This window comes from Streptomyces sp. NPDC046909 (assembly GCF_040644695.1).
Taxonomy (GTDB): Bacteria; Actinomycetota; Actinomycetes; order Streptomycetales; family Streptomycetaceae; genus Streptomyces.
Map to the genome: position 1 here is coordinate 57265 of NZ_JBEYXC010000020.1, position 57671 is coordinate 114935.

Below are 57671 nucleotides of genomic sequence, written 5' to 3' on the forward strand. Positions count from 1 at the left end.
TCTTCATCCGCTTCTTGCCCTCCTTCTGCTTCTCCAGGAGCTTCCGCTTACGGGAGATGTCACCGCCGTAGCACTTGGCGAGGACGTCCTTGCGGATGGCGCGGATGGTCTCGCGGGCGATGACCCGGGAGCCGATGGCCGCCTGGATGGGCACCTCGAAGGCCTGCCGCGGGATGAGCTCGCGCAGCTTGGCGACGAGCCGCACACCGTACGCGTACGCCGCGTCCTTGTGCGTGATCGCCGAGAAGGCGTCGACCTTGTCGCCGTGCAGCAGGATGTCGACCTTGACGAGGCTGGAGGTCTGCTCGCCGGTGGGCTCGTAGTCGAGGGACGCGTAGCCGCGGGTCTTGGACTTCAGCTGGTCGAAGAAGTCGAAGACGATCTCCGCGAGGGGCAGGGTGTAGCGGATCTCGACCCGGTCCTCGGAGAGGTAGTCCATGCCGAGGAGGGTGCCGCGCCGGGTCTGGCACAGCTCCATGATCGAGCCGATGAACTCGGTCGGGGCGAGGATCGTGGCCCGTACGACGGGCTCGTACACCTCGTTGATCTTGCCCTCGGGGAACTCGCTCGGGTTGGTGACGACATGCTCGCTGCCGTCCTCCATGACCACCCGGTAGACCACGTTCGGCGCGGTGGCGATGAGGTCGAGCCCGAACTCGCGCTCCAGACGCTCCCGGATGACGTCGAGGTGGAGCAGTCCGAGGAAGCCGACGCGGAAGCCGAAGCCCAGCGCGGCGGAGGTCTCCGGCTCGTAGACCAGCGCGGCGTCGTTGAGCTGGAGCTTGTCCAGGGCCTCGCGGAGCTCGGGGTAGTCGGAGCCGTCCAGCGGATACAGACCGGAGAAGACCATCGGCTTCGGGTCCTTGTACCCGCCCAGCGCCTCGGTCGCGCCCTTGGCCTGGCTGGTGACGGTGTCACCGACCTTGGACTGGCGGACGTCCTTCACACCGGTGATCAGATAGCCCACCTCACCGACGCCGAGGCCGTCGGCCGCGAGCATCTCGGGCGAGTTCGTGCCGATCTCCAGCAGCTCGTGGGTGGCGCCGGTCGACATCATCTTGATGCGCTCGCGCTTGTTGAGCTGGCCGTCGATGACACGGACGTACGTCACGACACCGCGGTACGAGTCGTAGACGGAGTCGAAGATCATGGCGCGGGCGGGCGCGTCCTTGACGCCGACCGGGGCCGGGATCTCGGCGACGACCTTGTCGAGCAGCGCGTCGACGCCGACACCGGTCTTCGCGGAGACCTTGAGAACGTCCTCGGGGTCGCAGCCGATGAGGTTGGCGAGCTCCTCGGAGAACTTCTCCGGCTGGGCGGCCGGAAGATCGATCTTGTTCAGTACGGGGATGATCTTGAGGTCGTTCTCCATCGCCAGGTACAGGTTGGCGAGAGTCTGGGCCTCGATGCCCTGGGCGGCGTCGACGAGGAGGACGGTGCCCTCGCAGGCGGCGAGCGACCGCGAGACCTCGTAGGTGAAGTCGACGTGCCCGGGGGTGTCGATCATGTTGAGGATGTGCGTGTTGCCGGGTTCCGTGGTGGGAGCCCATGGCAGACGCACGGCCTGGGACTTGATCGTGATGCCGCGCTCGCGCTCGATGTCCATACGGTCGAGGTACTGAGCACGCATCTGCCGCTGCTCGACCACACCGGTCAGCTGGAGCATCCGGTCGGCGAGGGTGGACTTGCCGTGGTCGATGTGCGCGATGATGCAGAAATTGCGGATCAGAGCCGGGTCGGTACGGCTCGGCTCGGGCACATTGTTAGGGGTCGCGGGCACGCAGGGTCCTGTCTCTTGAGGCGCCTTATGCCTCGGGTCGGATCTATACGTAGGCTCCATGGTCCCATGGCGGGCGACCGGGGACCGTTTTGGGCCGTCGCCCGACCCCCTGGTAGCCTGGGTGGCTGTGTCTCATGCCCTCTCAGCGCGAGGCACACCCCAAGAAATCACCTGGCCCGGGCCGCTCGCGGTTCCGTGCCTGAACCTGAAAAGGCTCAATCAGTGGCGAACATCAAGTCCCAGATCAAGCGGATCAAGACCAACGAGAAGGCTCGGCTGCGCAACAAGGCCGTCAAGTCCTCCCTGAAGACCGCCATCCGCAAGGCCCGCGAGGCCGCTGCCGCGGGTGACGCCGAGAAGGCCACCGAGTACCAGCGCGCTGCCGCGCGTCAGCTCGACAAGGCCGTCTCCAAGGGCGTCATCCACAAGAACCAGGCCGCCAACAAGAAGTCGGCGCTTGCTTCGAAGGTCTCGTCCCTCAAGGGCTGACACTTGATTTGACGCCGGACGGACCCGAGCGGGCCCTCTCTCTTCCGCTCCCGACCGGCCCCAAGAGTCTGTTCGCGGCCTGCGTTCGCCACGCGGGAACGGGCTCGACAGCTTGAACGGTTTGAAAAGTCCGACCCGAAGGCCCCGGAGCCCGCCCTTCCCCAGGGCGGAGAGCCGGGGCCTTCGGCATGGAACGGCTCACAAGGCGGGAATGGCTCAAGGCCGGAACGGCTCAGGCCCAGAACGCGTCGACGGCGTCGATGTTCTCCGCGCACTCGTCGAGATCGGTGACCTTGTCCCCGACGACACGGAAGACGATCCCGCCCGTCTCGTCGATGCTCCTGCCCTGCCGCTCGGCGGTGAACCGGTGCAGGGCCATCACATGCCCCCGCCCGTCGACCAGCAGATAACGCAACTGCACCCGCATGGTCCCGCCCGTCTCCTCACCGAGCCGGCGGTACATGTCGATGATCGCGTCCTGCCCCTTGTAGTCACCGGACAACTGGTGCGAGCCGGGCACATGATGCGTGGCATCCCCGGCCATCAGCCCCCTCAGGGTCTCCATGTCCCCCCGGGAGAACGCCTCGTATCCCCTGCGGACGAGCGCTGCGTGCGGATGTTCAGCCATGGCAACCGCCACCTTCCCGTTGTTCCGGCGATATACGGCTGATGAAACGGATTCTCCTCCCTGGAGAGGACTCCGTCACGCGTCAGAGGAGAGGGCGCATCACACCTTCCCGGAGGGGGCTCATCACACCCGCCCGGAGAGCGTTCATTGCACCTCGCCGGAAGGGGTTCATCACACCTCGCCGAAGAGGGCCGTCACACCTCCCCGAAGAGGGCCCGTCGCGCCTCTCCGAAGCGGGCTCATCGCGCATCCCCGGCGGGGGTTCATCGCTCATCCCCGAACAGGGCCCGTCACACCTCCCCGAAGAGGGTCCATCACGTCTCTCCGAGGGGGACTCGTCACGCATCCCCGAGGGGCCCTTACACCTCGCCGACGACCGCCTTCGCCTCGGGGCCTGGCGCATTCAACCCGCCCTGGCGCGCTTGCCCCGGCGCTCAGACGCTGGCCCTTTTGCCCCCGGCGTTCTCACCCCCGGCCCTCAGGCGCCCAGCGCCCTTGCCCTCGGCCCCCTGGCTCCCAGCGCTCTTGCCCTCAGCCCTCAGCCCCCAGACGCCCAGCACTCTTGTCCTTGGTGCTCAGGCACCCGCCACTCTCACCGTCGGCACTCTGACCTCCGGCGTTCTAAACTCCGGCGTTCTCGGCTCGCGCTCCCGGCTCCGGCGTTCTCGGCTCCGGCGTTCCTCAGTTCCGCCCCCGCGACCGCGCCGCCCGGGCGATGGTGACGACCGCCTTCTCCAGGGCGTACTCGGGATCGTCCCCGCCGCCCTTCACCCCCGCGTCCGCCTCGGCCACCGCCCGCAACGCGACGGCGACACCGTCCGGCGTCCACCCCCGCATCTGTTGCCGCACCCGATCGATCTTCCACGGCGGCATCCCCAGCTCACGGGCGAGATCAGCCGGCCGCCCGCCCCGGGCCGACGACAGCTTCCCGATCGCCCGCACGCCCTGCGCCAACGCACTGGTGATCATCACCGGCGCCACCCCGGTGGCCAGCGACCACCGAAGCGCCTCCAACGCCTCCGCGGCCCGCCCCTCCACGGCCCGGTCGGCGACGGTGAAGCTCGACGCCTCGGCCCGCCCGGTGTAGTACCGCCCGACGACCGCCTCGTCGATCGTGCCCTCGACATCGGCGACCAGCTGCGACACGGCCGCCGCCAGCTCCCGCAGATCACTCCCGATGGAGTCGACGAGCGCCTGGCACGCCTCGGGTGTCGCCGACCGCCCGGTCGCCCGGAACTCCTGCCGCACGAAACCCAGCCGGTCCGCCGGCTTGGTCATCTTCGGACAGGCCACCTCCCGCGCCCCCACCTTCCGCGCGGCGTCGAGCAACCCCTTGCCCTTCGCCCCACCGGCATGCAGCAGCACGAGCGTGATCTCCTCGGCGGGCGCCGACAGATACGCCTTCACGTCCTTCACGGTGTCGGCCGACAGATCCTGCGCATTGCGCACGACCACGACCTTCCGCTCCGCGAACAGCGACGGACTGGTCAACTCGGCGAGTGTGCCGGGCTGCAACTGGTCCGAGGTCAGATCCCGTACGTCCGTGTCGGCGTCGGCGGCCCTCGCGGCAGCCACCACCTCCTGCACGGCACGGTCGAGCAGCAGGTCCTCCTGCCCCACGGCGAGTGTCACGGGGGCGAGCGGGTCGTCGTTCGCAGTCTTCTTGGCCATCGCGACAAGGATGGCACGGGCCACTGACAACGAACGCCGACGCCCGGTCCCCGATCACCCCTGCACCGCCGCGACGAGCGTGCACAGCGCGATCAGCATCAGGTTGACGGCCATCGCACCCGTCCGGTCCGACGGCCGCAGCCGACTCGCGGCCTGGACAAGGATGAGCACCGTCGCGAGCAGGAATTGCGCGGTCCACACGACCGTGTTCATGGCCTCGGCTCCTCGGTGTGACGGAAGGCTGCACCAAGAAGACGCGGAAAGGACCGCGGATTGTGACACGCCCCGGGCCAGGGCCTGTCCAGCGGATCAGGCCGGCAGGGACAAACGGCTCTGCTAGGGCTCCTCCCGCCAGCCGTCCCACTCCCCCACGAACTCGTCCAGCTCCGCCGGATCCAGCCGCCCCTGCTCGTCCCGCAGCACCACGAGCCACTGCGCGTCCTCGGCATCGTCCTCACCGGCCAGCGCGTCCCGCACCAGCTGCGGCTCCTCGACCACCCCGAAGCGCTCCCCGAGGGCCTCCGCCACCTCCTCGGCGGCATCCCGGTCGGGCAGCACCAGCACATGTCTCACATCGCTCACGAAGCCATTGTCAGGCACCTGAACAGCGACAAGCTCCAGCTCACCCCTTGCGCCCGGCGTCCCCGACGTCCCGCACCGTCGGCACCCGGTCCAGTCCGATCCCGAACCGTTCCCGGTACACCCCGAGCACCTCCTCGTCCGTCTCCAACTCCCGCACCTCGCGCGTCCCGTCCGCCGCCGTCACCGTGAGACTCCGGCCGCCGAGCGTGATCCTCCCTCCGTCCTCCGTGACCCGTGAGCACACCAGCGACCGCGTGAAGTGCGAGGCCGGCGAGGTGCTGTGCCACCACGCGCCCGCCACGAAGTCGCCGAGCACCCGAGGCCGCACCTCCAGCCGGTACTGGAGCTTGCCGTTCCTGACGACGTCCAAGTCCAGGTCCACGTCCACGTCCACGGCGTCCGCCGACGCGGACCCGCCCCGCACCCCCGCCGCGTCCGGCCCCGCCTCGACGACCCGGAACGTCCCCCCGGGATCCATCTGCTCACCCCGGCCCCGCAGCGCCAGCGGATAGTGGCTGTGCGCCCCGAACCCGACATCGGCCAGCCACTCACCCCCGTCCACCGTCCTCACCCTGACCGCGAGATGGTCGTACGGGATCCCGAGCCGCCCCTCCTCCCCGTACACCCGCGCCGCGAGCAGCGTCACGTCGAAGCCCAGCGCGGCGAGCAACGCCCCGAACGCGCCGTTCAGTTCGTAGCAGAACCCGCCCCGCCGCGCCCCCACCACCTTGTCCAGCAGCCGTTTCTCCTCCAGCACGATCTCCTCGCCGAGATGGATCGACAGGTTCTCGAAGGGCACGGTCCGCAGATGGCGCAGATGTAGTTCCCGCAGGGCGTCCACGGTGGGCCGCGCCGGGTGCTCGGCCCCCAGGCGGCGGAGATAGGCATCAACCTGTGCGGAATTCATGCCCTCAGTCTCCCGCCACCCGCAACGCCGCGCCCGTCCCCGTGACCGCCAGCGCCCCGTCCTCGTCCGTCCGCAGCACCACCGCGCCCAGGGCCCGCAGCGCCGCGACCGTGCCGGGCGCCGGATGCCCGTACGAGTTGTCCCTGCCCACCGAGATGAGCGCCAGCCGCGGTGCCACCCTGCGTATGAGTTCCGGATCCTGGTAGGCCGAGCCGTGATGAGCGACCTTCAGCACGTCCACACCGCCCAGCGCCGCCCCTGCGGGCGACCTCAACAGCGCCCGCTGGGCCGGGGGTTCGAGGTCCCCCAGCAGCAGGAGCCGCAGCCCGCCCGACCGTACGAACAGGGTTACGCTGGCGTCGTTCGGCCCCTCCGCTTCCGGTGCCTGAAGCCCGTCTCCCCCGCTGGCCGGCGGCCACACGACCTCCCAGGACAGCGGCCCGGTGCGCCGCCGCTCCCCGGCCACGGCACGGGTGAGCGGGATGCGCTGCCGCGCCGCGTGTCTCCGTACGAACTCCACCTGGTCCGCGGGCTCCTCGAACCCGGTCGTCTCGATCGCCCCCACGGCCCGCCCGCGCAGCACGCCGGGGAGGCCCGCCACGTGGTCGGCGTGGAAGTGGGTGAGGACGACGAGCGGAATGCGTGTGATGCCGAGCGTGCGCAGACACCCGTCGACGAGTTCCGGGTCGGGCCCGGCGTCCACCACCACCCCGGTGCCGTCGCCCGCCGCGAGCACCGTCGCGTCCCCCTGCCCGACATCACACATCGCGAACCTCCACCCCGGCGGCGGCCACCCCGTGATCACCCTGGTCAACGGCGGCGGCTGCACCACCGCCAGCACGAGCAGCACTCCGCAGACCCCGCACCACCAGGGGTGCCGCAGCAGTCGCCGCCCGACCGTCACCACGGCCAGCGTCGCCAGGGCCAGCAGCACCGCCCCCGTCCAGCTGCCGGGCCAGTCCACCCCGGCGCCGGGCAGCGCCGCCCCGGTGCGGGCCACGTCCGCGATCCATCCGGCGGGCCAACTCGCGCACCACGCCAGCGCCTTGGCCACCGGCATCGCCACGGGCGCCGTCGCCAGCGCGGCGAAGCCCAGCACCGTCGCCGGTGCCACGGCGAACTCCACGAGCAGATTGCAGGGCACCGCCACCAGGCTCACCCGCGCCGACAGCACCGCGACGACCGGGGCGCACAGCGCCTGCGCGGCACCCGCGGCGGCCAGCGCCTCCGCCAGCCTCGGCGGCACCCGGCGCCGTCGCAGGGCCTCGCTCCAGCGCGGGGCCAGCGTGAGCAGGGCCCCGGTGGCCAGTACGGACAGCAGGAACCCGTAACTCCGGGCCAGCCAAGGGTCGTACAGCACCAGTAACAGCACGGCCGTCGCCAGCGCCGGGATCAGCGACCTCCGTCGCCCGGTCGCCAGGGCGAGCAGCACCACGGTTCCGCAGGCCGCCGCCCGCAGCACACTCGGATCCGGCCGGCACACCACGACAAACGCGAGCGTCAGCGCCCCGCCGAGCAGCGCCGTCGTCCGCAGCGGAATCCCGAGCCGCGGCGCGAGCCCCCGCCGCTCCACCCGCTGAGCCAGCCCAGGAGGCCCGATGAGCAGGGCGAGGATGATCGTGAGATTGCTCCCGGAGACGGCGAGCGTGTGCGCGAGATCGGTCTCCTTGAACGCCTCGTCCAACTCCGCGGTAACCCGCGACGTATCCCCGACGACCAACCCCGGCAACAACGCCCGAGCGTCCCCCGCCAGCCCGTCGGTGGCCTCCCGCAACCCGCCCCGCAACCGCCCGGCGACCCGCTGCACCCCCGACGCCCCCGCCACGACCCGCGGCACCTCCTGCCCCCGCACCCGCACCACAGCCGCGATCCGATCACCCCCCACCGCGGCCGGCGCCAACCTCCCACTCACCCGAACCCGCGTGGACGGCAGAAGCCGAAGCCAGGGCGAGGAGTTGGGCCCGCCAGCAACGGGAGCCCCATCTGCTGCCCCGGCGCTGGGAGGTTCACCTCTCGCCGACTCGCCCTTAGAAGGCCCCCCTCCTGCCGCCCCACCCACGAAAGCGGCACCCAGGTTTCCCCGCCCGCCCGAACCCGCCGTCGAATATCCGGAGCCCCCGCCGCCGGTCGCCCCACTCCCCATGTCGACCATCACCAGCACCGGCGCCCGCGTCGCCACCACCGTCCCGTCGGCCCTCTCGACCCGCCGCACCTCGCCGTTGATCAGGACCGAGGTCGGCGCGACATGGTCCCCTTTGACCCGCGGCCGGGTGAGCCGGGGGTCGGAGGTGACCTCGATCTCGGCGGTCACCGTCGCGTACTCCCGCGCCAGCCCCGGCACCGGCCCCCGACGCAGATCCGCCCCATGCAGCCCGGCCGACACGGCAGCCGCGGCAACACACAGCAGCACCGCCGCAACAGCGACCCGCACCCCAGACCGGGCCCATGCGCCAGACCGGGCTCTCGCCCCAGACCCGGCCCACGCCTCAGACTGACTCCGCGTCAACAGCAGTACGCCCCCTGCGACGAGGCACACCACGGCGACCCCGGTGATCCACTCAGGCGCGGCGTCCAGCATCAGCGCCGCCGTCGCCCAAGCGGCGAGCGCGGGTGGGACGAGGCGCAGGTCGGTCGGCCCTTCCTGCCGTGGGTTGGCGGCCCCGAGCCGACTGCCGGAACCGGCGTGCACGGCTCGGCGGCGCTGGGAAGTCGGCGGCGAAGCGGTCGGCTCCACCTCGGATCCGCGGCTCATGTCCGTACGAGATTCCGCAGATCGGCGAAACGACGTTCCCCGATGCCATTGACCTCACGCAACTCGTCGACAGAACGGAAACCACCGTGCTGGGTGCGGTAATCGACGATGTGCTGAGCCAGGACGGGGCCCACACCGGGCAGGGTGTCGAGCTGATCCACGGTGGCTGTGTTGAGGGAAACGGGCGCTGCGGGTCCGGCTCCGGGTACCGCACCGGCCGCCCCGGCGCCACCGCCAGCCGCCGCACCGCCCGCGCCACCGGCACCCGACCCCGGCGCGGCAGGACCTCCGACGACGACCTGCTCTCCGTCCACGAGAAAGCGCGCCCGATTGAGACCACCGGTGTCCGTACCCGGCCGCACCCCACCCGCAGCACGCAGCGCGTCCACGACCCGTGACCCGGCGGGAAGTCGGTGAATCCCGGGCTTGCGAACCTTGCCGCTGACGTCCACCACGATCTCGGGGAGGGCCGTACCCCCAGCAGTCGACGCCCCGGCCGCGCCACCGCCCGTGGCACCGCCCGCTGCACCAGCCGCTGCACCGCCCTCAGCCCCCGCGCTCTGCTCCGCGTAAGGTGCCGCCACCACCTCGGGCGCCCGCACCGAATGCGTCCGCCCCGCCCAGAAATGCTGCACCGCGAACCCCGCGGCGACGACAAGCAGCACCGCGAGCGCGACCGCGCTCCGCCGCTCCACCCCGCACCTTGCCTGAACCCACACCGGCATCCGCTCCCACAGAGCCGCCCGCACCCGCCCCGACCGCCCTCCCGGAACCGAGGGAACATCGCCCCAGCTTGGCTCGGCGGGCCCCACGTCACGACCGGCGTCCACACCGATCCGGCCGATGTCAGGTCCGGCGTCAGAACCGATGTCGGCACCGATCCGGCCGACGTCAGGACGGATGTCCGCCCCGATCCCCCCACCGCCAGCCCCGGAACCCTCACCACCCGGCGGCCCCGTCCCCGACTCCCGCCGCTCCCCGGCCCGTTCGGCGAAGATGACCTCCGCCCGCCGCCGGAGTTCCTCGGCCGACGCATACCGCTGCCGGGCTCGCCCCCTAGCGGGCGGCCTACGCCGATGACGCGTACGGACGTCAGAGGCAGGCCCACGGCCCGGCCCACTGGTCGGAGTCGCTGTGCGTGAACGTGATCGAAGTGCCATGCGCCGAGGATCGGACATCCCGCACGTTCGCGATGATCTTGCTCAATCCCCGGGGACACCAGCCCAGTTGTGGATAACTCCGCCACCCACACGAGTGAGCCCCGTCCCCGAACCCCCACCCTCAGCCCCGAGCCCCGAGGCCCGAGGCCCGAGCCCCGAGCCCCGAGGCCAACGCCCCCAGCCCCAGCCCCAGCCCCGACGATCACATCACCGCGGCGAAACCACAGCCCCCAACAACCCAGGCCCCGTATGCGCCCCAATCACCGCACCGACCTCGCTCACATGCAGATCCGCCAGCCCCGGCACCCGCGCCCGCAACCGGTCCGCCAGCGCCGACGCCCGGTCAGGCGCGGCGAGATGGTGAACGGCGATGTCCACCTGCGCACTGCCCGCCCGATCCGCGACGATCTCCTCAAGGCGGGCGATCGCCTTCGACGCCGTACGTACCTTCTCCAGCGGCTCGATCCGGCCGCCCTGGAGCTGGAGCAGCGGCTTGACCGCGAGTGCGGAGCCGAGCAGCGCCTGCGCGGCCCCGATACGCCCGCCCCGACGGAGATAGTCGAGGGTGTCGACGTAGAAGTAGGCGGAGGTGCCCGCGGCCCGCTTCTCCGCGGCGGTGACCGCCTCGTCCACCGTGCCCCCCGACTCCGCGGCCTCGGCCGCCGCGAGTGCGCAGAAGCCGAGCGCCATCGCGATCATCCCGGTGTCGACGACCCGCACCGGCACCGGCGCCTCGCGCGCCGCGAGGACGGCCGCGTCGTAGGTGCCGGAGAGCTCGGCGGACAGGTGCAGGGAGACGATGCCGGTGACGCCGGTCTCGGCGACCCTGCGGTAGGTCTCCGCGAAGAGCTGGGGGCTGGGCCGCGAGGTGGTGACGGGGCGCCGCTTCTGGAGCGCCTGGGCCAGGGACCGGGTCGAGATCTCGGTGCCCTCTTCGAGTGCCTGGTCGCCGAGGACCACGGTCAGGGGCACCGCGGTGATGCCGTGGCGCTCCATCGTCCGCGGCGGCAGGTAGGCCGTTGAATCGGTGACGATCGCGACATGGCGGGACATGAGCTGGAGGTTACCTGGCGTAGCGCCCGGGCGGCAGCCCGACCCCTCTCACCTGGGAGAGCCTTGACCGGATCAAGTCGTGCTCTCGGGGCGGGGCTTCTTCTGCCAGGGGTAGGTGGGGCGCTGTCCCTGCGGGTTGATGGCGGGCCGCGTCGGTTCCTCGGCGGAGCGCGAGCGCGGGGTCTCCGGCCAGGTCTGCTGGGCCGTCGTACCGTCGGCGACCGGTGCGTCGGGCCACGGCGGCGGGGACTGCTGTCCCGGCTCCGCCGGCTCCGGTGTCGTCCAGTGCCGCAGGGCGCCGGCCTCCATGTCGATCTGGGTGCTCAGGGAGTCCAGGTCGTCGTCCGCGAACCGGCGGGCGCGGTCCCGGGCCGCCCAGCGCAGGGAGTCCGCGGAGCGGGTGATCTGCTCGGTGCGCTCGCGCAGCGCGGGCAGCCGCTCGGCGAGGGTGGCCCGGTCCGGCTCGGACTCCAGGCGCCTGAGTTCGCTGTCCAGTTCGTGTCCGTGGGCGCTGAGCCGCTGGAAGAGGGCGAGGGACTCCTTGAGCGACTCGTCCTCGGCCACGCCCGCGTGCAGCGCGTCCTGGGTGGCGCGCATGGAGGTGCGCAGCTTCAGCCGCAGTTGGGCCAGTTCGCCCGCGGCGCCGGGCTGGGCGAAGGACTTGGCTCGCAGGGTGTGGTCCTCGACCGTGCGGCGGGCCTGGGTGATGGTGCGGTCCACGCCCCGCTTGGCGGCGCCGACCACCTTCACCGTGGCGTAGGCGCCGAGCACCAGGAAGAGCACGAAGAGCAGAGCGACTATCGCCAACAGTGCCTCCACAATGCTCCTCCTCCGACCGGGCGCGATGTTCCGCGCCGCTCTTCCACGGTAAACGCAGCGGGCAGGCCCGGAGTTCCGGAAGAACCCCGAACCTGCCCGCAGCCAACCCCTAGGGGGCGCCGACGCAACGCCTCACGCCGGAATCACACCGCGTCACGCCGGAACGATGTTCACCAGCTTCGGCGCCCGCACGATCACCTTCCGGATCCCCGCCCCGTCCAGCGCCGCCACGACCTTGTCGTCGGCCAGCGCCACCTTCTCCAGCTCCTCGTCGGAGATGGCCGGCGACACCTCCAGACGCGCCTTGACCTTGCCCTTGATCTGTACGACGCAGGTCACGGTCTCGTCCACGACGTACGCCGGGTCGGCGACCGGGAAGTCCTGGTGGACCACCGAGTCGGTGTGCCCCAGCTTGCGCCACAGCTCCTCGGCGATGTGCGGAGCCAGCGGTGCGATCAGCAGCACCAGCGACTCGGCGACCGGGCGCGGGACCGCGCCGCCCGCCTTGGTCAGGTGGTTGTTCAGCTCGGTGACCTTGGCGATGGCGGTGTTGAACCGCATGCCCTCCAGGTCGCCGCGCACCCCGTCGATCGCCTTGTGCAGGGCGCGCAGAGTGTCCTCGTCGGCCTCGGCGTCGACGACCGTCACCTCACCGGTGGCCTCGTCGACGACGTTGCGCCACAGCCGCTGGAGCAGCCGGAACTGGCCGACCACCGCGCGCGTGTCCCACGGCCGGGAGACGTCCAGCGGGCCCATGGCCATCTCGTACAGGCGCAGGGTGTCGGCGCCGTACTCCTCGCAGATGGATTCCGGAGTGACCGCGTTCTTCAGGGACTTGCCCATCTTGCCCAGCAGCTTGGAGACCTTCTCGCCCTGGTAGTAGAAGGCGCCGTCGCGCTCCTCCACCTCCTCGGCGGGCACCGGGAAGCCACGGCTGTCGCGGTAGACGAAGGCCTGGATCATGCCCTGGTTGAACAGCTTGTGGAAGGGCTCCGCGGAGGAGACGTGGCCCAGGTCGAACAGCACCTTGGACCAGAAGCGCGCGTACAGCAGGTGCAGCACGGCGTGCTCGGCGCCGCCGACGTACAGGTCGACACCGCCGTGCGGCTGGCCCTCGCGCGGGCCCATCCAGTACTGCTCGATCTCGGGGTCGACCAGGGCCTCGCTGTTGTGCGGGTCCAGGTAGCGCAGCTCGTACCAGCAGGAGCCGGCCCAGTTGGGCATGGTGTTGGTCTCACGCCGGTACGCGCGCGGACCGCGTCCGTCGCCCAGGTCCAGGGTGACGTTGACCCAGTCCTCGTTGCGGGACAGCGGGGTCTCCGGGGAGGTGTCCGCGTCGTCCGGGTCGAAGGTGCGGGGCGAGTAGTCCTCGACCTCGGGCAGCTCCAGCGGCAGCATCGACTCGGGCAGCGAGTGGGCGATGCCGTCCTCGTCGTAGACGATCGGGAAGGGCTCGCCCCAGTAGCGCTGGCGGCTGAACAGCCAGTCGCGCAGCCGGAAGTTGACGGTGCCCTCGCCGGTGCCGGTCCGCTCCAGCCACTCGGTGATGCGCGCCTTGGCCTCGACGACGCCCAGGCCGTCCAGGGAGATGCCCTCACCGGAGGAGTTGATGATCTTCGCGTCGTACGAGGCGAAGGCGTCCTCCCACGTGGAGGTGTCGGTGCCGCGGCCGTCGGTGGGCTCGACGATGCAGGTGATCGGCAGCTCGAAGGCGCGCGCGAACTCGAAGTCGCGCTGGTCGCCCGCGGGGACGGCCATGATCGCGCCGGTGCCGTAGCCCATCAGGACGTAGTCGGCGATGAAGACGGGGATCCGCTCGCCGTTGACCGGGTTGGTGGCGTACGAGCCGATGAAGACGCCGGTCTTGTCCTTGGCCTCGGCCTGGCGCTCCACGTCGGACTTGGAGGCGGCCTGCGCGCGGTAGGCGGCGACGGCCTCGGCCGGGGTGGCGTGACCGCCGGTCCACACGTCGTGAGTGCCCTCGGGCCAGGCGGCCGGGGTGAACTTCTCGACCAGCGGGTGCTCGGGGGCCAGCACCATGTAGGTCGCGCCGAACAGGGTGTCGGGGCGGGTGGTGAAGACGGTGATCTTCTCGCCGTCGATCGGGAAGTCGACGCGGGCGCCCTCGGAGCGGCCGATCCAGTTGCGCTGCTGCAGCTTGATGGCCTCGGGCCAGTCCAGCGCGTCCAGGTCGTCCAGCAGCCGGTCGGCGTAGGCGGTGATGCGCATGTTCCACTGGCGCAGCTTGGCCTTGAAGACGGGGAAGTTGCCGCGCTCGGAACGGCCGTCGGCGGTGACCTCCTCGTTGGCCAGCACGGTGCCCAGGCCGGGACACCAGTTGACGGGCGCGTCGGAGGCGTAGGCCAGGCGGAACTCGCCCAGGACGTCGGCGCGCTCGGCGGCGGTCAGCTCGTTCCACGCGCGCGTGTGCCCCGGTACGGCGCGCTCACCGGACTCGAACTGGGCGACCAGCTCGGCGATCGGGCGGGCCTTCTTCGCCTCGTCGTCGTACCAGGAGTTGAAGATCTGCAGGAAGATCCACTGGGTCCACTTGTAGTACTCCGGGTCGATCGTGGCGAACGACCGGCGCTTGTCGTGGCCCAGGCCCAGCCGGCGCAGCTGGACCTTCATGTTCTCGATGTTGGCCTCGGTGGAGACACGCGGGTGCGTGCCGGTCTGCACGGCGTACTGCTCGGCGGGCAGGCCGAAGGCGTCGAAGCCCAGGGTGTGCAGGACGTTGTGGCCGGTCATGCGCTGGAAGCGAGCGAAGACGTCGGTCGCGATGTAGCCCAGGGGGTGGCCGACGTGCAGGCCCGCACCGGAGGGGTACGGGAACATGTCCATGATGAACTTCTTGGGCTTGGCGACCAGCGCCGGGTCGCCCGCCAGGTCACCCTTGGGGTTGGGCGCGGCGTAGGTGCCCTCGACGTCCCAGAAGTCCTGCCAGCGTGCCTCGATCTCGGCCGCGACGGCGGCCGTGTAGCGGTTCGGCGCGGCATCCACCGACACACCAGTGGCGGCAGCGGGGTTCGTCTCGCTCATGATCCTTAAGCTCCATCGATCGTCTCTGCCAGCGGCTGTGCTGCCGACCGCGACAGCCGGCAAATGAAAAATCCCCTCGCACAGGAGGGGACGCCGCGCCGATGCCGACCCGTCCGGTTCGCCCGGCGGTCGGGAGTGATCAGCGCGGCTCGCTAAGCAGAAGGCGTACGGCACGCATGGCGTCAGAGTACCGCAGCCGTTGAGCAAGCCGCGACGCGCTTACGTATGCCCCCTATGGCCCCGGACATCGGGTACCGAATTGAACAAACGTCAAAAGTTACTTCGCGTAACGGCCGCTAAGGGACAACACAACGACCCCACAGCCTTTTGGTAACAGCGCAATAACTCAAACCCCGTACCGATCGGTATGGCTCCACTTAGAGTGCGGCAGCGGGACCGCTTTCCCGAACTGCTCGGAGTTGCCCCCATGAACCCTCGTCGTAGTAACAGCTCGCTCCCCAAGCCAGGCCGCTCGGCCTACGGCAAGGCGTCGGCTGTCGTCCTGCTCTTCATACCCGTGTCCGTGCTGGTCGGAGGTGACACGTTCCGTGACTTCCTGAACTTCGGCGCGGGCGTACTGTCCCTCGTCTGCCTCAGCTGCTCGGTGATCTGGGGCCTGGTCGCCCAGGACCGGATCTTCCTCAACCCGAAGCAGCGGATCATCGGCCAGGCGGTGCACCGGACGACGGCGGTCGGCTCGATCGCGTTCCTGCTGCTGCACATCACCACGAAGGTCGCGCTCGACCACACGACCCTGATCTCCGCGATCATCCCGTTCTCGCTCGGCGTCACCGGAAGCGCCGGCCTGATCGGCCTCGGCTCGCTGGCCGGCCTGCTGATGATCTTCGTGGGCATCACCGGCGCCCTGCGCAACCAGTTCGCCTCCCCGGCCCCGGTCGCGGCCCGCTGGCGCGCCATGCACATGCTGGCCTACCCGGCCTGGTGCTTCGCGCTGGTCCACGGCCTGTACTCGGGCCGCGAAGCCAAGCCGATCTTCGTGATCCTCTACAGCCTCTCGCTGGCCGGCGTCATCGCCGCCCTCGCCCTGCGCGCGGCACCCCGCCCGATCAAGCGCAAGGTCGCCGACCGCATCCAGGCCGTCCTCGGCACCGAGGAGCGTTCGGGCCGCGACGAACTGGACGCGAGCCGGGCCAGGAACGCCGAGACGGCGTCCGCGCTCCCCGGCTACGAAGGCACGCGCGCGCGGGAGCCCCGTACGGCGCCCTCGCCCTCGTACGAGGCCCCCGCACCGCCCGCCCCGGAACCCGCGAACGGCTTCGCGGCCGCCTACCGCGCCGTCACACCGACCCCGCGCATCCCCTCGCAGCCGACGTACGGCGCCGACCAGACCGCGCGCATGGACCTGCCGGCGGACATGCAGCCCACCCAGGCGATCCCGACCTACGACAGCGGCGGCAGCACCTCGGGCAGCTGGCCGATCCCCTCGCCCCCGCCGGTCGGCGAGGCTCCCCCGTCGGCCTACGACCCGCTCCAGGACACCGGATACAACATCCCGACCTACCGCAATTCAGGCACCGCCGGCTATCTCCGGGGTGATGTGTACGACACCGGTGAGACGAACACCGGCTATGACACGTACAACCCGAACGACACGTACAACAGCGGTCCCGCCACTGATCCAACGCCCGGTAACTCGTACGACTTCGACACACCGGGCTCGGGCGAACCTTGGAACATGCCTTCCGGAGGCTATAGGTGAACGAGGCCCTGCCCGACGTCCCAGAAGTCCGCGTGGTCGGACTTCCCCAGCTCACGTCGGGCTTCGACCTTGTCGAAAGACTCGATCTGCCCATGCACCTGAAGGTGCACGGGCCGCTCGAACCCCTGGGCGGCGAGCAGCTCGCGAAGCTCGCCGAGAACATCAACCTGAAGGGCCGCGGCGGCGCGGGCTTCCCCTTCCACAAGAAGCTGCGCTCGGTCGCCGAAGCGGCCATCAAGCGCGGTGTACGACCGGTCGTCGTCGTGAACGGAAGCGAGGACGAACCGGCCTGCCGCAAGGACACGGTGCTCATCAACCGTGCCCCGCACCTCATCCTGGACGGCGCCCTGCTGGCCGCCGAAGCCCTGGGTGCCCGCACGCTCGTGGTGGGGGTCACCCGGGAATCCACCCAGCGGTCCATGGAGGCCGCGCTCGCCGAACGCGGCCTCAGCAACGGCCGCCGCTCGGCTCTACGCGCGCGCGTGCAGCGCAATCCCGTCCGTATGGTCACCGGAGCGGCGGCATCGCTGATCCGCTCCATCGACGGCGGCCCGGCGATCCCGCCCGGCCGCAAGGTCAGCGCCTCCCAGAACGGCGTCGGCGGCGCACCGACCCTCCTGTCCAACGCCGAGACCTTCGCCCAGCTGGCGATCGCCGCCCGCATCGGCCCGGAGCGCTACGGCAACACCGGCCTGTACGACGAGCCGGGCACCGTCATGCTCACGGTCTCCGGCGCGGTCGCCCGCCCCATGGTGATCGAGGCCCCCACGGGCGTGCCGCTGCGCTACATCCTCCAGCTCGCCGGCGCCCCGCCGGTCCCCCAGGGGGTGCTGACCGGCGGCTACCACGGCAAGTGGATCGACGCCGCGACGGTCAACGAGGCGGTCGTCTCCCGCAACTCGCTGGACGCGGTGGGCGGCGCGCTCGGCGCGGGCGCGATCCTGCCGATCAGTCAGGAGACCTGCCCGCTGGGCGAGTCCCTGATGGTGGCCAAGTGGCTGGCCGAGGAGAGCGCGGGCCAGTGCGGCCCCTGCTACCTCGGGCTGCCGGCCGCCGCGCGCGGCATGGAGGACATCCTCAACGGCGGCGGCCCGGCCGCCCTGGAGGCCCTCAAGCAGGTCGCCAAGAACGTGAAGCGGCGCGGCGCGTGCTCGCACCCGGACGGCTCCGCGATGTTCCTGGAGTCGACCATCAAGGCCTTCACCGACGACCTCGCCGCGCACGTCCTCGGAAACGGCTGCGGACGGCCCGTGGCGGGCGTTCTGCCGCTCTTCGAGGGCGGCATCACCCCCGCGGGCCTCCCGAGCGGCGCCGAGTCCGAGGAGAACGGCCCCAGCCGCCAGAAGATCTACGTCGACTGGACGCTCTGCCGGGGCCACGGCCTGTGCGCCGACATCCTCCCGGAGGTCTTCGAACTGGGCGCCGACGGCTTCCCGACCGTCGCCCAGGCCCAGGTGCCGCGCTACGCCGAGGCGAAGGCCCTCCGCGCGGTCCGCCGCTGCCCCGCCCTGGCCCTGCGCCTGGAGGAGTCGGCCCCGCGCGACAACGGCCCGTCCCGCAACCTCCCGGTCCTCTCCCAGGGCCGCGGCCGCCGCGCCCTGGGCCGCTGAGCGGACATCACGAAGGGGCCGCCCGATCCGGGCGGCCCCCTTCGTCGTACGCGTTCGTCGTACACGGACCATGCGGGCCAACTGCCCCTGGAAACGCAAGAATCCCGCCGGATCTTGACGACCCGGCGGGATCTTTCTGTGGAGCTAAGGAGAATTGAACTCCTGACCTCCTGCATGCCATGCAGGCGCTCTACCAACTGAGCTATAGCCCCTTGCTCGGTGTCCTCCGGGTTTCCCGCGGCGACGACGCCAACATTAACGGTCCCCCGGGCGGAACACCAAATCGTTTCCGGCCCCCACCGGACGAACCGGTCAAGCCGTAACGAACGAGTAGAAACGCTTGAGTGTGCAGTGCTCCTCGAGGAGTCGACCGTAGATCGGCTCACCCTCGAGTTCGCGGTACGTCTCGATCGGGTCGCCTTTTATGATCAGCGCCCGCGCGCATTCCTCGCACCAGTACTGGTAGTCGGGATTGACCGGCTCCATGTCCCGGACGATCGGCGTCCCGCTGCCGCACCAATCGCACTTTCGCCTGTGTGCACCCATCGATCAGCTCCAGCTGTGGCCGCAGGCCGTGCACACGTAGGAAATCCCGCCGTTGTCACCGAGGACTTGGGCGACATGGAGGGAACCGCAGGAAGGGCAGGTGAGCCGGGTGACCGTGTCCCGTGTCGACGCTGCTTCAAGGAGGTGGCCGACCTCCTTGAGGATGCTCGCAGGCATCACTGCTCCCTCCCGTCGGGCCGCGCCCCCTTCCGGCCGTTTGATTCTGCCACGGCCGGACCAATACGGTCAGCGACGCCTCAGTACCAGTCCGGACACGGCCCCCAGCGCGGCCGTCCCGGCCAGCGCGAACATGCACGCCGACAGCGCCTCCGCAGAGGTATACGCCTCCAAGGCCCCGAGTGACTCAAGCCGGTTCAAGAACAGTGTGCCGAACGCGGCGACCCCGGTCAGCTGGCCGAGCTGGGTGACCGTGGCGAGCAGCCCGCTGGCGTCCGCCGCGTCCTCGGGCCGCACCGTGGCCAGCGCCCGGGTCAGGGTCGGGCTGAAGGCGAGCGCGAGCCCGACGCCGACCCCGGCGTACGACACGTACACCCACACCCCGCCGTGACCGCCGCCGTCGAGCACCAGGCCGACCCCGGCCACGGCCGCCGCGGTGAGCAGGAACCCGGTCGGTGCCAGGGCGCGCTGCCAGGCGGCGGGCCAGCGCCGCCAGGTCAGTCCGACCACGCCGAAGACGACCGCGGTCGGCGCGAAGGTGAGACCGGCGCGCAGGGCGCTGTAGCCGAGCCCGCCCTGGACGTGCAGCGTGAGCACGAACAGGAAACCCCCGTTGACCGCCATGGCGGTCAGGATCCGCAGCACGGCGAGGCCCATGCCGGGGTGGCGCAGCACCCGGGGCGCGATCAGCGGGTCACCACCGCGCCGGGCGAGCCCGGACTCGTACCGCCAGAACACCGAGAACAGCACGGCGGCCGCGCCCAGCGACAGCCACGACCACAGCGGCCAGTCCTCCTCCTGCCCGAGCACCAGCGGCACCGTGAACAGCGATACGGCCGCGCCGAGCAGAACCAGTCCCGGCAGATCCATGCCGCGCCCGCGCTCCGGCTCGCCCCCGCGCTCCCGCGGCAGCACGCGCCGGCCGATGATCAGGAGGACGGCGCCGACGGGCACGTTCACCAGGAACACCGGCCGCCAGCCCGTGCCCAGCAGGTCGGCGCTGACCAGGACTCCGCCGAGTATCTGTCCGGCGGCGGCGCCGACGGCGAGGACCGCCGAGTACGCGCCGAGCGCCTTTACCCTCGCCTCGCCGACGAAGTTCCGCTGGATGAGGCTGAGCACCTGCGGGATCATCACCGCCGAGCCGGCGCCCTGGATCAGCCGGAAGGCGATGAGTTCGGTGGCGCCCTGCGCGAGACCGCAGGCGAGCGAGGCGGCGGTGAACAGGGCCATCCCGGCGAGGTGGACCCGGCCGTGCCCGAACCGGTCGCCGAGCCGGGCCCCGGTGATCAGCAGCACGGAGTACGTGATGGTGTAGCCGGCGACGACCAGCTGCAACTCAGCGCCGGAGGCGTGGAGTTCGGTACCGATGGTGGGGGCCGCGACGTTCACGATGAAGACGTCGAGCAGCGCCATGAACAGGGCTGCGAGCACGACGGCGAGCAGCGGCCGGGGCCCGTTGTCAGTGCCGGGTGCTTCACTGATCGCAGTGCTGGGAACGGGCGCTGTACCCGGTCCGGAACGGGGTGTTGTCGTCATGCCGTCGAGCGTGACGCCGCTCCGGTACGGGTGCCGAGAGCCCGCCGATGCTGGTACTGACAGCACCTGGCAGCGGACGGGCCGGGCGTCGACGATGGGGGATGTGACGATGGGGACGACACAGCGCCGCCGACCTGAGCTGGCCGCCTTCCTGCGCAGCAGGCGGGCGCGGGTGACACCGGCGGACGTGGGGATGCCACCGGGCTTACGGCGGCGTACGCCGGGGTTGCGGCGTGAGGAGGTCGCCCAGCTCTCGGGGGTGGGCGTGACCTGGTACACATGGCTGGAGCAGGGCCGCCCGATCAACGCCTCCGCGCAGGTCCTGGACGCCGTGGCGCGGACCCTGCGGCTCGATCCGCCGGAGCGGGAGCATCTGTACCACCTGGCGGACGTGCCGTACTCCGCCGTCCCGGAGGATGCCGCGCAGACCGTGGGTCCGGAGGTCCAGGGCATCATCGACGCCCTCGAGCCCCGCCCGGCGGTGGTCTACAACGCGCGGTTCGACATCCTGGCCGCCAACGACGTCTACCGCACCCTGTTCGACGTGGCGCTGATGCAGCCCTCCGGTCGCCTTCCCAACGCCCTGTGGGGGCTGTTCACCGCGGAGGAGGACGACTGCCCGCTGATGTTCCGGGAGATGGAGCTGCCGGTGATGGTCGCGACCCTGCGGGCGGCCTACGGGCTGCATGCCGGTGAGCCCGCCTGGGAGGGCTTCATACGCAAGCTGTCCGCGGCGAGTCCGCTGTTCGCGCGGCTGTGGGAGAGCGGCGACGTGGCGGAGCCCGGACGGCGTGTGAAGGGTTTCCGGCATGCGGTGGTGGGTGAGCTGCGGATGACGTCGGTGTCGTTGTCGATCCACGGGATGCCGGAGTGCCGGATCGTCGTCTACACCCCGGACGACGAGGAGACGGCGCGGCGCACGGCCCGCCTGATGGAAATGAAAAATCCCGCCCTCTAAGGACGGGATCTTCATCAACTGATCTTTGACAACTCAAGAGTGTCGATCTGTGGAGCTAAGGAGAATTGAACTCCTGACCTCCTGCATGCCATGCAGGCGCTCTACCAACTGAGCTATAGCCCCTTGCTTTGTTCGCTCCGCCCGGCGGGGCGAACAAGAAGAACTTTAGCCTGCGACCTGCCAGAAAGTGAAATCCGCTCAGTCGTCGTCCCCGAGCACCGGTTCCGGCAGCGTGCCGGCGTTGTGCTCCAGGAGGCGCCAGCCGCGGGCGCCTTCGCCGAGGACGGACCAGCAGCAGTTGGAGAGGCCGCCGAGGCTCTCCCAGTGCCGGGCCTCCAGGCCGAGGAGACGGCCGATGGTGGTGCGGATCGTGCCGCCGTGGCTGACGACGACGAGGGTGCCCTCGTCGGGGAGTTTGTCGGCGTGCCGGGCCACCACGGGGGCGGCGCGGTCGGCGACCTCGGTCTCCAGTTCGCCGCCGCCGCGGCGGACCGGCTCACCGCGCTTCCACGCGGCGTACTCCTCGCCGTGCGCGGCGATGATCTCCTCGTGGGTCAGCCCCTGCCAGACGCCCGCGTAGGTCTCGCGCAGGCCCTCGTCGTGGCTGACGTCGAGGCCGGTGAGTACGGCGAGTTCGGCGGCGGTGTTCGCGGCCCGCTTCAGGTCCGAGGCGATGATCGCGTCGGGCTTGAGGGAGGCGAGCAGCCGGGCGGCGCGGCGGGCCTGGGCGACGCCGGCCTCGGTGAGCTCGACGTCCGTGGTGCCCTGGAAGCGGCGCTCCACGTTCCAGGAGGTCTGGCCGTGCCGCCACAGGATGACGCGCCGGCCCCGGCCGGGCTTGCCGGCCGTGACCTCACCGGTGGCGCTCATCACCAGTCACCCCCGAGGTCGGCCGCCTCCTCGGCGGCCTGGAGCTTGGCGTGCTCCTCGGCCTTGCCGCGGGTGGCCTTGGCGTCCTCGGGCAGGTCCAGCTCGGGGCAGTCCTTCCACAGCCGCTCCAGGGCGTAGAAGACCCGCTCCTCGCTGTGCTGGACGTGGACGACGATGTCGACGTAGTCGAGGAGGACCCAGCGGGCCTCGCGGTCGCCCTCGCGGCGCACCGGCTTGGCGCCGAGTTCCTTCTGGAGGCGCTCCTCGATCTCGTCGACGATCGACTTGACCTGGCGGTCGTTGGGCGCGGAGGCCAGCAGGAAGGCGTCCGTGATCGACAGCACGTCGCTGACGTCGTAGGCGATGATGTCGTGCGCGAGCTTGTCGGCGGCCGCCTGTGCGGCGGTGCGGATGAGCTCGATGGAGCGGTCAGTGGCGGTCACTACACGGCTTTCGGTCGGCGGTCACTTGACATCAAGGGTCTCACGGACCGCCGAGGGCACCCCACGTGATTGAGGGAGCGCCCGGTGGGGCCGGGTCACGGGCGTCCGTGACCCGGCCTTCCGACGGCTGCTACGAGGACGGGTCGTAGTTCTGGCCGAGGACCACGGAGACGTCCGCGTTCGAGGAGGTCTTGCCCTTGGTGACCGCGCTGGTGGGCAGGCCCAGGGTCTTGGCGACCTCGGTGGCGTTGTCCTTGTCGGCGGCGTCCGTGTAGACGACCTTGGAGGCGGCCTGGGTGCCGGCCGCGGTGCCGCCCTCCAGGAAGGTGAAGCCGCCGTTGAGGAGCACCACGCGCGCCTTCTCGGTGTTGTCCTTGACGCCGCTGGCGTTCTGGACCGAGACACGGACCGCGGCGTCCTTGTCGGGGCTCTTCGCGGTGCCGCCGAGAACGTCCTTGACCACGCTGTCGCTGGCCTGCGCGCTCAGGGTGCCGTCGTTCTGGACGGGCAGCAGGGCGGTCTTGTAGTCGCCGCCCTTGGCGAGGTCGGCGAGCTTGGCGAGGAAGGTACCGAGGTCCTTGTCGGTGAGCGACGGGTCGAGGATCTGCGCCAGTGTCTGGACGGTGACCGTGGCGCCCTGCGCGTCGGAGGACACCTTGCGCAGCACGCCCTGCATGACCTGGCCGAACCGCTCCAGCTGGGCGTTCTGGGCCTCGCCGAAGGCGCGGTAGGTGGCGTAGGCGACGGCCATCTTGCCGCTGAGGGTCTGGTCCTCGCCCTTGTTCACCAGGGGCGCGGTGCCCTTCTTCTTGGCGGCCGGGTCGGGCACGTCGGCGTTGGTGTCGACCTCGATGTTGCCGATGATGTCGACGAGGTTCTGAAGGTAGGGGGTGTCCAGGCGCCAGGTGCCCTGGATCTGGGTGCCGAGGACCGTGTCGATGGCCTCGCGGGTGCCGGAGGAGCCGTCGTCCTCGACCGACTTGGCGAGGGTGGTCGTGGTGCCGTCGTCGTCGGTCACGGCGAGGGAGTTGGGCAGCAGGACGGTGGTGCCCTGCTTGGTGGTGGTGTTGTCGACGAGCAGCGCCGTGGAGGTGCCGCCCTTCGCGGTGTTGTGCAGATGGACGACGATCACGTCGCGGTTCTGGGCGGCGACGGAGGTGGCGGTGCCGCTCTTGGAGTCGGAGGACGACGACAGGCCGGGCAGCTTCCCGGCGTACCAGAGGTAGCCGACTCCGCCGACCGCGGTCAGCGCGAGGACGACGACCAGGGCGATGAGGCGGCTGCGGGCGCGCCGCTTGGCCTCCTCGCGGCGCTCGGTGCGGTTCTCGGTGAAGTTCAGCCAGTCGATGACGTCCTCGGAGTCACCGTCGGGATCCTCGACGAAGGCGAACTGCCCGGTCTCGTAGTCCCGTTCGGACCGGGCGCCGCCGACGGGACCGTCCGTCTCCTCGGCCGGCCCGGCCTGCTGCGGGATGTAGGCGGTCTGCTCGGCGACCCGCGGCTGCTGCCCGCTGGCGGCGGCCCGACCGTAGGGGTCGTACGCCGTCCCGGGCGCGCCGGAGGCCCCGGGTGCCCCTCCGCGCCCGTACGGGTCGTAGGGCGGCACGGGCGCCTGCTGACCGGTGTCGTAGGGGTCGTACAGGGGCACTGGACGCTGACTGCCCGTGTCGTACGGAGGGACGGGCCGCTGGGTTCCGGTGTCGTACGCCTGCGCGGGATACTGCCCCGTCTGAGGTCCGGTCTGCTGCCCTGTCTGCTGTCCGCCCGCCGCGTACGGGTCGTAGCCGTAGCCCTGCTGCTGCGCGTACGGGTCGTAGGGCTGCTGCTGCGGCTGGTTCTGCTGTTGAGCGACCTGCTGGTAGACGGGCCGGCCGTACTCGTCGTAGCCGACGAGCTCGTACTGGTCCTCGTGGCCGCCGCCGTAGCCCGCGTCGTATCGGTCGTTCACCGGTGCCCCTCTCGGCTCACTCGCCGCGGTACAGCTCGCGCTTGTCGATGTAGCGCACGACTCCGTCCGGCACCATGTACCAGATGGGGTCTCCCTTGGCGACTCTTCCACGGCAGTCCGTCGAGGAGATGGCCAGCGCGGGAACCTCCACGAGAGAGACACCACCCTCGGGGAGTCCGGCGTCCGTGAGGTGGTGGCCGGGGCGGGTGACCCCGATGAAGTGCGCGAGGGAGAACAGTTCCTCGGTGTCGCGCCAGGTGAGGAGCTGGGCGAGGGCGTCGGCGCCGGTGATGAAGAAGAGGTCCGTGTCCGGGTTGAGCGCGCGCAGGTCGCGCAGGGTGTCCACGGTGTAGGTGGGGCCGCCGCGGTCGATGTCGATCCGGCTCACCGAGAACTGCGGGTTCTCGGCGGTCGCGATGACCGTCATCAGATAGCGGTCCTCGGCCGGCGAGACCTTGCGGTGGGTCTTCTGCCACGGCTGTCCGGTCGGTACGAAGACGACCTCGTCCAGGTGGAACTGCGCGGCGACCTCACTGGCCGCCACGAGGTGCCCGTGGTGGATCGGGTCGAACGTTCCGCCCATGACGCCGAGGCGGCGCTTGCCGGGGTTCGACGGGCCGTTGCCCGGGCCGGTAGGCATGTCCTGCTCTCCCATGCGTGCAGACCCTACCGGCCCGTCCTGAGGACCCCGGCCGTCAGCTCCCCGGACAAAGCCGGAAAGCGGCGCGTACCGGACTCCCCCGGGGAGCCGTGCGGGCTCAGCGGTCGCGGTTGAAGCGGGTGGTGATCCACAGCAGGAGCAGCAGGATGAAGAGGGCGCCGCCACCGGTCAGGGCGGGGTTGAGGCTCTCGTGGTTGCCGCCGTGCTCTCCGCCCTCGGCGGCAAGGGTGGCCAACTGGGCAGCGGTGCTGTGGAAGCTCATCTTCAGCGGGACCTATCCGGTGTGGGCGGGATAAAGATGTCGGCCCATCGTAAGCGGGCGGCTCGGCGCCGATCACGCCGACTCCGCCGTTGGGGCGCCGGGTTGCCGCCGAGGGGAACTCGGGGGGCGCCTCAGTCGTCCTTCTGCTTGTAGCCACGCAGCAGGAACCACGCGGTCAGCACACAGCCCAGCACCATCACGACCAGTACGACCCGGAGCAGATACCCGGACCCTTGTTGCTCGGCTGCGCTCGCGGCTCCGGTGAGCCAGGCGGACGCCGGGTTGTGCTCCATGACGGGACTCCTTCGCTGTACTGCCCGTCCACCGTATCTCCGCCTAGGCTGGGCTCTGCTTCGGGGGCGCAAAGGACCGCACAAGGGTCCGCAAAGGGCCACACTCACGCACATGGGGGAAGACATGTCCGACGACGGCCACGAGCAGAACGGGCACGAGAACGTGCCGAGCAGGCAGCGCAGGCGCTTCCCCGGAATCTCCTCGCGCGCCTACGAACACCCCGCCGACCGCTCCGCCCTGGTGGCGCTGCGGAAGCTGAGCGGCTTCGACACGGTCTTCAAGGCGCTCAGCGGACTGCTGCCCGAGCGAAGCCTGAGGCTGCTCTTCCTTTCCGACTCCGTGCGGGTCTCGGACCAGCAGTTCTCGTACCTCAACGACATGCTGCGGGACGCCTGTTACATCCTGGACCTGGAGAAGGTCCCGCCGATGTACGTCAACCAGGACCCGATTCCGAACGCGATGTGCATCGGCCTCGACGAGCCGATCATCGTCGTCACCACCGGCCTGGTCGACCTGCTCGACGAGGAGGAGATGCGGGCGGTCGTCGGGCACGAGGTGGGGCACGCCCTGTCCGGCCACGCGGTCTACCGGACCATCCTGCTGTTCCTGACCAACCTCGCCATCCGAGTGGCGTGGATCCCGCTGGGCAACCTCGCGATCATGGCGATCGTGACCGCGCTGCGCGAGTGGTTCCGCAAGTCGGAGCTGTCGGCGGACCGCGCGGGCCTCCTCGTCGGCCAGGACCTGCGGGCCTCGATGCGCGGCCTGATGAAGCTCGCCGGCGGCCACCACCTGCACGAGATGAACGTGGACGCGTTCCTGAAGCAGGCCGAGGAGTACGAGGCTGGGGGCGACCTGCGCGACTCCGTCCTGAAGATCCTCAACGTCCTGCCCCGCACCCACCCCTTCACCACGGTCCGCGCCGCCGAGCTGAAGAAGTGGTCCGAGTCCCGGGACTACCAGCGGATCATGGACGGCCACTACCCGCGCCGCACCGAGGACAAGGACACCTCGGTCACGGACTCCTTCCGCGAGTCGGCCTCGCACTACGCGACCAACGTGAAGAGCTCCAAGGACCCCTTGATGAAGCTGGTCACCGACATCGCCGGCGGAGCGGGCGACCTGGGCGGCAGGGTACGCCGGGGCTTCGGCGGCTTCGCCGGCTCGACTCCGACGGACGACGAGCCCCCGACGGAGACACGGCGCGACGAAGACTGACGCGGGTCTCTTCTCGACCAAGGGCGGCTAGAGCTACCTAGGGGCGCGGGGAACTGCGCGACCAGCCACACACAACCCGCACCCGCCACCCAACCAAAGCCCCAACGGCACTGGGCGCACCGCCCGTCATAGCTTCGGCAGAGCCCCCGTCGCCAACGTCCCGCAAACCGCCGTCGCCTCACCCGTGGCGTACGGATCCGTCCCGGCCGGCCCGCCCGCCTTCGCGGTCTGGCCGGCCAGCAACGGACTCAGCAGATCAGCCGAGTTGTCACCGCAGGACAGCGGCCCGGCCTGCACATACGACATGGACAACTGCGCCTGATGCAGCCGCACATCGTCCCGGTCGAACCGGAACTGCATCTCGCGCCGCACGGTGAACAACGACACCTCGTCCTCGGCCCCCGCACCGACGGGCCGCAGCGCGTAGACGAACGTGTGGTCCGCGGTGATCTCCAGGATCGTCGACTCGGTCTCCGCGGCCCGCAGGGTCCCCTGGACGCGGATCCTGGGATCGGCCAGCTCCACACTCTCGGGGTCGAAGCGAACCAGCCATCCGGTCACCGCGTGCGCCCCGTCGGCGGCCGGATGGCTGAGGCTCTCGTCGAACTGGAGGTACTGGTCCGCGGGCAGCAGCACCCGTACGGGCCGGGTCTGCCCACCGGTGAGCACCTCGGGGTCGAGCGCGGAGTGGACGATGTACTCCTTGACGGTGTCCAGGGCGCTGAGCACCTGGGTCTCGGAGAAGTGCGAGGTGTCCCGCGCGGCCGGGAAGGTGATGCCCGCGGCGCCGACGCGGTACTTCGCGGCGGGGCTGTGGTCGTACAGGGACTCGGCGTCCGCGGCGCCGGGCACCTTGCCCTGCGGGGCGAGCGGGACGACGGTCATCCGGAGCGGAAGGTGGGAGTCCCGTACGGCGGCGGGGGTCTCGTAGGGGTGCCGTACGCCCATGTAGATCGCGGTGCCGAAGGCCAGGGCGATCAGCAGGACGAGGACGAGCGCCTGCCGGGACAGGCCGCGGTGCATGGGCGGGCGGCGCCGGACGGCGGGGGCGTGGTCGCCCATGCGCTCCTGCGCAGAGAACTCCTGGAGGCGGGCAGCACGGACGAACGACTCGTCGAAGACGACGGATCGGTACTCGTCCTCTCCACCACCGGGGCCGCCCTCGGGTGCCCCCTCAGGTGGGTCTCCAGGCCCTCCCATATCTTCAGAGTAGGTCTCCGGGAGCTCAGGTAAACGCCCTGCTGCGCGACAAGTTCTGACAGGTTCTCACCAGGATCGTCAGCGGATGGCCGGTAAGTGTTCAGGGCGTCTTCGGGACCGCCGAGACGGCAGGCTGGGAGTAGTCGGCCGACACCGAGGGGGTCGCCGCGCTCCCTTGCTCCAGACCGGTCGAGGCGGGCGGTGGCGGACCCTGGTCCCGGCTGTTGGAGGAGGCGCCCCGGTAGACGGCGGTGAAGGCCAGCGCGACCATGCCGATGCCCATCACCAGGGCCAGCATCCAGGCGACCGGACGGTGCCAGCGGACCTGTTTGCCGTAGGTGCCGGCGGCGCCGTAGCGGCGCTCGCCGAAGGCGAGATCGTCGGTGTCGTCCAGCTCGTCGAGCTCGGGATCATGGCCGAAACCACCGCGCCCGTCGGGGCCGTACCCGTCCTCGTAGCGCTCTCCGCGCCCGTGCGCCCGGCGGGCCTCGGCCTCGGAGGCCTCCGCTCTCGCCTGGGCGGCGGCAAGGAGGCGTTCGACGGCGGTCGGCTCGTGCACCACGGCCGCCCGTACGAAGGCCTCGTCGAAGACCACGGAGGCGAACTCTTCGTCCGACACCCCGCGGTCGTGGTCGTCGTCGGGCTCCCAGCCGTCAGGGAACGGCGTGCCCCCCACGTCCTCCGGCACGGATCCAGAGTAGACCTGGGGGGTCAATTTGGGCAGACGGTATGGAAATTCATCCGCCTTGTGAGACACCTCTCGTGCGGTACGGGCTCACACCAGAAGCGCGTGCCCCACGCATATGCCCGCGCCGCACGCGGTCGCACACCTCAGCGCCGTACGTGCCCGTCCCCCGTGACGATGTACTTCGTGCTCGTGAGCTCCGGCAGCCCCATCGGGCCGCGTGCGTGCAGCTTCTGCGTGGAGATGCCGATCTCGGCGCCGAAGCCGAACTCGCCGCCGTCGGTGAAGCGGGTGGAGGCGTTCACGGCGACGGTGGTGGAGTCGACGAGCTGGGTGAAGCGGCGGGCGGCCTGCTGGGAGGTCGTGACGATGGCCTCGGTGTGACCGGAGGTCCACAGCCGGATGTGCTCCACGGCCTTGTCGAGGGAGTCGACGACCGCGGCGGCGATGTCGTAGGAGAGGTACTCGGTCTCCCAGTCCTCCGGCGTGGCCTCGACGACCGTCGCCTCGGAGTCCTTGGCGTACGCCAGGACCCGTTCGTCGGCGTGGACCGTGACGCCCGCCTCCGCGAGGGCGTCCAGGGCCCGCGGCAGGAACTCGGGGGCGATGTCCTGGTGGACGAGGAGGGTCTCGGCGGAGTTGCAGACGCTGGGGCGCTGCGCCTTGGAGTTGATCAGGATGTCGATCGCCATGTCGAGGTCGGCCTGCGCGTCGACGTAGACGTGGCAGTTGCCGGTGCCGGTCTCGATGACGGGGACGGTGGACTCGTTGACGACGGTCCGGATCAGCGAGGCGCCGCCGCGCGGGATGAGGACGTCGACCAGGCCGCGGGCCCGCATCAGCTCGCGCACGCTCTCGCGGCTCTCGCCGGGCACCAGCTGGACGGCGTCGGCGGGCAGCCCTGCCCCGCCCACCGCGTCGCGCAGGACCCGTACGAGGGCGGTGTTGGACTCGTACGCGGAGGCCGAGCCGCGCAGCAGGACCGCGTTGCCGGACTTCAGGCAGAGGGCGGCGGCGTCCACGGTGACGTTGGGCCGGGCCTCGTAGATGATGCCGACGACGCCGAGCGGGACGCGGACCTGGCGCAGGTCGATGCCGTTGGGGAGGGTCGAGCCGCGGACGATCTCGCCGACCGGGTCGGGCAGCGCAACGACGTCCCGGACGTCGGAGGCGATGGCCCGCACCCGCTCCGGGGTGAGGGTGAGCCGGTCGATGATCGTGTCGCTGGTGCCGGCCTCGCGGGCCTTGGCGATGTCCTTGGCGTTGGCCTCGACGATCTCGCTCGTACGGACCTCCAGCGCGTCCGCGATGGCGAGCAGCGCGTCGTCCTTGGCGGCCCGCGGCAGCGGCGCGAGGTCGGCGGCGGCCGCCTTGGCGCGGTACGCGGCCTGGGTGACCGGGGTGAGGGAGTCGTACGGCGAGAGCGAGGTCATGAGGGAAGGGTAGTGCGCCGGACGGGGGCGTCCACCGCTCATCCCAAACCCCGAGACACCACCCCTTTGCGCCTAAACCGGCGCCGCTCTCGCGGACGTGGTTGCTCGCCGCGGGGGTTCCTCAATTGATGGTCGCGGTCCGTGGTCGTATCAAAACGGGTGTACGCCCACCGGGCTCGCCGGTGGCGGGCCGTAGCCCTCGGCGATGCGCTGGTGGTAGGTCTCGCGGTCGATGACCTCCAGGCCGACGATCTCCCAGGGCGGCAGCTGGGCGGTCTGGCGGTGCTCGCCCCACAGGCGGAGGGCGACGGCGGCGGCGTCGTGCAGGTCGCGGGCCTCCTCCCAGTAGCGGATCTCCGCGTGGTCGTTGGCATAGCGGCTGGTCAGGAGAAAGGGATGGTCGTGGGCGAGCTGTTCGAGGCCGCGCCGCACCTCCTTCAGCGGGGCCTCCTTCCCGGAGACGCTGAGGGTGACATGCCAGAGCCGCGGCAGGTCCTGCGGCTCCTCGTACCGGTCGCCGGCCGCGACGCTCGTCAAGGCGCGCTCCTCACCGGCCGCTCGGGACGAGACCTCGGCGGCACCACTGCGGGACTGTGCCCCAGGGCGCACTCGTCTCACGACGGCCTCCTCTACCAGTGACCGACCCGGTGGTCGTGCGGAATGTGTCCCTGAGACAAAGTTGAGCAGGCCGCAAGGGTTCGCGTGGCACTTTTGCGGAACGTCCACCTGAGGACGACCGTCTTGCCGGGGCGTTCACCCTGTTTTCGGGTGGGAAAAGCCAAGCGGCCAGGAGACCGGGCCCCTTCTCAGGGCTGAAGGATCACCAGGTCGTCCCGGTGCACGACCTCCCGTTCGTACGCCGGACCCAGCTCGCGGGCCAGCTCGCGCGTCGAACGCCCGATCAGCTGGGGAATCTCCTTGGCGTCGAAGTTGACGAGCCCCCGGGCCACCGCGCGTCCCTCCGGATCCCGCAGCTCGACGGGGTCCCCGGCGTTGAACTCGCCCTCGACGGCGGCGATCCCGGCCGGCAGCAGCGACTTGCGGCGCTGCACGACCGCCTTGACCGCGCCGTCGTCCAGGGTCAGCGAGCCCTGCGGGGTCGAGGCGTGCTGAAGCCACAGCAGCCGGTCGGCGGAGCGCTTGCCGGTGGGGAGGAAGTGGGTGCCGGTGTCGCCGCCGGAGAGCGCGTCGGCGGCGTGGATCGTGCTGGTCAGCACCACGGGGATGCCGGCCGCGGCGGCGATCCGGGCGGCCTCGACCTTGGTGACCATGCCGCCGGTGCCGACGCCGGCCTTGCCGGTGCTGCCGATCTCCACCCCGGCCAGGTCAGCGGGCCCCCGCACCTCCGCTATCCGCGAGGTGCCGGGCTTGCTGGGGTCGCCGTCGTACACCCCGTCGACGTCGGAGAGCAGCACCAGCAGGTCGGCGCGGACCAGGTGGGCCACGAGCGCGGCGAGGCGGTCGTTGTCGCCGAAGCGGATCTCGTCGGTGGCGACGGTGTCGTTCTCGTTGACGACCGGGAACGCGCCCATCGCGAGGAGCTTGTCGAGGGTGGTGGAGGCGTTGCGGTGGTGGGAGCGGCGGCTCATGTCGTCGCTGGTGAGCAGGACCTGGCCGACGCGGACGCCGTAGCGGGCGAAGGAGGCGGTGTAGCGGGCCATGAGCAGGCCCTGGCCGACGCTGGCGGCGGCCTGCTGGCGGGCGAGGTCCTTGGGGCGGCGGCGCAGGCCCAGCGGGGCGAGGCCGGCCGCGATGGCGCCGGAGGAGACGAGGACGATCTCCCGCTCTCCCCCGCTGCGGCTCTTGGCGAGGACGTCGACGAGCGCGTCGACGCGGTCGGCGTCCAGACCGCCCGCGGCGGTGGTCAGCGACGAGGAACCCACCTTGACGACGATCCTGCGGGCCTCGCTCACGGCCTGCCTAGCGCTTGCCACCTGCACTGTCCCCACTTCCTTGCGCGTGGCAGCAATCTACCGAAGAGGGCCCCTCGCCCGCCGGTTCGGTCCAGCCCCCGGACACATCACGACGTAACTGTTTGCTCACGCGTCGCATACGGCAAAAAGGTTGTAGGGGTTGCTTATAGAAATCAAAGAGCATCCAAACTTAATTTGAAGTTTGTGCAACCTACAGTTCGCCGTGTGAAGCGCATACTCCTCAGATCGGGTAAGAGCCCGTACGACGTCGTGCCCGTGGAGGAAGCCCTCCAGCGGGACGTGATCGCGACGAACTCGGGCAACCTGATCTTCAGCGACGCCACCCACAAGATCCTGGAGACCCCGGACACCGAGGTCGTCTCGAACGGGATCCGCACGGATCTCGCGGCGGCGGCCCGGATCAACGAGGAGTACGACGCCTTCGTCGTCCCCCTGGCGAACGCGTTCCGCCCGTCGTTCGAGGTCCAGCTGAAGCGGCTGACGCGGCTGATCAGGAAGCTGAAGATCCCGGTCGTGGTGGCCGGCGTCGGCGCGCAGACCGGGCTGAACTACGACCCGGCGCGGCTCAAGCCCATCGAGCCCGCCGTGCGCGACTTCGTCTCGGCGGTCCTCGACCACAGCGCCTCGATCGGCGTGCGCGGCGAGTTCACCGAGCAGTACCTCAAGGACATGGGCTTCCGGGACGTCGAGACGATCGGCTGCCCCTCGCTGTTCATGTACGGCAAGGAACTCGACGTACAGAAGCGGTCGCCCGAGCTGACCGCCGAGTCCCGCATCGCGATCAACGGCTCGCACAACGCCGTCCAGAAGCAGGGTCTCGGCAAGGTCATCACACGGGTCCACGCCGCCTATCCGAACCTGCGCTTCATCTGCCAGAACCTCTCCGACGCACGGCAGCTGCACTGGCGGGACATGTCGGACCCGAACGCCAAGGTGACCGGGATGCCGTCGCACCCGGACCACCCGATGTACCGCGAGGACAAGGTGCGGGTCTACATCGACCCGATCACCTGGATCGACGACCTCGCCGAGTTCGACTTCTCCTTCGGCTCGCGCATCCACGGCAACATCGCGGCCCTGCTCGCCGGCACCCCGGCGACCGTGCTCACCGGGGACTCGCGCACGCTGGAGCTGTGCCGCTACTTCGACATCCCGCACCTCAGGATCGACAAGGTGCCCGCGGACCTGGACCCGGCGCGGCTGTACGCGGACGCCGACTTCGGCAAGCTGATGAGCGGTCACCACGAGCGCTTCGAACGCTTCACCGGGTTCCTCGACCGCAACGGGCTGCAGAACACCTTCACGCACGGCGACGGCGGTGCCGCCTTCGAGGCCCGCATGGACAAGCTGTCGTTCCCGGCGGGGGTCCGCCCCTGGCTGGAGACGGACGTGGCCTCGCTCGCCCCGCGGATGGCGTGGATGCAGCAGCACATCACCCAACTCACCCTCGACAACGAGCGGTTGAAGCGGGACCTGGACCGCGCCAAGTCCGGCTCCAAGGCATCCGGGGCCGTACCGGCGCCGTCGGTCTACCGCCGGGCCCGCCGGGTCGTGGGCGGTCCGATCCGCCGGGCGCTGCAGTCGGGCCGCCAGTAGACCGGCGCCTTATCACTCCACGGTCGCTCGAAGGCGCCCGGACACGCGCGTGTCGTCCAGAGGTGGGCGCGCGTTAACCCGGGCGCACCTCCTGCGACGACCTTGGAGTGACGCAGTGCCCCCTACGCCGAACAGACCCCGTCCCCGACGGTCCCTGAAACGTCTCTTCACCCGCCGCCCGCGCCGCCGCCTCCCCCTGCGCCGCCGGGCGGCCCAGGTGCTCGTCACAGGTCTCCTCGCCGCCGCCTGCACCGCGCAGGCCGTCGCGGCCCTGCTCCCCGACATCCCGCTGCTGCTCCTCGCGACGGCCGCCTCGGTCGCCGGGGAGGGCGTGCTGTACCGCTGGCAGCGGGGCATGATGTCGGTCTTCGCCAAGTCGCACCTGGACATCACCGTGCGGCACATGCTGCGCGACCTGCTCCTGGTGGTGGGGCTGCTGCGGCTGGGCGAGCAGCAGCGGGAGGGCGTGTACGCCCCGCTCATCGCCGGTCTGCTGGTCTTCTACGCCCTGCACTTCGCCATCCAGGCGGTCTCCGTCCTGGTCCGCCGCACCCGCACCCTGCCGGTGGTCACCCGGAACATCGACGCAAGCGCCCTGCGGCTGTCCCCCGCCCCTCCCGCGCTGCTGCTGCGCCGCCCCGGGCACCGGCTGCTGCTGTTCGGCGGGCCCGCCACCGCCGGTCTGGGGGCCACGGCGGCGACCGACATCCCGGCGGCCGCGGCGGCGGGGGTCGCGCTGTCCCTGCTCCTCGCCCTCCTCGGTCTGGGCGAGCTGCTGCTGCGGCTGCTGCCGAGCCGCCGTCCGGCGGGCGAGCAGGAGGTCCTCGACTGGTTCGACGCGTGGCTGGCCGACTACCGGCCCACCGTCGGCCTGTACTTCTCCGGCGGCGCGTCCTCGGCCTACCAGGCGAACATGTGGCTGGAGCCGCTCGCCAAGCTCGACGCGCGGCCGGTCGTGATCCTGCGCGAGCGCTTCATGGTGCAGAAGATCGCGGCGACCGACGTCCCCATTGTCTGCCTGCCGAAGGTCACCACCCTGATGCGCCTGGAGCAGTCCACCCTCCAGGTCCTGATCCACCCCTCCAACTCCGGCAAGACCTCCCAGGTCCTGCGCATCCCCACCCTCAAGCACACCTTCGTCAACCACGGCGAGAGCGACAAGCTGTCCTCGTGCAACCCGTACGCGAAGGCCTACGACGAGGTGTGGGTCGCCGGTCCCGCGGCGCGCGAGCGGTACGCGCTGGCCGAGGTCGGCGTGGACGACCGGGACGTCGTGGAGACTGGACGGCCCCAACTGGACGCCGTACGGCCGTATTCGGGCCCGCCGACGGGGACGTACACGACTGTCCTCTACGCGCCCACGTGGGAGGGCTGGGACGGCAACCCCGGGAACACGTCGGTGATCGAGGCCGGCGAGAACCTCGTACGGGCGCTGCTCGCGGACGACGGGGTACGGCTGCTCTACAAGCCGCATCCGCTGACCGGCTCGGTCGACGCGCGGGCGGGGGCGGCCGATCAGCGGATCCGGGAGCTGGTGCGGGCCGCGAACCGGCGGCGGACGGGGGTACGGCCGGCCGGGGACGGGGAACTCGCCCGGTGCACCGCGGAGTTGGACCGGCTCACCACGGCCGACTTCCGCGCCGGTGCCGATCAGGTCGAGCGGATGCTGTTGCAGTCGGCGCCGCCGAGGGGGCGGGCGCGGGCGGTGGAGCGGGCCACGGCGGCCTGGGAGGCGGCGTACTGGGCCTCGCTGCCGGAGTGGGAGCACCAGGTCGTCACCGATGCCCGGCCGGCGCTGTACGCCTGCTTCAACCGGGCCGATCTGCTCATCAGCGATGTGTCGAGCGTGGTCAGCGACTTCCTGGCGAGCGGCAAGCCCTATGCGGTGGCCAACACCAGCGGGCTGGCCGAGGAGGCGTTCCGGGAGGCCTTCCCGACCGCTCGGGCCGCGACCGTGCTGGCGCCGGACGCGAGCGGGGTGGCACGGCTGTTGGCGGCGGTACGGAACCCCGCACTGGACGAACTGGCCGAGGCCCGCGCCGAGTTGAAGCGGCATCTGCTGGGCCCGGCGGAACCGGCGTCCCAGGTGCGCTTCGACGCGGCCGTCCAGGCACTGTGCGTGGAGGCACGGGAGCACCGGGCACGGATGCGGGAGCGCCTGGCGGCGGAGATCCCCGGCCAGCGGCAGGCCGAGGCGGAGGAGCTGCGGGCGGAGGAGTCACGGGCGGAGGCGGAGGAGGCCGAGGAACGGCGGACCACCACCCCGTGACGCCGGGCCGGCCTCCGCACCCCCCGTGACGCCCCGCCCTCCGTCACACCGCCGGGGCCGAGCTGACGTCCCTCGTCGGCAGTATGCGGCGGGCCTTGCGGGTGGCGCGGCGTACGAAGGAGTCGAGGCCGCCCTCGCGGAAGCCGGGGACCGCTCGGGCCTCGCGGGGTTCGGCGAGGTAGACGGAGTCCGGGATGCCGGTGGCGGTGTCCCGGAAGCGGGGGTAGGCGAGGTAGACGCGGCGGCCGTTGCGCTCCAGCAGCGCGTCCGGGGTCTTCTTCGTGCGGAGGAACTCCAGTACCTCCACCAGGAGTTCGGGGCGTTCCGCGGCGACCAGGTGGAGGCGCAGGCGTTCGTTGACGCGGAGGCGGTGGGCGACCTCGTCGGTCCAGTAGGCGTCCAGGAGGGGCTTCGCCAGCTCGAACTTGTGCCGGCGGACCTCCTCGCTGTCACGCAGGTACTTCGGGCCGAACTGCGGGAGCAGGGTGACGAGGAAGGGGCGGACCATGAGCATGTCGCGCCGGGGGCCCGCCGGGACCATCTCCGCGATGAGGTTCATGAGGGCGCGCGCGGAGTCGAAGCGGAGGGTGTAGCTGCCGCTCTTCGTGACGTGCTTGCCGTCGTCACGGCCGACCAGGTAGTAGCAGGTGTAGTCGTCGATGAGGGAGACGCCGTCGGCCCGCAGATAGGCCTCCATGGTGAACAGCGCGTCCTCGCCGGTCCACAGGGACTCGTCGAACCGCATGCCGTGCCGTTCGAGGAGCGCGCGGCGGAACAGCTTCTGCGCGCTCAGCGTGAACTTGATGTTGGAGGACCAGACGTCGGTGCGTTCGAGGGTCCGGCCCCACATGGAGCCCGGCGGCTTGCGGTTGACGCCCTCGACGCGGCCGAGGACGACGTCCGTGCCGTTGCGGTCGGCCATCGCGACCATGCGCTCCAGGGCCTCGGGGCCGAGCCGGTCGTCGGCGTCGAGGAAGAAGACGTACCGTCCGGCGGCCTTGCCGAGGCCGACGTTGCGCGGGCCGCTGGGGCCGCCGGAGTTGTCCTGCCGGATCACGGTGACCGCCATGGCCGCGCGGGCCGCGAACGCCTCCAGGCACTCCCCCGTGCCGTCCGTCGAGCCGTCGTCCACCGCGATGACCTCAAGGCGCGCGGGGTCGAGGGTCTGGGCCTCGACGGACGCGAGGCACTCGACCAGGTACGGCATGGCTTCGTACGCACCGATGACCACGGTGACGTCAGGCTGGGTCACATTTCCCCCGTAATCCCCTTATTGGCTAACCGTTAGACGGTTGAAAGTCGCAAGCGGTTGTCTCTGTGCACTGGCTTTGTGACGCAGGTCACGGTCTACAACGACCGTTCCCCCCTCAGGTACGCAAAAGGGCCCGGTTTTCGAGGATCACTCCTCGAAAACCGGGCCCTGAGGCCGAACGGATCAGCCGCGCGGGCCGGTCACGCCTTGGTCGTGGCCTCCGCGGCTCCGGCCGCCGCCCGTGACTCCTGGCCGACGTTGCGCGCCTCCGCCTTGAGGGAGAGGTTCGCGACCGCGGTGTTGAACTGCTCGATGGACGTGGGCTCGTCCGGGCCGAGCAGATACTGCTTGAGCTCCTTGCGGTCCTCGGCGAGCGGGTCGCCCGCCGGGTCGCGGACCGCGTCCAGCAGGGCGCCCAGCTCGGTCGCCTTGTTGGACAGGATCGTCGCGGCGCGCACGGCGGTGTTCTGCCGCTTGAACTCCTCCTCGCCCAGCGCGGCGGAGTCCGTCACCGCGTACGGCTTGCCGCTCGCGATGAAGTCGGAGACCACGCTGGAGATGTCGGAGACCATCGCGTCGGAGACGTTGAAGCAGTCGTACAGCCGCGGTTCGGCGCCGGTGATGACGCGGTGCTCGTGGCTGCCGAAGGAGGCCCAGTAGGCGTCGTTCCACTCGGCGCGCAGCCGGGCGATCTCCTCGTGCTTCGCGACGTCGACCACGCCTTCACGGGTGGCCTCGGCCTCGTCGCCCTTCTCGCCGCCGGTGCCGGACAGCTCGGTGATGCGGGCCTCGATGCGGACGAGCTCGGCCTTGGCCCGCTGCTGGGCGGCCGCGTCGGCGGTGAAGCGGGCGTCGGCGGCGCGCTCGACGGCGGCCTTCTCGATCAGGGCCGTGATCCGCTTGTGCGCGGTGCCGGCCTGGGCGAGGACGGTGCCCGTGAAGGGGTGCGGCTTGTACAGGACACGGACCGGCGGGTCGGCCTTGAGCAGCTTCTTCACGATGTTCTCGCCGGCCAGCATCAGCGAGGTGTTGCCCGGGTCGCCGTCCCAGCCCTCCCAGGTGGGCGCGTAGAGGACGGTCGGGATACGACCTTCCGGCACTCCCTGCCAGGTCTGGATCGGCGCCAGCTGCGGGCGGCCCACCTCGGCGATGTCGTCGTCGCGGACACCGACGTCGGCGATGGCGTAGCGGTCGCGGCCCGCGCGCCCGGCGGTCCACACCTCGTCGTACACCTTGCTGAACGGGTTGACGCTGGCGAGCTTGTCGCTGTCGCCGTGGCCGATGAAGACGTGCTTCATGGTGGGGACGCGCAGCAGGTGGATGTTCTTGCCGACGTTGGCCGCGTACAGCGCGACCCGCACGGTCGACAGGTCCATGTTCATCAGGTGCACCCCTCCGGGCACGCAGATGACGGGGACCGTGGTGGGCGCGAGGTTCTGCAGTATGACGCGCTCACGCAAGAGGATCAGCGGCTTGGAGTCCAGCTGCTCCATGGTCTCCAGCCACATGTTGACCTGGTACGCCGAGTCCTTGGAGCCGGAGAAGTACAGCACCGTCTCCGGGCGGTAGTCGCGCAGCCAGTCGTCGACCGCGGCGAGCACCTTCTCGTCGTTCGGCGGGATCTTCGCGCCGCGCACGTACGGCATGAGGACCAGGACGTACAGCGAGCCCAGCGCTATCGTCACCGCGATGCCGATGACGGCGGCCAGCGACTCGTCCAGGGACGCGGCGACCAGTACGCCGATCACGGCGGCGAGGTCGAGGTGCAGTATCTTCTCGGCCGACCGGTTGAGCAGGCCCTGCGGCGGCGCGTCCGGGATGCGGATGCGGGACTTCAGGTCGACGTTGCGGGTGGCGACCGGCATCCGGCGGCGGTTGCGGATCAGGGTGGTCAGCGCGCCGTGCGGGGCCTGGAGGCCGTAGAACGCGATGAAGCAGGCGATCGCGCCGTAGAAGATCAGACCGTCCGACAGGTCCAGGCGGGCCAGCAGCAGAAGCAGCAGGAGCTGCCTGATCAGGAAGCGGATCGACAGACCCGCGCGCACCTTGCTCAGGCGGTTGATCAGATAGCTGCCCTTGCGGTGCAGATAGTGGTCCGCGAGGTATGTCACCGCGGCGGCGATCGCGAAGGCCGGGACGCTCGGGATCAGCGCGGTCAGCATGAGCGCCGGGAAGCCCAGGATCATGAGGACCGCGGCGGCCAGCTCGGCCGCGCTGCCCACCCGGGCGACGCGAATGGCTCTGGTTATCACAGAGGAACCTGCTCTTGGAGGGGGAGTGCCGGTCTGGTTCTTATATGCAGCGAAAATGTGAGGAATTCGCGCGGGGTACTGATTCAGGCCCCTGCGAATGCTCCGATAACGGGCGAACACAGAGGCCTGAATAGCAGATGTCTAATTACAGCTGATTATGCCACGCCGTCCTGACGGTCAAGGACGGCGGCCAGTGCCTGCTCGAACCCGGAGGCCTGGCCCGCGGCGGCCGTCGGGTCCTGCTGGCGGACGTCGATGACGTGCCCGGTGAGCTCGGACAGCAGCACATCGAGGGAGGTACGGGCGACGGCCTCGGAGGAGAGCAGGGTGCCCGAGGGCTCCTGCCCGAAGGCCTTGGTGCGCATCGGGGTGGCGGTGCGCTCCGGGTTGATGCAGTTGACGCGCACACCGTCGCCGGCCCACTCGTCGGACAGGGCCTGGGTGAGGTTCACCATGGCGGCCTTGGTCGAGGAGTAGAGGCTGTACTCGGCGCGGCCGCGGGTGTAGCTGCTGGAGGTGTAGAGCAGCAGCTGGCCCTTGGTCTCCGCCAGGTACTTGTAGCTGGAACGTGCGATCTGCACCGGGGCAAGGTAGTTGACCTTGAGCGCTTCCTCGATGGTCGCGTTGTCGGTCTCCGCGAGCTTGCCGATGCGCAGCACGCCCGCGGTGTTGACGACGTAGTCGATGCGCCCGGTCTCCGCGTACGCCTTGGACAGCGCGTCGTCGACCTCCTCGGGGTTCTCGACGTGCGTGCCGGTGGTGGAGCGGCCCAGCGCGTACACCTTCGAGCCGTAGGACTCGGCGAGTTCGGCGATGTCCTTGCCGATGCCGTACGAACCGCCGAAGACGACCACGGTCTTGCCGGTCAGCAGCTCGCGGTAGGCCTCCTCGGAGACCTGCTCGGGCGCGGCGGTGGAGGCCAGCTGGAAGAGCTTGTCGGCGATGAAGACGTCGACGGGCTGGGTGACCTTCATGTTGTACTCGTCGCCCGCGACGACGTGGATCGGCACGTCCGGCAGGTACTTGAGCACGACCGAGCAGTCGTCCGTGGCCTGGAAGTTGGGGTCACCGGCGGCGACCTCGTAGGCCCGCTTGATGGTGGACAGCTTGAAGGCCTGCGGGGTCTGGCCGCGGCGCAGCCGGGAGCGGTCCGGGATCTCGGTGATGAACTCGCCGTCCTCGCCGTGGGTGCGGGTCACGATGATGGTGTCCGCGGACGGGATGGCGACGTCGACGGCCTGGAAGCGCTCCAGGGCGACCACGCAGTCGTCGATGACGCGCTGCGAGAGCAGCGGGCGGACGGCGTCGTGGAACAGGACGTTGAGGTCCTCGCCCTCGGCCAGGCCCTCGCCGAGCGCCTCGATGGCGCGCTCGGTGGTCTCGTTCCGCGTGGAGCCGCCCTCGATGATCTTCTTGACCTTGGTGAACCCGGCCTTGGCGACGATCTTCTCTATGTCCGGCACGTAGCCCGGCGCCATCAGAACGATGATGTCGTCGATCGAGTCGGCGTTCTCGAAGGTGGTCAGGGTGTGCTCGATGACTGCCTTGCCGGCGATCTTCAGCAGCTGCTTGGGGATCGAAAGACCCACACGCTGACCGGTACCGCCGGCCAGGATCACTGCGGTGGTACGGGGCTTGGCGATGTGCTGGGACACAGATGACCTACCTCGGGGCGACAGGGAACTTCGAAATGGTCCCACTTGGGGTTACCGCAGTGCAAGGTGAGCGCCGTCCGCTGCATATGTGCGCGCCATCTGTCATTCACCTTGCACTCCTGGTGATTGAGGAGACCGTTGTGGTGAGCACCCTGGAATTGCTGTGAGTAACTCCACAGGGAGTTGTGTATTGCTGTGGGTGACGACCGTACCGCTCAGCGCCGCCCGAGCCGCTTCAGGCAACGGTGTCCGAGCACCTTCATGAGTTCCCTGGACGAGGTCTGGTGAACAGTGCGCGCCTTCGCCGGGGCGGTGTTCCGGATCGGCGTGGCGGCGGCCGCGGCCAGCGCCCCGTACAGCGCCTGGGCGGCGACCTCGGGGGCGATCCGCGCTTCCGCCGCGGTCTCGGTCGTGGCCTTTGTCGCGGGCTTCGGCACGCTGGACAGCAGGTCCAGGTCGCCGAGGACGCGCACGCCCATCGTGCCGATGCGCTGCGCCATCTCGGCGCCGATCCCGGCGGCGGCCTCGACGGCCCACTGCGGGGTGCGGATCTTCACGTCCTGAGCGGTCGGGCTGCACGTGTTCTTCATATGCATGACCGCGCCGTGCCGGACCAGCCTGGAATACAGCTCGTCGGGCAGTCCATTGCCGCGGAATTCCTTATTAAGATTCCGCAGCATTTCGGTCTCGGCGAGCGTGAGGGAACGGTTGGCGGTGTCCGGGACCTCCTGGAGGAGGTTCTCCGGCAGTCCGAGAAGCGATTCGAAAGTGCGCATGAGCCCGCCGCGGTCCCGGTCGTCGACCACGACGACGGTGATCCGCCCCGGCCCGGCCACCCGGGCCCAGCGCTCGATCAGCCGGTCGTGCCGGTGCCGGCGCCAGAAGCTGGGGTTGGGCTGCTCGTACGGCGCCTTCCTGAGCATGTGCGTGAGCCAGTCCTCGTAGCCCATGCGCAGACCGTTCTGCACGTACTGCTGCCACTGCGAGGGCATGATCTTCGCGATCGGGCGCAGGGTGATCAGGACATGCACGGACTCGCCGCCGAGCTGCTCGACGACCCGCTCGATGGTCTCGTCGTCGGGCGCGTCGGCGAAGAACTCACTGCTGACCACGGCGGTGCGGTCACCGGCGGCCTTCACCCGGTCCACCAGCTGGAGCCACTGCTTCTCACTGGGTCCGCGGTCGCCCATCATCCCGCCGCGCGAGACGGCCGCCAGGACGGCGTCCATGGGGTGCCGGGACGTGTGCGGCCAGTCGACCCCGTGCTCGCCCAGCTTCTCCCGGGCGGCGAACAGCGCGCCCTGGATCGAGGTCGTACCGGTCTTGTGGGGGCCTATGTGCAGCAGCCGGGTCCCGGCGGGCAGCGGGGCGATCACACCGTCGTTCGCCGCGCCTTCATCTCTCGTACAGTCCGTCTCCATGGTCAAGGGACGGTAAGAGGGATTCCTGAGACCGCGCTGAGAGAGGCCTGGGACACAGATGAGTCCCAGGCTCCCGTCACACAGATTTCATGAGCGCGCCGGAGGTCACACCAGCCGCACGCCCGGCCGTCCCGCGTCCACCCGCAGCGCGGCCAGCGTGCTCGGCACCGCCGTCGGGGTGCGGACTGTGTCCACCACCCTGACCTGGGCGTCGATACCGTGCCGGTCGACGTCGAAGAGGTGGTAGCCGCGGTGGGCGTCGATGAACTTCCAGTGCGGGTTGTCCGCCATCAGCGGGTCCCACTGGGCGTGGAAGGCGGCCTGGTCCTGGTCGCCGTTGCTGGAGATGGACGTCCCCACGAACTCGGCGCCGACGACATCGGAGTCCGGGTCGGCGAAGTCCAGCCTGAGGTCGCTGATCATCGTCAGATGCCGGTCGCCGCTGAGCACGACCGGGTTGCGGACGCTCTCGAACTCGGCGAGGAACTGGTTGCGTTCGGCCTGGTAGCCGTCCCAGGCGTCGTAGAACCACTGCTTGCCCGCGCCGAGCAGGATGTCGGTCTCCGCCATCATGATCTGCGAGGCGATGAGGTTCCAGCGGGCCGGCGAGTCCCGCAGCCCGTCGATCAGCCACTGCTTCTGCTCGGCGCCGAGCATGGTGAGCGACGGATCCTGGGCGGCCTCCTGGGTGGTGACCTGGTCGCTGCGGAACTGCCGGGTGTCGAGCACGTTGAGCCGGGCCAGCCGCCCGAACTCCAGCCGCCGGTACATCTGGATGTGCGGACCGTTCGGCACCGAGGTCGCGCGGACCGGCATGTGCTCGTAGTACGCCTGATAGGCCGCGGTGAGCCGGGCCACGAACGCGTCGTGGGTCTGCTTGTCGGGGTCCTGGGGGATCTCGCCGGCCCAGTCGTTGTCGACCTCGTGGTCGTCGAAGGTGACGACGAAGGGCGCGTTCGCGTGCATCGCGGCGAGGTCCGGGTCCGTGCGGTACTGCGCGTACCGGTTGCGGTACTGGACCAGGGTGTACGGCTCTCCCGTGCCCTCGTGCCGGCGCACCCCGGTCGCCGACGGCGTCGACTCGTAGATGTAGTCGCCGACGAAGAGCACGAAGTCGGGGTCCTGCGCGAGCATGTCGGCGTATGGCGTGAAATAGCCGTGCTGCCAGTTCTGACAGGACGCCAGGGCGAACCGCAGGCTGCCGCCCTTGCTGTGCGCGGGGGGCGCGGTGCGGGTGCGGCCGGTCGGCGAGAGCTGCCCACCGACCCGGAAGCGGTACCAGTAGTCGCGGCCAGGGCGCAGATGCCGTACATCCACGTGAACGCTGTGCCCGTACTCGGGCAGGGCCTGTGCGACACCCCGTCGTACGGTCTTTCTGAACCGGTCGTCCTCCGCGAGCTCCCACTCCACCGCGACCGCCACGTCCGGCATACCGCCGCCGTTGAGCGGGTCGGGGGCGAGTCTGGTCCACAGCACGATGCCGTCGGGGAGGGGGTCGCCGGAGGCGACACCCAGGCTGAACACCCCGTCGGGCACCGGGGTTTCGGCTGCCCGGGCGGTGGCCGGCAGCCACAGCTGGGTGGAGGCCACAGCTGACAGTACCGCTGCGCTGGTCGTCAGAAAACGGCGTCGGTCGGGCGATGCTGCTCCGGTCATCAGTGAACTCCCCTGCCTCACTGGACGCTTGGACACGTTGAAGCTCACGCTTCCGGGCAGACCGCCTGTTGAACAGAGCAATTCGCGTACATGACAGCTAGGGAGACAACAGAAGACCCGTCGCGGCGCGGGAACGTTCGGGCGCCACAACAGGCCTGACCGATCATCAGCTTGGTGCGGGTCGCCCGGGTCAGCGGGCTCAGCGTGGGAACGCCTCGCCCAAGCGGGCGCCCGGCCCCGTCGTGCCGAGGGTGCCCGCACCGAAGGAGAGGGCGCCCGTGGTGGTGACGCCGGCGCTGGTGGAGCGGAAGGCCGAGAGCGAGCCGGCGTCGGAGTTCTCGCCGGGTGCGCCCACGATGAGGTCGGCGCGGCCGTCGCCGTCGGTGTCGAGGAGGGTGACGGCCCCGCCGAAGCGGTCCCGGCGCTCGGCGGTGCCGGGGACACCGGCCGTGTTCTGGCTGAACACCTTCGAACCGGCGCCGGTGGGGCCGGCCGCCCCGCCCGGGATCACGGCGACCGTGCCCGCGTCCTGGACGCCGGAGAAGTCCTCCAGCGGGTTGCCGGCCACGATGTCGGCGTAGCCGTCGCCGTTGACGTCCCCGACGGCGACGGACGCGCCGAAGAGGTCGCCGGGCTCGTCGGCGCCCGGGACGCCCGGGGTGTCCTGGTACAGCATCCGGGGGTCGCCGGTCCTCGGGCCCTGCGCCGTGCCGAGGACCACGCCGACCCGGCTGCCGTACTGGCTCGGGTCGCTCGGCTCGTCGTTGCCGTTGGCGGGGTAGGGCCTGCCGAAGACGATGTCGTCGCGGCCGTCGCCGTTCACGTCACCGAGCTCGATGTCGTCGCCGCCCTCGATCTTCGCGCCCGACGCGTCGCGCAGGGCGGTGAGCGCGGTGAGGCCCTGCTGGGTGCCGCGCAGGTAGTTGAGGGTGTGGTTGGAGCTCTGGTCGCCGGGTTCCCAGTCGGCGGGCATGGTCAGCGAGACGAGGTCGGTGATGCCGTCGCCGTCGACGTCCCCGGCGGCCATGTCGAGGATCGAGTCGTCGGCGGGGTATGCGGGGATCGCCTGGGTCCGGGCGGGCACGCCGTCCCGGGTGAAGGGGCCGAACCGCACACCGCCGGGCAGGGCGAGGTCGGTGTGGCCGTCGCCGTCGAAGTCACCGGCGATGCTGTAGTACGGGGCGAGGAGCCGCCCCGGCTGAAGCAGCTTCGCCCCGGTCAGGCCGTTCGCGGAGCCCCACAGCACGGTCTGGCTGTGGACCTGCGCCTCGCCGCCCCACATCCAGTGTTCCCCCGTCGCGGGCACCACCAGGTCGGTGTAACCGTCGCCGTCCAGGTCGGCCGGGATGACGTGGTCACCGAAGCGGTCGTCGGTCTCGGGCGAACCCGGGATTCCGGGCGAGGCCTGCGTGTAGACCTTCTTGGTCGCGAGGTTCAGGCCCTTCTTCGACCCGTACACGATGGCGACGTACCCGGCGGCCTTCTTCCCGCCGACCGTGGCGTACGGCGCGCCGACGGCGAGGTCCTCATAGCCGTCACCGTTGAAGTCCTGCCGCACCTCAGTCCTGGACTGTGCCTGAGCGACGGGAAGCGCGCCGCACGTCGCGGCGACCAGGGCGATCGCCACGACGACGGCGCGCCGGGTTCTGAGCGAGAGCGAAACGGGCGAGGCAGACACGGTCACGTGAACTCCGGCTGTCGTAAGGGCAGTTGACCGCGGAGAGACTCAAGATCCTCATCCACGCCGCCCTGTACGACTCACCGATACGACGGTTGGTTGCCCCGCCGTATGCCGCTGGTTTTCCCGGGGTTAATGCTCGAACGGCTCGAAGTCGTCGAACTCCCGCGAGGCCTCGTCCCGTTCGGCCTCCTTGTCGCGGCGCCGCTGTGCCGCCGGACGCGGTGCCTCGAAGCGGTGGTCCTCGCCACGGCGGCCGAGCATCTCGGCGCCGGCCATCACGGTCGGCTCCCAGTCGAAGACGACCGCGTTGTCCTCGGGGCCGATGGCGACGCCGTCACCGGAGCGGGCGCCCGCCTTCATCAACTGCTCCTCGACACCGAGGCGGTTGAGGCGGTCGGCGAGATAGCCGACGGCCTCGTCGTTGTTGAAGTCGGTCTGCCGCACCCAGCGCTCCGGCTTCTCGCCGCGCACCCGGAACAGCCCGTCGTCCTCGCGCACCACGGTGAAGCCCGCGTCGTCCACGGCCTTGGGCCGGATGACGATCCGCGTCGCCTCCTCCTTCGGCTTGGCGGCACGCGACTTCGCGACCAGGTCGGCCAGCGCGAACGACAGTTCCTTGAGCCCCATGTGCGCCACCGCGGACACCTCGAAGACGCGGTAGCCGCGCTCCTCCAGGTCGGGGCGGACCATCTCGGCGAGGTCCTTGCCGTCCGGGACGTCGATCTTGTTCAGGACGACCAGACGGGGGCGGTTGTCGAGGCCGCCGTACTGCCGCAGCTCCTCCTCGATGATGTCGAGGTCGGAGATCGGGTCGCGCTCGGACTCCAGGGTCGCCGTGTCCAGGACGTGCACCAGCACGCTGCACCGCTCCACGTGCCGCAGGAACTCCAGGCCGAGGCCCTTGCCCTGGCTGGCGCCCGGGATCAGGCCCGGGACGTCGGCGATGGTGTAGACGGTCGAGCCGGCGGTCACCACGCCGAGGTTCGGGACCAGGGTGGTGAAGGGGTAGTCGGCGATCTTCGGCTTGGCCGCGCTCAGCACCGAGATCAGCGAGGACTTGCCCGCGCTCGGGTAGCCGACCAGCGCGACATCGGCGACGGTCTTCAGCTCCAGGACGATGTCCTGGACGTCCCCGGGCACCCCGAGCAGCGCGAAACCGGGCGCCTTGCGCCGCGCGGACGCCAGCGCCGCGTTGCCGAGGCCGCCGCGGCCGCCCTGGGCGGCGACGTAGGAGGTGCCGTGGCCGACCAGGTCGGCGAGGACATTGCCCGCCTTGTCCTGGACGACGGTGCCGTCCGGAACCAGCAGGACCAGGTCCTGGCCGTCCTTGCCGGAACGGTTGCCGCCCTCACCGGGCTTGCCGTTGGTGGCCTTGCGGTGCGGGGAGTGGTGGTACTCCAGGAGGGTCGTCACCGACTGGTCGACGGTCAGGATGACGTCGCCGCCCCGTCCGCCGTTGCCGCCGTCGGGGCCGCCGAGCGGCTTGAACTTCTCCCGGTGGACGGAGGCACAGCCGTGACCTCCGTTACCCGCGGCGACATTCAGTTCGACGCGGTCCACGAAGGTGGTCATGGGGGGTGCCTCCAGATACGTACGGGACTGTCTCTTGTACTAACACGCGAAAGGCGGACCCGCCTTCCCACAAGGGAAGTGAGGTCCGCCTCGCGCAAAGCTTCCGATCAGTGCCTGATTCAGGCGACCGGAACGATGTTCACGACCTTGCGGCCACGGTGCGTGCCGAACTGCACCGCACCGGCGTTCAGCGCGAACAGCGTGTCGTCGCCGCCACGGCCGACGCCCGCGCCGGGGTGGAAGTGGGTGCCGCGCTGACGGACCAGGATCTCGCCCGCGCTCACGACCTGACCACCGAAGCGCTTCACGCCGAGGCGCTGAGCGTTGGAGTCACGACCGTTACGGGTGGACGATGCGCCCTTCTTGTGTGCCATCTCTCCTCAGTCCCTTACTTCGCAGCCGCGGGGATCTCAGTGACCTTGATCGCCGTGTACTGCTGGCGGTGGCCCTGACGACGGCGGTAGCCGGTCTTGTTCTTGTAGCGAAGGATGTCGATCTTGACGCCCTTGTGGTGGTCCACGACCTCGGCCTGAACCTTGATACCGGCCAGAACCCACGGGTCGCTGGTCACGGACTCGCCGTCGACAACGAGCAGGGTCGAGAGCTCGACCGTGTCGCCAACCTTGGCAGTGGAAATCTTGTCAACCTCAACGATGTCGCCGACAGCAACCTTGTGCTGGCGACCACCGCTGCGCACGATGGCGTACACGCGGATCTCACTCTCTCGCTCGGGGAACGGCACCCCCGCAGTCCAGCCGCCCGACACGCGGACGGCCTCTCCGGAACACCTGGTGTTCCGGAGGAAGAAAGGTTTACGGGGATGTGGCGCGCCAGTCGACACGCCGACGGTCAAGGTTACGGGCCTCCACAGGCCCGGTCAAACTGGGCTCAGCGCCCGAGGCTCGCCCGGTAGGCCACGCAGTCCTCGTAGGCCGGCAGCAGGCCCTGTTCCCGGGCCTCGGCCAGGGTGGGGGCCTGCTCGTCCTTGGCGGAGAGCAGCGGGGCGAGGTCGGCGGGCCACTCGATGCCGAGCTCCGGGTCCAGCGGGTGGATGCCGTGCTCGCGCTCGGGGGCGTACCCCTCGGAGCACAGGTAGACCACGGTCGCGTCGTCGGTGAGCGCCATGAACCCGTGGCCGAGGCCCTCGGAGAGGTAGACGGCGTGGTGGTCCTGGTCGTCCAGGCGGACGATCTCCCACTGGCCGAAGGTCGGCGAGCCCACCCGGATGTCCACGATCACGTCGAGGACCGCGCCGCGCACGCACTTGACGTACTTGGCCTGGCTGGGCGGCACGTCCGCGAAGTGGATGCCGCGCAGGGTGCCCCGGCTGGAGACCGACATGTTGGCCTGGGCGAGGTTCAGCGGGTGGCCGACCGCCTCGGTGAAGAGGGGGGCCTTGAACCACTCGTGGAAGCTGCCCCGGCCGTCGGGGAAGACCTTCGGCTCGTGCACCCAGGCGCCGTCGAGGGAAAGAGGTCGCATCAAAGGGTCCTCAGCTCTTCTTCTGCTGGTTCGTCAGGGCGCGCTTGAGACGCCCGGCCGCCCGGCGCCACAGCGGACGCGGCGGGGCGGGCTTCTTCTTCGGAGCGGGCTTCGGCTTCGGCGCGGCGTTGGCCGGCGGGGTGTGCCGGTCGATGACCTTGGCCCGGCCCTCGGCGTCCACCACCACGTCGACGGGGAGCCGGGTCCATTTTGCCTCGCCCCGGTCGGCCGACGGCACCCCGATCCGCACCGCCCAGCGCTTCCCGGTGAGCTCCTCGACCGGCAGCTCGGCGGTGACCGTACGGCCGTCCGCGACGGCGTCGGCGGGGAACTTGCCGACGTTCTTGCGCTCGAAGCGCAGCTGGACGGGCTCCCCCGCGTCCACCGCGAGGGCCAGCGGGAGCCGGACGGTGGAGCCGTCGACCTCGGCCGCGGCCGGGTCCATCAGCGTCACGGCCTCGCGCTCCAGCTTGTTGGTGTGCTGGTCGACGTCGAGGGAGAGATTGCCGGGCCCGTCCGTGAAGTACGGCAGGACCATGCGTCGCGGCTCGCCGGTGAGCGCGGCAAGGCGCCCGGCCTCCACGTCCTCGCCGCGCACCGCGCCGAGCCGGGTCTCCTTGCTCCAGCCGCAGGACTTGATGCGCAGGTGCAGATCCCACAGGCCCCGGGTCAGCGGCTCGCCGCCGGCCGCGGTCTCCGGGTCGAGCACGGAGTTCGCGGTGATCCGCAGCCGGAAGGAGCCGTCGCCGGCGTCCACGCGGTGCAGTTCGGAGGTGACGGGCAGGTAGTACTGCCGGGCGTCCTCGCGGTGCCGGACGACCAGGTCCACGTCGCTGGCGCCGACCGGGGCGTCCAGGGCGATGTCCTGCTCGGTCAGCGCCAGGAGCGCCTTGTCGGAGAGCGGCAGCCCGAGCAGGTCGCGCTCGCCGTCCTTCCGGAAGGTCATCGGGGCGTCGTCGACCTGGTACTCGGAGGTGAAGCCGATGTTCAGGCCGCCGTCCTCCCAGGTCAGGGAGTCCAGCGTGCCGGTCGGCCTGATCGCGGCCTCCCACTCGGCGAGGGCCCGGATGTCCTCGTAGAGGTCGGCGTGGATGAGGCCCGCCACCACCTGCTGGACGGGGGCGATGTTGGCGGTGACACCGGGGCCGAAGCGCTCGGTGACGACCCCGCGGATCTCGCGGTAGAGCTCCTCGGCGTAGTCCTCGGGGAGCTTGAGCAGTCGCTTGCCGCGCAGCCGCTCGACCATCTCGTTGCGCAGCCAGCGGCTGAAGATCCTGTCCCGCAGCGCGCCCGGCTCGGTGAGCTCCTCGACGATGTCGAGGGCCTCGCGGAGGTTGTTGAAGTAGCCGACCGGGTCGAAGCGCTGGAAGCCCGCGTTGGAGCCGTCGTCGCGGGTGATGTGGTAGTAGCACAGGTAGTCGCTGAGGACGGCGACGCTCTTCGCGCGCAGGTAGGCCTCGACGACGAAGACATGGTCCTCAAGGCGGCGCCGGCCCTCCTTGAAGCGCATGTTGTGCTCGGCGAGGAACTCCCGGCGGAACATCTTGTGCGGGGTGAGGCTGTCCATCAGCGGGGCGTTCGCCACCGAGACGCGCGGCCGGTTGACCCGGAACAGCTCCTGCGGGACCGGGCGGCCGATGCCGGCCATCTTGCCGATGACGACGTCGGCCTCGTTGGCCTTGCCGTACTCGTACATCCGCTCCAGGGCCTCGTCGCCCAGCCAGTCGTCGTGGTCGGCGAACATGACGTACTCGCCCCGCGCGGCGTCGATGCCGGTGTTGCGGGGGCGGCCGGACCAGCCGGAGGCGTCCTGGTGGATGACGTGGATGTGCGGGTGCTCGGCCGCGAGCCGGTCCAGCCGGGCCGGGGTCTCGTCGGTGGAGCCGTCGTTGACGAAGAAGACCTCGAACTCGTCGGGGGTCAGGCTCTGGCGGAGCAGTCCCTGGATGCAGTCCTCGACGTACTTGCCCGGGTTGTAGACCGCGATGACGACGCTGACCTTGACTGTCACGCCGAGTTCTCCTTCTCGTGGACCCGGAGGATCTCCGGGAACGCCTCGGTGAGCGCCGCGCGCCAGTCGCGCAGCGGCTCGATGCCGGCCGCGGCGAAGCGCTCGTGACCGAGCACGCTGTACGCCGGGCGGGGGGCGGGGCGGACGAACGCCTCGCTGGTGGTGGGGCGGACCCGGTCCGGGTCGGTGCCGAGCAGCCGGAAGATCTCCCGGGTGAAGCCGTACCAGGTCGTCTCGCCGGTACTGGTGCCGTGGTAGACGCCGGCCGGTGCGGTGCCGGCGAGGGCGCCGCGGCCCAGCTCGACCAGCAGCCCGGCCAGGTCGGCGCTCCAGGTGGGCTGGCCGCGCTGGTCGTCGACGACGTCCAGGGTGTCCTTGATGCCCGCGAGCTTGATCATCGTACGGACGAAGTTGGGGCCGCCGGTGCCGTACAGCCAGGCGGTCCGCACGACGTAACCGCGCTCGGTCGCGAGCACGGCGCGCTCGCCGGCCAGCTTGGTGCGGCCGTAGGCGCTGCGCGGGGCGGTGGGGGCGTCCTCGGCGTACGGGGTGGTGGCGTCGCCCGCGAAGACGTAGTCGGTGGAGACGTGGAGCAGGACGGCGCCGGTGCGGGCGCAGGCGGCGGCGAGGTGGGCCGGTCCGTCGCCGTTGATCGCGAGCGCCTCGGCCTCACGGGTCTCGGCGTCGTCCACGGCGGTCCAGGCCGCGCAGTTGACGACCACGGCGGGCCGGTGCAGCTCCAGCGCCCGCTGTACGGCGTCGGGGTCGGTGAGGTCCAGCGCGGTGCGGTCCAGCGCGGTGAACTTCTCGCCCGCGGCGGCCAGGCGCTCCCGCACGTCCTGGCCGAGCATGCCGCCCGCTCCGGTGACCAGCCAGCCGGAGGGGGCGCTTGCCTGTTCCTGTGTCGGATTCATGTCTCTTCTTTTTGTCGGGGAGGCTGGGTACGCCTGAACGGGCCCGGGGCGGACCCGGGCCCGTTCGGACCGGTGGCGCGTCAGAGCGCCGCGCGCTCCTTCAGCGGCTCCCACCAGGCACGGTTGTCGCGGTACCACTGGACCGTCTCCGCCAGGCCCTGCTCGAAGCTCTTGCGGGGCTCGTAACCGAGTTCCTCGCGAATCTTCGTGCAGTCCACCGAGTAGCGGCGGTCGTGGCCCTTGCGGTCCTCGACGTACTCGACGCTGGTCTCCCAGTCGGCGCCGCAGGCCGCGAGCAGCAGACCGGTGAGCTCCTTGTTGGAGAGCTCGGTGCCGCCGCCGATGTTGTAGACCTCGCCGGCCCGGCCCTTGGTGCGCACGAGCTCGATGCCCTGGACGTGGTCGTCGATGTGCAGCCAGTCACGGACGTTGCCGCCGTCCCCGTACAGCGGGACCTTCTTGCCGTCGAGGAGGTTGGTCACGAAGAGCGGGATGACCTTCTCGGGGAAGTGGTGGTGCCCGTAGTTGTTCGAGCAGCGGGTCACACGCACGTCCAGGCCGTGGGTGCGGTGGTACGACAGCGCGATCAGGTCGCTGGAGGCCTTCGCGGAGGAATACGGCGAGTTGGGCTCCAGCGGGTGCGTCTCGGGCCAGGAGCCCTCGTCGATCGAGCCGTAGACCTCGTCGGTGGAGATGTGCACGAAGGTCTTGATGCCCGCGCGGTGGGCCGCGTCGATGAGGGTGTGGGTGCCCACGACGTTCGTACGGACGAACTCGGCGCCGCCGTCGATGGAGCGGTCCACATGCGACTCGGCGGCGAAGTGCACCACCTGGTCGTGCTCGGCCATCAGCTTGCCGACCAGCTCGGGGTCGCAGATGTCGCCCTGCACGAAGGCGAACCCGGGGTGCTCGCGCACCTCGTCGAGGTTGGCCGGGTTGCCCGCGTAGGTCAGCTTGTCGAGGACGGTGACCGAGATGTCACCGGGGCCCTCGGGGCCGAGCACGGTACGGACGTAGTGCGAACCGATGAAACCGGCGCCGCCGGTCACCAGGATGCGGGTGGTCATGAGGAGATCTGCACCTTGCTGTGATCACCGAGCACGAGCCGGTGGGCCTTGGGGTTACGGGGAGCGGGCGTGACCTCGACGTCACGTCCGATGAGCGAGGACTCCACGCGGCGCACCCCGGTCACGGAGGAACCGCGCAGCACGATGGAGTACTCGATTTCGCTGTCCTCGATCCGGCAGTCCTCCGAGACGGAGGTGAAGGGACCGATGTACGCGTCGTTGACGACCGTGCCGGCACCGATGATGGCAGGGCCGACGATCCGGCTGCCACTCACCCGTGCGCCCGCCTCGATGCGCACCCGGCCGATGATCTCGCTGGCCTCGTCGACCGTGCCCGCGGTGTGCGGCTCCAGGGTCTCCAGGACGGACCGGTTGACCTCCAGCATGTCGACGACGTTGCCGGTGTCCTTCCAGTAGCCGGAGATGGTGGTGGAGCGGACGTCGCGCTTGTCGTCGATCAGCCACTGGATGGCGTGCGTGATCTCCAGCTCCCCGCGCCAGGAGGGCTCGATGGAGCGGACCGCCTCGTGTATGGCCGGGGTGAACAGGTAGACACCGACCAGCGCCAGGTCGCTCTTGGGCTGCTTCGGCTTCTCCTCCAGGCCCACCACCCGGCCGTCGGCGTCGAGTTCGGCGACACCGAAGGAGGTGGGGTTGGGGACCTTGGTCAACAGGATCTGCGCCTCGGGCCGTTCGGCCTGGAACTCCTTCACCAGACCGGTGATGCCGCCGACGATGAAGTTGTCGCCGAGGTACATCACGAAGTCGTCCTCGCCGAGGAACTCCCGGGCGATCAGCACGGCGTGGGCGAGGCCCCGCGGCGCGTCCTGCGGGATGTAGGTGACCTCGATCCCGAACTGCGAGCCGTCGCCCACCGCCTCGCGGATCTCGTCCGCGGTGTCGCCGACGACGATCCCGACCTCGGTGATCCCGGCCTCGGCGATCGCCTCAAGGCCGTAGAAGAGCACGGGCTTGTTCGCGACGGGTACCAGCTGCTTGGCCGAGGTGTGGGTGATCGGGCGGAGGCGGGTGCCCGCTCCTCCGGAGAGCACGAGTGCCTTCACCTGTTTGCGCCCCAATACTTTGCTTATATGGGGACGAAACCCCAACTGTCCTGTTTTTTGACCTAACTCAGTTCACATCATACCGAAGGCGCCGAATGGCGATTCACTTGTCGTTCGCGCTTTCGACACACGTAATGACGACCCAAGACACCAAGTGGTTGTGCAGGCGATCCCAAAAAAAGCGAACCGCCCCCGAAGACCGGGGGCGGTTCGCTCACAGAGCCTGTACAGAGCCTGTACAGAGCGCTTACAGAACGCTGAGAAGTGTCAGCTCTCGTCGGCGGAGGCGGTGACCGAGGACAGCGTCTGCTCCGCCGCCGCGGTCTTCTTGGCCGCCGTCTTCTTGGTGGCGGCCTTCTTCGCCGTGACCTTCTTGGCGGCCGTCTTCTTGGCCGCCGCGGTCTTCTTGGTGGCGGCCTTCTTGGCCGTCGCCTTCTTCGCCGTCTTACGGGCCGTCTTCTTGGCCGGAGCGGCTTCCTCGGCGGCCGGCTCCTCAGCAGCGGTCTCCGTCGCCGTCTCCGTCGCCGGGACCACCACGACGGCCGTCTCCTCGGACGCGGTCGGCGCGGTGGCCTTGCGCACGGCACGGCGCCGCGGACGGGCCGGGGCGGCGCTCTCGGCGGGCGCCTCGGGCTGCTCAGCCGGGGCCTCCGCCGGAGCGGGGGCCTCCGCCGCGACCGGCGCGGCCTCGGTGACCGTCACGACGGCCGCCTCGGCACCCGCGGGCGAACCCGCCGGCGCGGACACCTTCCGGGTCGCACGACGACGCGTACGTCCCTTGGGCGCGGCGTCCTCGACGACCGGGTCCTCGACGGCGACCGGCTCGGCCTGCGCCTGCGCGGCCGACTCGACCCGCACGGGACGCTCTACCTCTTCCTGGACGGTCACGTCCTGAGCGGTGGGAGCGGTGGGAGCGGTGGGAGCCTCGGCCTGCTCGGCGGCCTCCGCCCGCTCGGCACGCTCAGCCCGCTCGGCGCGCTCCCGCCGGGGCGCACCGGCCGGGGCCGAAGCCCGCCGGCTCGCCCGCCGCCGGGAACGGCCACGGCCCACCGCGGCCTCCGCCTCGGCGACGCTGCTGTACAGCTCCTCGTCGGGCTCGAAGACGGGCTCGGCCAGCGCGACCGGCTCGGCGACCTCGGCGGCCACCTCCGCCTCGGTCTCCGCCTCCTCCACCTCGGCGCTCTCGAGGGCCTCGGCGGTCTCGGCGGCCACCGCGGCCTCGTGGACGTGCTCGATGCCGCCCCGCCCGCGCTTCTTGCGCTTGCCGCCGCCACCGGCGGAGGTCGGCTGCTCCATGTGCACGATGACACCGCGGCCGTTGCAGTGGACGCAGGTCTCGGAGAAGGACTCAAGCAGCCCCTGTCCGACCCGCTTACGGGTCATCTGCACGAGCCCCAGCGAGGTGACCTCGGCGACCTGGTGCTTGGTCCGGTCCCGGCCCAGGCACTCAAGCAGACGCCGCAGCACCAGATCCCGGTTGGACTCCAGCACCATGTCGATGAAGTCGATGACGATGATGCCGCCGAGGTCGCGCAGCCGCAGCTGACGCACGATCTCCTCGGCCGCCTCCAGGTTGTTCCTGGTGACCGTCTCCTCCAGGTTGCCGCCCTGACCGGTGAACTTGCCGGTGTTGACGTCGACGACGACCATCGCCTCGGTCCGGTCGATCACCAGCGAACCACCGCTCGGCAGCCAGACCTTGCGGTCCAGCGCCTTCGACAGCTGCTCGTCGATCCGGTACGTGGCGAAGACGTCGACCTCGGAGGTCCACTTCGACAGCCGGTCGGCGAGGTCCGGCGCGACGTGCGAGACGTATCCGTGGATGGTCTCCCACGCCTCGTCACCGCTGACGACGACCTTGGTGAAGTCCTCGTTGAAGATGTCCCGGACGACCCGGACGGTCATGTCCGGCTCGCCGTACAGCAGCGTCGGGGCGTTGCCGTTCTTGGCCTTCTTCTGGATGTCCTCCCACTGCGCCTGGAGTCGCTCGACATCACGGCGCAGCTCGTCCTCGGAAGCACCCTCCGCGGCGGTACGGACGATGACGCCCGCGTCCTCGGGGACGATCTTCTTGAGGATGGTCTTCAGCCGGGCCCGCTCGGTGTCGGGCAGCTTGCGGCTGATGCCGGTCATCGAGCCCTCGGGCACGTACACGAGGTAGCGGCCGGGGAGGGAGACCTGGCTGGTGAGGCGGGCGCCCTTGTGCCCGATCGGGTCCTTGGTGACCTGCACGAGCACGGACTGCCCGGACTTGAGGGCGGACTCGATGCGCCGCGGCCCGTTGGCCATGCCCAGCGCCTCGAAGTTGACCTCACCGGCGTACAGGACGGCGTTGCGCCCCTTGCCGATGTCGATGAAGGCGGCCTCCATCGAGGGCAGCACGTTCTGGACCTTGCCCAGGTAGACGTTGCCCACGTACGAGGTCGACTGCTCCTTGTTGACGTAGTGCTCGACGAGCACGTTGTCCTCAAGGACGCCGATCTGGGTGCGCTCACCGCTCTGCCGGACGACCATCACACGCTCGACGGCCTCACGGCGGGCGAGGAACTCGGCCTCGGTGATGATCGGAACACGGCGACGGCCCTGCTCACGGCCTTCCCGGCGCCGCTGCTTCTTCGCTTCGAGACGCGTGGAGCCCTTGATGGACTGCACCTCGTCGGACGGCTCGGCCTTCGGGCGGGGCTCACGGACCTTGACGACCGTGCGCTCCGGGTCACCGTCACCGGGCTCGGTGTCGACGGAGGAGTCACCGGCGCGACGACGACGGCGCCGGCGGCGACGGCTGCTGGAGGACGAGGAACCACCCTCGTCGGAGTCCTCCTCGGCATCCTCCTCACCCTGCTCGGCAGTGTCCGCGGCGTCCTGATCGGCCCGCTCGTCCTGCTCGGCGGCGAGCTCGTCGCTCTCCTCGCCGTCCGCCTCGGCGGACTCACCGCGACGACGGCGACGGCCACCACGCCGACGACGGCGGCGCGAGCCGCCCTCCTCGGTGTCCTCGGCCTCGACGGAGTCCTCGGCGCCCTCCTCGGCGTCCTCGGTCTCCTCCTCGGCCACGGCCTCGACGACCTGGGCCTCGACGGGCTCCTCGGCACCCCGGCGGCGACGCCGACGACGCGGCGCCTGCTCCTCCTGGAACGCCTCGGGCTCCTCCGGCTCCTCGGGCTCCGCCTCGGCGGCAGCAGCCTCGGCGGCGGCCCGCTGGGGCGTCTGGAACTGCGGCTCGGTGAACACGGGCGCCTGGAACACGGCCACGGCGGGTCGCGCGGGCCGGCGCGAGCCCTCGTCCTCGGCGTCCTCCTCGGCGGCGGCCCGCGCGGCGGGCTCGGAGAACCCGGTGGCGGCGCGCCGCACGGAACGACGCCGCGCACGCCGCGGACCAGCGTCCTCGGCGGGAGCCT

47 protein-coding genes and 2 tRNA genes (2 of these 49 only partly in view) are annotated in these 57671 nt (G+C 70.4%); 7 read left to right on the top strand and 42 right to left on the bottom strand.

The features are described from left to right. Window positions 1-1780: the 5' portion of a translation elongation factor 4 gene (gene lepA, locus ABZ928_RS44625; protein ID WP_361532787.1), read on the bottom strand. 89 nt of this gene lie to the left of the window's left edge; the window shows 1780 of its 1869 coding nt (coding positions 1-1780); its start codon is at window positions 1778-1780; its stop codon lies beyond the left edge, outside the window. Window positions 1781-2002: 222 nt separating this feature from the next. Between lepA and rpsT the strand changes: the two genes are divergently transcribed. After that, complete coding sequence (gene rpsT, locus ABZ928_RS44630) at window positions 2003-2269, top strand: 30S ribosomal protein S20 (RefSeq protein ID WP_361532790.1); 267 nt, start codon at window positions 2003-2005, stop codon at window positions 2267-2269. Window positions 2270-2501: 232 nt separating this feature from the next. Here the strand turns inward: rpsT and ABZ928_RS44635 are convergent, their stop codons facing one another. The 10 genes from ABZ928_RS44635 to leuS form a co-directional block, all read right to left on the bottom strand. Next, the gene (locus tag ABZ928_RS44635) at window positions 2502-2897 is read right to left on the bottom strand and encodes a nuclear transport factor 2 family protein (protein ID WP_361532793.1); all 396 of its coding nucleotides are present in this window, start codon (window positions 2895-2897) and stop codon (window positions 2502-2504) included. 681 nt (window positions 2898-3578) lie between these two features. After that, window positions 3579-4568 carry a DNA polymerase III subunit delta gene (gene holA, locus ABZ928_RS44640; RefSeq protein WP_361532796.1) on the bottom strand — a complete coding sequence of 330 codons (990 nt, stop codon included), beginning with the start codon at window positions 4566-4568 and terminating at the stop codon, window positions 3579-3581. Between the two features lie 54 nt (window positions 4569-4622). Beyond that, complete coding sequence (locus tag ABZ928_RS44645; RefSeq protein WP_361532799.1) at window positions 4623-4781, bottom strand: hypothetical protein; 159 nt, start codon at window positions 4779-4781, stop codon at window positions 4623-4625. A gap of 123 nt (window positions 4782-4904) precedes the next feature. Then, complete coding sequence (locus ABZ928_RS44650) at window positions 4905-5150, bottom strand: hypothetical protein (RefSeq protein WP_361532802.1); 246 nt, start codon at window positions 5148-5150, stop codon at window positions 4905-4907. A 40-nt stretch (window positions 5151-5190) separates the two neighbouring features. Further along, complete coding sequence (locus tag ABZ928_RS44655) at window positions 5191-6057, bottom strand: arylamine N-acetyltransferase (protein ID WP_361532805.1); 867 nt, start codon at window positions 6055-6057, stop codon at window positions 5191-5193. A 4-nt stretch (window positions 6058-6061) separates the two neighbouring features. Continuing rightward, window positions 6062-8809, bottom strand: coding sequence for a ComEC/Rec2 family competence protein (locus ABZ928_RS44660; RefSeq protein WP_361532808.1), 2748 nt, complete (start codon window positions 8807-8809; stop codon window positions 6062-6064). Next, window positions 8806-9969 carry a ComEA family DNA-binding protein gene (locus tag ABZ928_RS44665; protein ID WP_361532811.1) on the bottom strand — a complete coding sequence of 388 codons (1164 nt, stop codon included), beginning with the start codon at window positions 9967-9969 and terminating at the stop codon, window positions 8806-8808. The genes ABZ928_RS44660 and ABZ928_RS44665 overlap by 4 nt, the downstream gene beginning before the upstream one ends. Before the next feature lie 207 nt (window positions 9970-10176). Continuing rightward, window positions 10177-11022, bottom strand: coding sequence for a DegV family protein (locus ABZ928_RS44670; protein ID WP_361532814.1), 846 nt, complete (start codon window positions 11020-11022; stop codon window positions 10177-10179). A 72-nt stretch (window positions 11023-11094) separates the two neighbouring features. Beyond that, window positions 11095-11841: a hypothetical protein gene (locus ABZ928_RS44675; protein WP_361532817.1), complete on the bottom strand. Its 747-nt coding sequence runs from the start codon at window positions 11839-11841 to the stop codon at window positions 11095-11097. Window positions 11842-11994: 153 nt separating this feature from the next. Further along, window positions 11995-14883: a leucine--tRNA ligase gene (leuS, locus tag ABZ928_RS44680; protein ID WP_361532820.1), complete on the bottom strand. Its 2889-nt coding sequence runs from the start codon at window positions 14881-14883 to the stop codon at window positions 11995-11997. 427 nt (window positions 14884-15310) lie between these two features. Between leuS and ABZ928_RS44685 the strand changes: the two genes are divergently transcribed. Further along, window positions 15311-16603 carry a cytochrome b/b6 domain-containing protein gene (locus ABZ928_RS44685; RefSeq protein ID WP_361532823.1) on the top strand — a complete coding sequence of 431 codons (1293 nt, stop codon included), beginning with the start codon at window positions 15311-15313 and terminating at the stop codon, window positions 16601-16603. After that, window positions 16600-18213 carry an NADH-ubiquinone oxidoreductase-F iron-sulfur binding region domain-containing protein gene (locus ABZ928_RS44690; RefSeq protein WP_361532826.1) on the top strand — a complete coding sequence of 538 codons (1614 nt, stop codon included), beginning with the start codon at window positions 16600-16602 and terminating at the stop codon, window positions 18211-18213. Before ABZ928_RS44685 ends, ABZ928_RS44690 begins: the two co-directional genes overlap by 4 nt. Window positions 18214-18352: 139 nt before the next feature. On the opposite strand, the gene ABZ928_RS44695 is transcribed toward ABZ928_RS44690, so the two are convergent. From ABZ928_RS44695 to ABZ928_RS44710, 4 genes are all read right to left on the bottom strand, one after another. Further along, window positions 18353-18425: transfer RNA gene (locus ABZ928_RS44695), tRNA-Ala, on the bottom strand. Between the two features lie 100 nt (window positions 18426-18525). Next, window positions 18526-18759, bottom strand: coding sequence for a hypothetical protein (locus tag ABZ928_RS44700; RefSeq protein WP_003976229.1), 234 nt, complete (start codon window positions 18757-18759; stop codon window positions 18526-18528). A 3-nt stretch (window positions 18760-18762) separates the two neighbouring features. Next, window positions 18763-18936, bottom strand: coding sequence for a hypothetical protein (locus tag ABZ928_RS44705; RefSeq protein WP_107080567.1), 174 nt, complete (start codon window positions 18934-18936; stop codon window positions 18763-18765). Between the two features lie 69 nt (window positions 18937-19005). Then, a complete protein-coding gene (locus tag ABZ928_RS44710; protein ID WP_361533070.1) occupies window positions 19006-20370 on the bottom strand; it encodes an MFS transporter in 1365 nt (454 codons plus the stop codon). Between the two features lie 214 nt (window positions 20371-20584). On the opposite strand from ABZ928_RS44710, the gene ABZ928_RS44715 reads away from it, so the two are divergent. Beyond that, window positions 20585-21433 carry a helix-turn-helix transcriptional regulator gene (locus ABZ928_RS44715; protein WP_361532829.1) on the top strand — a complete coding sequence of 283 codons (849 nt, stop codon included), beginning with the start codon at window positions 20585-20587 and terminating at the stop codon, window positions 21431-21433. Window positions 21434-21483: 50 nt separating this feature from the next. Here the strand turns inward: ABZ928_RS44715 and ABZ928_RS44720 are convergent. The 7 genes from ABZ928_RS44720 to ABZ928_RS44750 all read right to left on the bottom strand — a co-directional run bounded on the left by ABZ928_RS44720 (window position 21484) and on the right by ABZ928_RS44750 (window position 25910). After that, window positions 21484-21556: transfer RNA gene (locus tag ABZ928_RS44720), tRNA-Ala, on the bottom strand. A gap of 75 nt (window positions 21557-21631) precedes the next feature. After that, window positions 21632-22303, bottom strand: coding sequence for a histidine phosphatase family protein (locus ABZ928_RS44725; protein WP_361532832.1), 672 nt, complete (start codon window positions 22301-22303; stop codon window positions 21632-21634). Further along, complete coding sequence (gene rsfS / locus ABZ928_RS44730; protein ID WP_361532835.1) at window positions 22303-22746, bottom strand: ribosome silencing factor; 444 nt, start codon at window positions 22744-22746, stop codon at window positions 22303-22305. Before rsfS ends, ABZ928_RS44725 begins: the two co-directional genes overlap by 1 nt. 130 nt (window positions 22747-22876) lie before the next feature. Next, window positions 22877-24694, bottom strand: coding sequence for an LCP family protein (locus ABZ928_RS44735; RefSeq protein ID WP_361532838.1), 1818 nt, complete (start codon window positions 24692-24694; stop codon window positions 22877-22879). 16 nt (window positions 24695-24710) lie between these two features. Further along, window positions 24711-25349 (bottom strand): nicotinate-nucleotide adenylyltransferase, encoded by a 639-nt coding sequence (gene nadD, locus ABZ928_RS44740; RefSeq protein ID WP_361532841.1) that lies wholly within the window; start codon window positions 25347-25349, stop codon window positions 24711-24713. Window positions 25350-25452: 103 nt separating this feature from the next. After that, window positions 25453-25617, bottom strand: a complete 165-nt coding sequence (locus tag ABZ928_RS44745; RefSeq protein WP_361532844.1) for a hypothetical protein — start codon at window positions 25615-25617, stop codon at window positions 25453-25455. Between the two features lie 131 nt (window positions 25618-25748). Further along, window positions 25749-25910 (bottom strand): hypothetical protein, encoded by a 162-nt coding sequence (locus tag ABZ928_RS44750; RefSeq protein ID WP_361532846.1) that lies wholly within the window; start codon window positions 25908-25910, stop codon window positions 25749-25751. Window positions 25911-26034: 124 nt separating this feature from the next. Here ABZ928_RS44750 and ABZ928_RS44755 point away from each other — a divergent pair, with 124 nt between their 5' ends. Beyond that, on the top strand, window positions 26035-27129 hold the full coding sequence (locus tag ABZ928_RS44755) for a M48 family metallopeptidase (protein WP_361533073.1): 1095 nt from the start codon (window positions 26035-26037) through the stop codon (window positions 27127-27129). A 126-nt stretch (window positions 27130-27255) separates the two neighbouring features. On the opposite strand, the gene ABZ928_RS44760 is transcribed toward ABZ928_RS44755, so the two are convergent. From ABZ928_RS44760 to proB, 5 genes are all read right to left on the bottom strand, one after another. Next, window positions 27256-28329 (bottom strand): hypothetical protein, encoded by a 1074-nt coding sequence (locus tag ABZ928_RS44760; protein WP_361532849.1) that lies wholly within the window; start codon window positions 28327-28329, stop codon window positions 27256-27258. 100 nt (window positions 28330-28429) lie between these two features. Further along, window positions 28430-29044 carry a hypothetical protein gene (locus ABZ928_RS44765; protein ID WP_361532852.1) on the bottom strand — a complete coding sequence of 205 codons (615 nt, stop codon included), beginning with the start codon at window positions 29042-29044 and terminating at the stop codon, window positions 28430-28432. 116 nt (window positions 29045-29160) lie between these two features. After that, window positions 29161-30447, bottom strand: coding sequence for a glutamate-5-semialdehyde dehydrogenase (locus tag ABZ928_RS44770; RefSeq protein ID WP_361532855.1), 1287 nt, complete (start codon window positions 30445-30447; stop codon window positions 29161-29163). Window positions 30448-30597: 150 nt separating this feature from the next. Then, entirely contained in the window at window positions 30598-31056 is a 459-nt protein-coding gene (locus tag ABZ928_RS44775; RefSeq protein WP_361533076.1) for a hypothetical protein, read from the bottom strand. A gap of 197 nt (window positions 31057-31253) precedes the next feature. Next, window positions 31254-32381, bottom strand: a complete 1128-nt coding sequence (gene proB, locus ABZ928_RS44780) for a glutamate 5-kinase (protein WP_361533079.1) — start codon at window positions 32379-32381, stop codon at window positions 31254-31256. Between the two features lie 204 nt (window positions 32382-32585). Between proB and ABZ928_RS44785 the strand changes: the two genes are divergently transcribed. Together ABZ928_RS44785 and ABZ928_RS44790 are read left to right on the top strand one after the other, a co-directional pair. Further along, a complete protein-coding gene (locus tag ABZ928_RS44785; RefSeq protein ID WP_361532858.1) occupies window positions 32586-33977 on the top strand; it encodes a polysaccharide pyruvyl transferase family protein in 1392 nt (463 codons plus the stop codon). 217 nt (window positions 33978-34194) lie between these two features. Then, window positions 34195-36246: a hypothetical protein gene (locus tag ABZ928_RS44790; protein ID WP_361532861.1), complete on the top strand. Its 2052-nt coding sequence runs from the start codon at window positions 34195-34197 to the stop codon at window positions 36244-36246. 43 nt (window positions 36247-36289) lie between these two features. Here the strand turns inward: ABZ928_RS44790 and ABZ928_RS44795 are convergent, their stop codons facing one another. The 15 genes from ABZ928_RS44795 to ABZ928_RS44865 all read right to left on the bottom strand — a co-directional run. Further along, window positions 36290-37498 carry a glycosyltransferase family 2 protein gene (locus tag ABZ928_RS44795; RefSeq protein ID WP_361532864.1) on the bottom strand — a complete coding sequence of 403 codons (1209 nt, stop codon included), beginning with the start codon at window positions 37496-37498 and terminating at the stop codon, window positions 36290-36292. A 200-nt stretch (window positions 37499-37698) separates the two neighbouring features. Beyond that, window positions 37699-39750 (bottom strand): hypothetical protein, encoded by a 2052-nt coding sequence (locus ABZ928_RS44800; protein ID WP_361532867.1) that lies wholly within the window; start codon window positions 39748-39750, stop codon window positions 37699-37701. 155 nt (window positions 39751-39905) lie between these two features. Then, the gene (locus ABZ928_RS44805) at window positions 39906-41405 is read right to left on the bottom strand and encodes a bifunctional cytidylyltransferase/SDR family oxidoreductase (protein ID WP_361532870.1); all 1500 of its coding nucleotides are present in this window, start codon (window positions 41403-41405) and stop codon (window positions 39906-39908) included. 215 nt (window positions 41406-41620) lie between these two features. Next, window positions 41621-42826 carry a hypothetical protein gene (locus ABZ928_RS44810; protein ID WP_361532873.1) on the bottom strand — a complete coding sequence of 402 codons (1206 nt, stop codon included), beginning with the start codon at window positions 42824-42826 and terminating at the stop codon, window positions 41621-41623. Between the two features lie 105 nt (window positions 42827-42931). Beyond that, on the bottom strand, window positions 42932-44482 hold the full coding sequence (locus ABZ928_RS44815; RefSeq protein WP_361532876.1) for an alkaline phosphatase D family protein: 1551 nt from the start codon (window positions 44480-44482) through the stop codon (window positions 42932-42934). Window positions 44483-44681: 199 nt separating this feature from the next. Continuing rightward, window positions 44682-46166 carry a VCBS repeat-containing protein gene (locus tag ABZ928_RS44820; protein ID WP_361532879.1) on the bottom strand — a complete coding sequence of 495 codons (1485 nt, stop codon included), beginning with the start codon at window positions 46164-46166 and terminating at the stop codon, window positions 44682-44684. A gap of 126 nt (window positions 46167-46292) precedes the next feature. After that, window positions 46293-47735: a GTPase ObgE gene (obgE, locus tag ABZ928_RS44825; protein WP_361532882.1), complete on the bottom strand. Its 1443-nt coding sequence runs from the start codon at window positions 47733-47735 to the stop codon at window positions 46293-46295. Between the two features lie 119 nt (window positions 47736-47854). Then, window positions 47855-48109, bottom strand: coding sequence for a 50S ribosomal protein L27 (rpmA, locus tag ABZ928_RS44830; protein WP_004950923.1), 255 nt, complete (start codon window positions 48107-48109; stop codon window positions 47855-47857). Between the two features lie 14 nt (window positions 48110-48123). Then, the gene (rplU, locus tag ABZ928_RS44835) at window positions 48124-48444 is read right to left on the bottom strand and encodes a 50S ribosomal protein L21 (protein ID WP_046259920.1); all 321 of its coding nucleotides are present in this window, start codon (window positions 48442-48444) and stop codon (window positions 48124-48126) included. A 179-nt stretch (window positions 48445-48623) separates the two neighbouring features. Then, window positions 48624-49217 (bottom strand): dTDP-4-dehydrorhamnose 3,5-epimerase, encoded by a 594-nt coding sequence (rfbC, locus tag ABZ928_RS44840; protein WP_361532885.1) that lies wholly within the window; start codon window positions 49215-49217, stop codon window positions 48624-48626. Window positions 49218-49227: 10 nt separating this feature from the next. After that, complete coding sequence (locus ABZ928_RS44845) at window positions 49228-51228, bottom strand: glycosyltransferase (RefSeq protein WP_361532888.1); 2001 nt, start codon at window positions 51226-51228, stop codon at window positions 49228-49230. After that, entirely contained in the window at window positions 51225-52142 is a 918-nt protein-coding gene (gene rfbD, locus ABZ928_RS44850; RefSeq protein ID WP_361532891.1) for a dTDP-4-dehydrorhamnose reductase, read from the bottom strand. Before rfbD ends, ABZ928_RS44845 begins: the two co-directional genes overlap by 4 nt. Window positions 52143-52222: 80 nt before the next feature. Beyond that, window positions 52223-53209 carry a dTDP-glucose 4,6-dehydratase gene (gene rfbB, locus ABZ928_RS44855; protein ID WP_361532894.1) on the bottom strand — a complete coding sequence of 329 codons (987 nt, stop codon included), beginning with the start codon at window positions 53207-53209 and terminating at the stop codon, window positions 52223-52225. After that, window positions 53206-54273: a glucose-1-phosphate thymidylyltransferase gene (locus ABZ928_RS44860; RefSeq protein WP_361532897.1), complete on the bottom strand. Its 1068-nt coding sequence runs from the start codon at window positions 54271-54273 to the stop codon at window positions 53206-53208. Before ABZ928_RS44860 ends, rfbB begins: the two co-directional genes overlap by 4 nt. Before the next feature lie 267 nt (window positions 54274-54540). Next, window positions 54541-57671, bottom strand: the 3' portion of a protein-coding gene (locus ABZ928_RS44865; RefSeq protein ID WP_361532900.1) for an Rne/Rng family ribonuclease. 868 nt of this gene lie beyond the right edge of the window; 3131 of the gene's 3999 nt are visible here — the last part of the coding sequence; the start codon falls outside the window, past its right edge — the gene reads right to left on this strand; its stop codon occupies window positions 54541-54543.

What these genes read in the sequence shown, in the direction of transcription:
- ABZ928_RS44750 (WP_361532846.1), bottom strand. Translation starts at nt 25,910, where the DNA reads ATGGAGCACAACCCGGCGTCCGCCTGGCTCACCGGAGCCGCGAGCGCA.
- leuS (WP_361532820.1), bottom strand. Translation starts at nt 14,883, where the DNA reads ATGAGCGAGACGAACCCCGCTGCCGCCACTGGTGTGTCGGTGGATGCC.
- rfbB (WP_361532894.1), bottom strand. Translation starts at nt 53,209, where the DNA reads ATGACCACCCGCATCCTGGTGACCGGCGGCGCCGGTTTCATCGGTTCG.
- holA (WP_361532796.1), bottom strand. Translation starts at nt 4,568, where the DNA reads ATGGCCAAGAAGACTGCGAACGACGACCCGCTCGCCCCCGTGACACTC.
- ABZ928_RS44725 (WP_361532832.1), bottom strand. Translation starts at nt 22,303, where the DNA reads ATGAGCGCCACCGGTGAGGTCACGGCCGGCAAGCCCGGCCGGGGCCGG.
- ABZ928_RS44635 (WP_361532793.1), bottom strand. Translation starts at nt 2,897, where the DNA reads ATGGCTGAACATCCGCACGCAGCGCTCGTCCGCAGGGGATACGAGGCG.
- ABZ928_RS44705 (WP_107080567.1), bottom strand. Translation starts at nt 18,936, where the DNA reads ATGCCTGCGAGCATCCTCAAGGAGGTCGGCCACCTCCTTGAAGCAGCG.
- ABZ928_RS44655 (WP_361532805.1), bottom strand. Translation starts at nt 6,057, where the DNA reads ATGAATTCCGCACAGGTTGATGCCTATCTCCGCCGCCTGGGGGCCGAG.
- ABZ928_RS44745 (WP_361532844.1), bottom strand. Translation starts at nt 25,617, where the DNA reads ATGAGCTTCCACAGCACCGCTGCCCAGTTGGCCACCCTTGCCGCCGAG.
- rfbD (WP_361532891.1), bottom strand. Translation starts at nt 52,142, where the DNA reads ATGAATCCGACACAGGAACAGGCAAGCGCCCCCTCCGGCTGGCTGGTC.
- nadD (WP_361532841.1), bottom strand. Translation starts at nt 25,349, where the DNA reads ATGGGAGAGCAGGACATGCCTACCGGCCCGGGCAACGGCCCGTCGAAC.
- ABZ928_RS44715 (WP_361532829.1), top strand. Translation starts at nt 20,585, where the DNA reads ATGGGGACGACACAGCGCCGCCGACCTGAGCTGGCCGCCTTCCTGCGC.
- ABZ928_RS44810 (WP_361532873.1), bottom strand. Translation starts at nt 42,826, where the DNA reads ATGGAGACGGACTGTACGAGAGATGAAGGCGCGGCGAACGACGGTGTG.
- ABZ928_RS44760 (WP_361532849.1), bottom strand. Translation starts at nt 28,329, where the DNA reads ATGGGAGGGCCTGGAGACCCACCTGAGGGGGCACCCGAGGGCGGCCCC.
- ABZ928_RS44815 (WP_361532876.1), bottom strand. Translation starts at nt 44,482, where the DNA reads ATGACCGGAGCAGCATCGCCCGACCGACGCCGTTTTCTGACGACCAGC.
- ABZ928_RS44770 (WP_361532855.1), bottom strand. Translation starts at nt 30,447, where the DNA reads ATGACCTCGCTCTCGCCGTACGACTCCCTCACCCCGGTCACCCAGGCC.
- ABZ928_RS44755 (WP_361533073.1), top strand. Translation starts at nt 26,035, where the DNA reads ATGTCCGACGACGGCCACGAGCAGAACGGGCACGAGAACGTGCCGAGC.
- obgE (WP_361532882.1), bottom strand. Translation starts at nt 47,735, where the DNA reads ATGACCACCTTCGTGGACCGCGTCGAACTGAATGTCGCCGCGGGTAAC.
- ABZ928_RS44700 (WP_003976229.1), bottom strand. Translation starts at nt 18,759, where the DNA reads ATGGGTGCACACAGGCGAAAGTGCGATTGGTGCGGCAGCGGGACGCCG.
- ABZ928_RS44670 (WP_361532814.1), bottom strand. Translation starts at nt 11,022, where the DNA reads ATGTCCCGCCATGTCGCGATCGTCACCGATTCAACGGCCTACCTGCCG.
- rfbC (WP_361532885.1), bottom strand. Translation starts at nt 49,217, where the DNA reads ATGCGACCTCTTTCCCTCGACGGCGCCTGGGTGCACGAGCCGAAGGTC.
- rpmA (WP_004950923.1), bottom strand. Translation starts at nt 48,109, where the DNA reads ATGGCACACAAGAAGGGCGCATCGTCCACCCGTAACGGTCGTGACTCC.
- ABZ928_RS44660 (WP_361532808.1), bottom strand. Translation starts at nt 8,809, where the DNA reads ATGAGCCGCGGATCCGAGGTGGAGCCGACCGCTTCGCCGCCGACTTCC.
- ABZ928_RS44685 (WP_361532823.1), top strand. Translation starts at nt 15,311, where the DNA reads ATGAACCCTCGTCGTAGTAACAGCTCGCTCCCCAAGCCAGGCCGCTCG.
- ABZ928_RS44645 (WP_361532799.1), bottom strand. Translation starts at nt 4,781, where the DNA reads ATGAACACGGTCGTGTGGACCGCGCAATTCCTGCTCGCGACGGTGCTC.
- ABZ928_RS44665 (WP_361532811.1), bottom strand. Translation starts at nt 9,969, where the DNA reads ATGGCACTTCGATCACGTTCACGCACAGCGACTCCGACCAGTGGGCCG.